Below are 57,671 nucleotides of genomic sequence, written 5' to 3' on the forward strand. Positions count from 1 at the left end.
TGGCCAAGGCCAGAAAATGTCCAAGTCCAAGGGTAACGTCCTGGATCCGCTGGACATCATCGACGGCATCGACCTGGAAACGCTGGTGCAGAAACGCACCTCTGGCCTGATGCAGCCAAAACTGGCGAAGAAGATCGAGAAGCAGACCCGCGACGAGTTCGCCGACGGCATCGCCAGCTACGGCACCGACGCCCTGCGTTTCACGTTCTGCTCGCTGGCGTCCACCGGTCGCGACATCAAGTTCGACATGGGCCGCGTCGAAGGCTATCGCAACTTCTGCAACAAGATCTGGAACGCGGCGCGCTATGTGCTGGACAAGGGTGAAGACTGCGGCCAGAACGGCGAAGCCTACGAATTGTCACTGGCGGATCGCTGGATCATCTCGCAATTACAGCGCACCGAAGCCGAAGTAACCCGCCAACTCGATCAGTTCCGTTTCGACCTGGCGGCACAAGCGCTGTACGAGTTCATCTGGAACCAGTATTGCGACTGGTACCTGGAACTGTCCAAGCCTGTGCTGTGGGACGAAAACGCACCGGTCGAACGTCAGCGCGGCACGCGTCGCACGCTGGTTCGGGTACTGGAAGTGGCGCTGCGCCTGGCGCACCCGTTCATGCCGTTCATCACTGAAGAAATCTGGCAGCGCATCGCGCCGCTGGCCGGCATTCAGGGCAAGACGATCATGCTGCAGCCTTGGCCGGTGGCCAACGAGGAACGCATTGATCCTGCAGCCGAAAGCGACATCGAATGGCTGAAAGAACTGATGCTCGGCACGCGTAACATTCGTGGCGAAATGAACATTGGTCCAGGCAAGCCGCTGAACCTGTTCCTGAAAAACGTCAGCGCCGAAGATCAGCGTCGCCTCACTGAAAACGAAGCTTTGCTGAAGAAGCTGGCGCGTCTGGAGTCGATCACGGTCTTGGCTTCTGGCGAAGAAGCACCGCTGTCCGCCACCGCATTGGTCGGCGAGATGGAAGTGCTGGTGCCGATGGCTGGCCTGATCGACAAGGACGCCGAACTGGCACGCCTGGACAAGGAAATCCTGCGTCTGCAGGGTGAAGTCCAGCGCGTTGGCGGCAAGCTGTCCAACGCTGGTTTCGTCGACAAGGCCCCGGCCGAAGTCATCGAGAAAGAGCGCGCCAAACTGGCTGAAGCCGAACAGGCTTTGGGCAAGTTGGCCGAGCAGCATGCGCGGATTGCCAGCCTGTAACGGCACATCGCAATGAAAAAGGGAGGCCCATGTGGCCTCCCTTTTTTTGTGCCTGCCTATTTCTCCATAGCGCAGCGGATCCCCTGTGGGATTGTCGTGTTCCGTCGCAATTGCGTTCACAAGGCCTGGATGTGGGACAATGGCCGCCACTTTCAGCCATACCCGAATCGACAACGCCCATGAACGCCCCCCGCACACCCCGTCCTGCGCGCAAGAAGCCTGAATCCGCCACCCCGGCCAAAACCGTGGAGCCGCGTGAAAAAGCCAGCCTCCACCCGCGCAACCGTCATCAGGGTCGTTACGACTTCCCGGCGCTGATCAAAACCACGCCTGAACTGGCAAAGTTTGTGATCATCAATCCGTACGGCAAGGAAAGTATCGACTTTGCCAGCCCGGACGCGGTGCGTGTGTTCAACCGGGCACTGCTCAAGTCGTTTTATGGCGTCGCACATTGGGATATCCCGGCCGACTACTTGTGCCCCCCTGTTCCAGGGCGCGCCGACTACGTGCACTTCCTGGCCGACCTGCTGGCCAGCGTCAACGACGGCGAGATCCCGCGTGGCGCGCCGGTCAAGGTGCTGGACATCGGCATGGGCGCCAACTGCGTTTATCCATTGATCGGCTACAGCGACTACCGCTGGCAGTTCCTTGGCTCGGAAATCGACCCGACAGCCGTTGCCGCAGCCAAAGCCATCGTCCAGTCCAACGGGTTGAACAAAGCCATCCAGCTGCGCCTGCAAAGCAACCCCAAGCACATCCTGCTGGGTCTGCTGGAGCCGGGCGAACGGTTTGACCTGACCATGTGCAACCCGCCGTTCCACGCCTCGATGGACGAAGCGACCAAGGGTAGCGAGCGTAAATGGCGAGCATTGGGCCGTGCCGACCCGAAGCGCAAACTGCCAGTGCTGAACTTCGGCGGTCAATCCGCGGAGCTGTGGTGTGAAGGTGGCGAAGCACGCTTTGTGACGCAACTGATCGCCGAAAGCGCCCATTTTCAACACAAAGTGCTGTGGTTCAGCACCTTGGTCTCGAAAGCCTCCAATTTGCCAGCGATCCAGACTGCGCTGAAAAAGGCTGGTGTGCTGGAAAGCCAGGTGGTTGAAATGTCCCAAGGTCAGAAACAAAGCCGTTTCGTCGCCTGGACCTTCCAGACCAAGTCCGAACAGCAGGTTTGGCGCGAGCGCTGGGTTCGCAAGGGCTGAGTCGATGTAGATCAACGGTGGGAGCGAGCCTGCTCGCGGTGGCGTCGTGTCAGTCGACATCATTGTTGAATGATGAATCGCTATCGCGAGCAGGCTCGCTCCCACAGTTGGTTTAGCGGTGTCTGTAGGACAGTCGCCAAATCAAAGGCACAAAAAAACCGTGTCCGGATCGCTCCGGGCACGGTTTTTTTTACTGCGTCTTACTTGTTAACAGCGTCGGTCAGGCCTTTGGCCACAACCAGCTTGATAACTTTCTTGGCAGCGATTTCGATGGCAGCGCCAGTCGAAGGATTGCGGCCGGTACGGGCAGGACGCTCAGTCACTTTCAGTTTGCCGATGCCTGGCAGAGTGATTTCGCCGCCGTTTTCCAGCTGATCGGCAACGATTTGGCCCAGTTGGTCCAGAGCGTTACGCGCGGTGGTTTTTGGCGCGTCGATAGCTTCAGCGATGTCGGCGATCAGTTGGTCTTTAGTAAGAGCCATGTAGTGTTCCTTCCCTATCAAATTCATATGGATTGCAGAGTGCAGTGTCAGCCATCGAGCCGGATCTTCTGGATCTGGCACCCTCGGCCAATAACCACGGGATCGGGGTTATAGATACCGAAATCAGGGTTTGGTTCGACCTGACAAATGCTGAATGCACGCTTAACGCAGTGACTTCGCGTAAGACGGGGCAAAACTAGCACAGAGACGGGGAAATATCCGCCTCTTGCTACCCATTTGGTCAGCTTTATTGCTCTAAAACGGGAAAAAACTGCATAAGAGTCCTTGGGCGGGTGCGTTTTACCCTTCGTGACGCGCCAAAACCAGTGGTTGCGGTACACTTGGCACTTTTTCGGGGAGCACGCCCTCCTCTCTTCAATTAGCCGAGAAGCCCATGCCGATCCGTCATTGCATCGTCCACCTGATCGACAAAAAACCCGACGGCACACCTGCAGTTCTTCACGCTCGAGACTCCGAACTGGCCGAGTCGAGCGCCATCGAGAACATGCTGGCCGACCTCAACGAGAGCTACAACGCCAAACAAGGCAAGGCCTGGGGTTTGTTCCATGCCGAGTCTGGCGCGCATCCGTTCAGCGGCTGGCTGAAGGAATACCTCGATGGCGGCAAGGATTTCACGGCATTCAGCCGCGTCGCAGTGGAACACCTGCAAAAGTTGATGGAGGAATCGAACCTCTCTGTGGGCGGCCACGTGCTGTTCGCGCATTACCAGCAGGGTATGACCGATTACCTGGCCATCGCGCTGCTGCACCACAGCGAAGGCGTTGCAGTGACCGATCAACTGGACGTGACACCATCGCGGCACCTGGATTTGGGCCAATTGCACCTCGCGGCGCGGATCAACATTTCCGAATGGCAAAACAACAAACAGTCCAAGCAGTACATTTCGTTCATCAAGGGCAAGAACGGCAAGAAAGTGTCGGAGTACTTCCGCGACTTTATCGGCTGCCAGGAAGGCGTCGACGGTCCCGGCGAAACCCGCACCTTATTGAAGGCCTTCAGCGATTTCGTTGAAAGCGAAGACCTGCCGGAAGAAGCCGCACGCGAAAAAACCAAGACTTTGGTGGATTACGCCAGCAGCCAGGCAAAAATGGGCGAGCCCATGGGCCTGGAAGAATTGTCGGAGCTGATCGACGAAGAACGGCCGAAGGCTTTTTACGATCACATTCGCAACAAGGACTACGGCTTGTCGCCAGAGATCCCGGCGGATAAACGCACACTTAACCAGTTCCGCCGCTTTACCGGGCGCGCAGAAGGCTTGTCGATCAGCTTTGAAGCGCACCTGTTGGGCTCCAAGATCGAATACGACGAAGAAGCCGGCACCTTGATCATCAAAGGGTTGCCGACGCAGTTGACCGACCAACTCAAGCGACGCAACTGATGCTGAACGGCGTGCTGAAAAAATTCCTGCTGATTTTGCTGGTGGTCGTGGTTTACCAGAACTGGGGCAAGATCGAGCGGGTGTTCAATCCATCGCAAGTCGTGTCCGAACAGACTCAGGCCAAGGCCAACGTGGTGATGTACGCCACCGACTGGTGCGGTTACTGCAAGTTGACTAAACGGTTTCTCGATCAGAAAGGGATTCCGTACAAGGAGTTCGACATCGAGAAGGATGCCGAGGCGCGCAAGGCGTACGAAGCACTGGGTGGACGCGGAATTCCGTTGATCGACGTCAATGGCACGTTGATTCGCGGCTATGACCCGGATGAAATCCTCGCCGCACTGAAGTAACACATCCCAGCCTGTAGGCGCCGGGTTACCAGCGCCTACCGGCCAAGGCATGAACGAATGTTTACTGCGCCTCTATCCGGAAGCCAAACCGCGGGAAGTGCACATGCACCACACCGCCACGTTCGTCTTCTCGGCGCAGGATCAATTCCTCACTCCCGGCAAACAGCAGCTCACCGGCAACCGGATCTACCCCGTAGTCGGTGGCCGCGATCACCACGTGCTGACCGGCCTTGAAACCATTCGGCTCACTGAACTGCTCATCCGGCAAAGCCGCCGGCGTGGCATTGCGCGCCACCTGCAACGCCTCTTCGGCAGTCATCTCGCTGGAAGCGTCGTGCCCAAACCCCATGACTCGACCAAACCAGGCCAACACGGCTGGATACGCGTCGACCAGAGGTGAAGTGACCGGCGTAGCCTTGAGGAACCACATTGGATGCACCAGCGCGATGTCGGCGACCGAAGGTTCGCCAAACAAAAAGTCGCCCTGCTCACGCTGCAATTGCTGCTCGAGTCGAGCCATGATCGTTGGCCATTGATGTTTGGCTTGCTCGCCCGATAAACGAGTCGCGCTACCGCCGCTGAACAACCCGGCGCGATCGGCCAGAAAGGCCTTGATCGCTTCCGGGGGCAACTTGCCAAAACGCACCGCCACCGATTCGGGTTGGAACACCAGGCTCACCGCATGCTGGAACACCACCGAATCCGCCCAGGCAGCAAAGCTTGCGACGATCATTTCCTGGCCTTCGGGGAAAAACGCCGGCAGGGCTTTTTCCTGATCCAGACGACGGGCGATCAATGCCGTGTCGCAATAAATATCAGCACCCACCTGCAGCACTGGCGTCTTGCGGTAGCCGCCAGTCAATGCAGTCAGATCGGGTTTGGGCATCACCGGCGAGATATTCACCGAACGCCAGGACAGCCCTTTGAAACCCAACAGCAGGCGGGCTTTTTCGGCAAAAGGGGACGTCGGATAATGGTGCAGAATCAACTCGGACATGCTCGGCTCCGCCGCTCGCTTAAGGAGCCCGCAGCTTAGCGCGCAATCGATAAGCGGCCTACCGATCTGCCTGATGAGCACTTATCAGTCAGATTGATAAGCCTGTACCAAACACTCCTTGGCGCTCTTACGAAGTTTCTTGATAAGTCGCTCCTGGCGAAGAGCGTCACTCTTGTCGCGGCATGCTTCGGTGTAGACCAACGCCACGGCCGGGCTTGAGAGGAAGAAGCGCGCGCCCTTGCCGCTCTGATGTGTAGCGAAGCGGCGAACAGGATCATTGCTGATCCCGCAGTACAGGGAGCCATTGGCAGCTCGAACGAGGTACACGAACCAGGATTTGCTGACGGGCAGCGACGGTTCAGCGGCAATGACAGACGTTTCGCTCGAGGTGCTCATGGGACGATCAAGGCTTGCAGGAAACAAGCCGCGATCTTATCAGCGACTGGCCTGAAATGCCTTCAGTCCCTTCAAGGCCTGGGCGCGAACCGCGTTGCTCACCAACGGCGACCAGCCCAACAGCAGCCCTTTGAAACCCAACGCCTGCCGCGACCAACGCCACAGGTCGAAACTGTCATGGTGCTCGCAAATCTTGCCGTCGCGAAACACGAAGCGCGCCTCAATATCGTTGATCACAATATTGCCGGTCTGGCTGAACAAATAGGTTGCGACCCAGTGTGCACCGCCAGTGCGTTCATCACTGCGCACGTTGTCGAACGTCAGGGAAAAGTCCTTGGCGCGAGTGGTGAGCATGCGCCACATGTCACCGGCATCACGACCACGCAGCTCACCGAACGCCGGATCACTGAACACTACGTCGTCGGTGTAACACGCGCTCATAGCCTCGGCATCCAGTCGTTGAAAGGCCTGGTAGAACCGGGTGATCAATGCGTCATGGGCATCACTCATGGGGCAAGCTCCGAGTCGTCGAAAGAGTGCCTGCAAGATAATCCGCAAATGCTTCGAACACTATCGGCATTCGTGGTGTAAATACCTGTGCTGCGTAGCTCATTTAACCTAATGCACCATGCCACTCTCACGCGCGTAGGCAAAAAGATCCACATCGGTAGAAATACCCAGCCGGTGCATGGCCATGCTCTTTTGTTTGCTGATGGTCGACACGCTGCGGTGGAAGTGGCCGGCGATTTCACTGACGGTCATGCCGCTGGCCAGCATTCTTACGACCTCATGTTCTTTTGCCGACAGCGAAGGTGGGCTTGAGTTTGCTGCTGCGTCCGCCTGAATAAGCGTAGTGCGCAACGACTCACTGATGAAACGCCGACCTGTACTGACCGCATTGATCGCCAAAGGCAGCTCCTTCGCCGATGCGCCCTTGGTCACTATCGCCGATACTCCTTCAGCGAACGCAGCCCTGAGCGTCGTGACGTTGGCAACCATCGTCACCAGTATTATCGGCATTGAAGGGTAACGACGATTCACTATATTCAGCATCTTGAGACCATCGGCCTGCAAGTCGCCCGGCATGCAAAAGTCCGTAATCAACAGATCGCAGGGCGTGGCTTCAAGAAGGCTCAATAGACTGTCCGGACCAGCGGCCTCCCCCACAATCACGCAGGTCCTGCTTCGTTCGACGAGCATCCGCAAGCCGATACGAACCACCGGATGGTCGTCAGCAATAATTACGCGCATTGTCGGATTTATCCTATTGGTCACTGGAATGGGCGAAAACTAGCGCTGTCTCGCTTCCATCACAACGCCCAATCTCGAGGGCAAAACCGTTTGGTCCAGCGTTACCGGGGTGCTGTCCTTTTTCCTATGTAAGAAACAGAAGCGCCCTACTTTTTTTATAGGCATCAGCTACACAGAAGGACTACAGACAACACCACTAAAGCTAAATGATGCATTGCTCATACGCTGTTTCGTACAGCCGTCGGCCCGTTTTCGTATTTATTGCATACCGCGTGGTTCCCTCGACCGTTAGATTGCGCCTTGTCCTCGAAGGACGAAATCCAATCATCATTCGTCAAGGAAAAGACACCCATGAACCGACGTCTATCCCTTCTGACCGCTGCGTTACTCCTGATTGGGGCATCGTCGGCGTTCGCATCCAGTACCGACCTGAGCGTCACCGGCATCATCACTCCCTCAGCCTGCACGCCTACGCTTACCGCTGGCGGTATCGCTGATCATGGCAAGCTTTCCGTCAAAGACTTAGCCCCTGACGCGCACACCTATTTGCCTCACGCCATCCTGGTTTTGGCCGTGAACTGCGAAGCACCTACCACGTTTGCCATCTCGCCCATTGATAATCGAGCCGGCACCGGAACGGCTGCACGCCAATTTGGCCTGGGGCTGATCAATACCAGCGAGAAGCTGGGTCACTTCCGCGTTATCCCGCGCAACGTGATGGCTGACACCGTCGAAGCCCAAGCCATTCTCTCCAATGACAGTGGAAAAACCTGGGAGAAGGAAGGCGTTGATTTTTGGGGGGCTAATAACATATGGGGCGTTGCAGCCGTGGGACCGGTCACGGTACCGATTCCAATAAAGGACCTGCTGCTGGACCTGCAGGTGCAAACAGGCATAGCACCAACCGACGACTTGACGCTGACCGATGAAGTCGACATTGACGGCTCGGTGGTTCTCCAGCTCGTGTATCTGTGACAGTGAACAATGCGCGGGCAACGTCTGAAAACTACGTCGCCCACGCAAAAAAATCTGCAGAAAACGCTTCGAAAAATGACGTTTGCAGCTTTCGACACACTTTCACACTGCAGGACACTCGTTTTCGTATTAGTTGCATTTCCCCCGACGACTCCTGCCAGTAAGTTGCGCCCATCCGCAAACGGACTTGCAATCACTCTTCATCAAGGAACGAAAAATATGAAAACGACCGTTTCCATACTGACAGCAACCTTACTGATCACAGGTGCATCGTGTGCTTTCGCAGCCTCCACCGACCTGACAGTGAAAGGCCTGATTACGCCATCGGCGTGCGCACCTAATCTGGCGAATGGCGGAATTGTAGACTACGCAAAAGTGAGTGCGCGGGACCTGAATCAGACCACCACCACGCCCCTGGGCCCCCAAACCCTGCAATTGACAGTCAACTGCGATGCTTCCGCCCTCTTTGCGATCAGTGCCATCGATAACCGAAACGGTACGTCGATGGGGGATGTGTACTTCGGCCTCGGACCGATCAACGAGACCGAGAGGTTGGGCGGCTATACCTTGAGACTTCAGGACCCGGTCACAGATGCTCCGGTGAGCACGCTGTACTCAACAGACAATGGAACTACCTGGAGCCGATCTGGAGCAGGCTTGTTTGCTCCTGGTTACTGGATGGGATTCGGCAACGAAACGGCCGGTGCCTGGGCGCCTGATGCCCTTCAAAATCTGACCACGAACCTTGTAGTCGAAGCGTCGATCGCTCGCGCCGACAGCCTTACCTTAACGGATGAGGCGAAGCTCGACGGCTCTGCAACCTTGCAGATCGAATACCTGTAACCCATCGTTTTCAGCGGGCAGCACTGGGTAGCCGACGCGGCCCGTCCATAGGACAACCTTTCATGCATAACGCAACGTCAATGACGATGGACTGAAGGTCGTACGTTTTTTCGACTCGGGGCACTCCCGCAAAAACCCGTACCACATTGCCTGACCCGGTACTCCCGCCTGTTTTTAATCACTCAACGAGAAACGTCATGACGATGTTGTTTAACTGTGTGCGCCCGCTGATCCATCACAGCCTGGGAGCGCTTGCACTGTTGCTGGCATCACACGCACACGCCGACGGCATGATCCCGAACACCACGGTGGTGATCGTCAACGAGGCGGACGGTGAAGCCTCGGTTTCGGTGACCAACTCCGACGCCAGCCTCGCGTTACTGCACGTCACGATTGAAAACATTCCTGAGGACAGCGAATCGCTGGTGTTTGTAACGCCACCGTTGGCACGCGTCGAGGCCTCAAAAACCCAACTGGTGCGTTTCATTCTGCAGACGGAAAAACCATTGCTCACCCAACGATTGAAGCGGGTGATCTTTGAAGGCATACCGCAAGGCAAGCCTGCCGCTGAAGCCGGGCATGCCCGGGTCGGGGTGACGGTGCGACAGAACCTGCCGCTGATTTTGCACCCCAAAGGCCTGGCGCCCAACCGAACACCGTGGACTGATCTGCAATGGTCGTTGCACGACGGCCAACTGACGGTACTTAACGACACGCCCTATGTCGTGCGCCTCGGCCAGGAAGTGCAAATGCTGCCATCGAAAGATCAGGTGATGTTGCCGCGAACGTATGTATTACCAGGAGAAACAATAAGTATTCCAGTGCCCAATGCAGCAGCACAGCATGTGCGCTTTCAGCCCGCTACCGTCTACGGTTTTGCTGTACCGCATTACGAGGCACCGCTCAAATCCTGACATCCCCCACCATGGCGTTCCAAAGGAACGGTGAGCGTCGAAGTTCATAGGTGATGATTTTAAACGTCGCCACGAGCGTGCCTGAAACCATAGACCAATCGTCCAGCACGCCGACATAAACCAAGTGAGTTTAATGAGCACCGTATTTTACCGTGAGGGCGAAGCCATGCCCGCGATTCGGGCCGCAGCCCACCCTCATGATTCGAGATTATGCACTGGCACTGCGTTGCTGTTGGCTAACGTGATGATGGTGGCTGACGTTTGCGCCGATGGATCACTGTCAACTTCGTTCGACAAGAGCACGTTGTTGCAACGCGGCATTGATCCCACGCTGGCGACATTGCTACTGGCAGCTCCGCGCTATACCGCGGGTAAACACCTCGTCACCCTGACGGTCAATGGCCAGCGCCAAGGTCGGGTGGATATCACCATCAACCCTCAGGGTGAACTGTGTTTTGATCCGGCGATGCTTGCTGCGGCCAACCTGAAAATACCCAGCCGTACACTGGGGGATACTCGCTGCCACGATTTTCTGGGGACTTGGCCGCAAGCCCTGATCGAGCCCGACCCGGCGAACCTGAGCCTGGCGCTGATAGTGCCCACCGAAGCGATACGCGAGCAAACCCGGGACTTCTCGGGTTATCAGACGGGGGGTGTAGCCGCACTTCTCAATTATGACGTCACCGGTCTGCAGAGCTACTACGGCGATCAATCGAGCCGCTACGCCTCGGCCAATACTGAGCTGGGTTTTAATGCCGGTGACTGGATAGTGCGCAGTCGTCAGGTGCAAACCTGGCAAGACGATGTCTCGCGCACCACACATTTGGCCGCCTACGCCCAGCGCACATTCGCCAGCCACGAAGCGGTGTTGCAGGCGGGCCAGATCAATCTTTACAACCCTGTACTGGCCGGTGCCCAAATTACCGGTGTGCAAATCCTCACCGAACAAGCGTTACAGGTGGAAGGACAAAATGCGCTCATCGAAGGCATCGCGCACAGCCAGGCACAGGTCGAAGTTCGGCAAAACGGCTCGTTGATCCATTCCACCGTGGTGCCGGCCGGACCATTTGCGCTGAACAATGTGCGCCGCCTCAACACCCGTTCCGACGTCGAAGTGACCGTCAAAGAGGCCGACGGCAGCGAGCGTCGTTTTACCGTCCCCGCGGCAATGCTCGGTGTTGGTTTACCGGCACCCGGCTATTCGCTGGCGGCCGGCCAGGTGCGCAGTATCGGCGATGCGCAAAGTGGTGATCCTTGGGTGATCAGTGGTGGCTGGAGCGGCGCTCTCCAGCCGCAGATATTGCTGAGTGGCGGCCTGACGGGAGCCGCCGAATACCGAGCGGCGGGCGTCAGTGTCGGCCTGCTTCCGTTTGCCGAGACGCAAATCCAGGCCTCCCTTCAGGGTGCCGACGCCAGCCGTGAATCTACCCGTGGATTTCAGGCCGACCTGAACGTTTCACAACGCTTTAACGAACAATGGTCGATCAACGCAGGAAGCGCCTACCGGACCCTCGGCTATCGAGAGTTGGAAGACGCCGTATTCAATCCCCGATCGGACGTCAGCAAATCACGCTATCGCGATCAGCAAAGCGCCGCCATGTCCTGGTCTCATCCAGGGTTGGGCGCCTTCAGCACTGGACTCTCGCGCTCCAGTTCATTCGATGGCCAAAGCAGTAGCCGCGCCCTTGCATCCTGGGGCACCAACATCGGCAGTGTGTCTGTTTCGGCGACTGCCGAATGGCAGGTCAGTGGTGTGAATCGCAGCGACGACAGCCTTTATCTCAATGTCAGTATTCCGTTGGGGGAAAGCCGACGGGTGCGAACCTGGGTGCGCAGCGCCAGTGGCGAGCTCAGAAGCGGCGTCGGTTTGACCGAGCAAATCAACGATCAACTGGCCTATCGCGTTGGCGTTGAACACGACACGCGAGACAAGCAAGTGCAGTCCTCGGCCGGCGTATCGCTGTTGCCGAGCTACACCCAACTCGATCTCAATTACACGCGCTCCGATGCCGAACGCTCAAGCTATCAAGCCAGTGCTCGTGGCGGTGCGGTGCTTCACAGCGGTGGCCTGACGCTCTCGCCTTACCCTATCAGCGACACGTTTGCGCTGCTCTCGGTAGGCGAAATGGGCGCCGTAAAAGTCAACACGCCAAGCGGTCCGGTCTGGACTGACTGGCAAGGTCAGGCAGTGGTTTCGCAAGTCACCGCCTACGGTCGCAGCCCGGTGGAAGTCGATACACGATCGTTGCCGCGCAACGCCGACATCAACAATGGCCTGGCCGTCATTTCGGCGGGTCGTGGTGCCGTCGACAGCGTCGAGTTTGGCATCACCCTGACTCGCCGCGCATTGCTTAAAGCCACTTTCGGTGACGGTGCGCCGCTACCACGCGGCGCGTCGGTGAACACCGACGATGGTGAATTCGTGACCTTGGTGCAGGACGGCGGCCTGGTGTTTTTACCGAACGTTCTCGATCCCCGCGCCCTGTGGATAACTGCGCCAGGATTGACCCGTTGTGAACTGCGTTTCGAGCTGCCGGCAAACGCCGATACCGAGGCTTATTACGAGACTGCCCCCGCCCAGTGCCGAGCGCTTTGAGGATAACTGCATGAACCTGATTCGCAATGCACTGCTGATGCTCGCACCACTGATGCTCAGCGCAATTGCGCCGCAGGCGTGGGCACAGCCTGATGACTGTCAGCTCAACCTAAGCCAACCCATCCTCGATTTTGGCCTGATGAACCGGGCGATTCGCCTCGACGCGAGCATCGAACGCAACCTCGGCGAGCGCCGTTTGAGTGTGAGCCTGAGTTGCTCAAAACCGGTCGACATGAGCGTTTTTCTTAGAGCGATGGCCGCCAACACAGAACGCTTTCGCTTTACCGACCTCGGCAGTTATCAGGTGCGCGTTCGCGACGGTGTACTGGACGGTCAATCTGTAGAGCTGGGACTGATCGCAGCGGTGGGTCAACTTCCCGCTGAAGCCGCTTCGACGCTGACTTGGCGACCTGAGCACGGCATCGTTCCAGTGCGAGCCGGCGTCGCGGTGCAGGGACGCAGTTTTTCAGTGCAACTGGAATTGACCGCGTGGGCACAAGAACGGGCGTTGAACGTGCGTGATGCCGTGACATGGGAAACCAGTGCTTTGTTCGACGCAGTTGCTGCCGGCCGCAGCCGCGAAACGCGCTTAAAAGCCAGCTTCGCTCCCGGCGCCTGCGAACCCGTACTGTCCAATAACGGTCTGGTCGATTTCGGCAAGCTGTCCAGGAACGACCTGAACCCCGACAGGGGCACGCGACTGCCACCCAAGACCTTGACCTTACGCGTCAGCTGCGATGCCCCGACGCATTTCGCACTGCGCATGCAGGACAACCGCGATGGCTCGGCGATGGTAAACAGCGAGATTTACTACGGGCTCAATGTCGATCACCGCAACAACAAGATTGGCCTCTATTCACTGAACTTCGACCCAGCTCATGCCATGGCCGACAGCTACGCGCGCCTCTATCGAACCGATTCCACCACGGGGGGTACCGCGTGGAGCACGGCCAGCGCGAACCCTATTCCCATAGGCAGCAACAGCTACCTGGGATTTACCGACCGCGCAGGCAGCAACTCAGGTCCGGTAGCGATTCAGCACCTGACGACTTCGGTCGCCGTTGAGGTGGTGATCGCGCCTACGTCGAGTCTGGATTTGAGCACAGCCATCGACCTCGATGGCTCGGGGACGATCGAGATTATTTACCTGTAGCAACCACCCACTGTTGTTGCGTCCGGGCCGCTATTTAGCAGTCTGGAGCAGCCGCAAAAATCAACTGAAAAAGTGAGTTCATTAAAATGAAAAAGTACCTGACAGCGCTCTCCGCAACCGCACTGATGTGCGCGGCGCCATACGCATTGGCAGCGTCGAGCACCGATCTGACGGTCACCGGGACAATTACGCCGAGTGCCTGTACACCTAATTGGTCCAATAGCGGCCAGGTCGACGCGGGCAAGATTTCGGCAAAAGACCTGAATCCAACGACGAGCACGTTAGTCGGCAGCCATCCTATGCAATTGTCTGTTGCCTGTGACGCCGCAACCCTGTTTGCCCTGAACCCGATCGATAACAAGCCAAACACCACTGCAGCCAGTGGATGGTTCGGTCTTGGGTTAACCAACGCAGGAGAAAAATTGGGTTTTTTTAAGGCAGAAATCAAAACCACACTGGCGGATGGAGTAGCAGCGCAGGCCATCGACTCAGAAGATTGCGGTGCCAACTGGTCAAGAACCTCCGTATTGGGCGTTGGTTATATTGTGTCAGTAGGAACGACTACCGGCACCAACACCCCGATCGTCGTGAAAGATCTCACGATGGACGTAGACGTTCTCATCAGCATTGCCCGTGCCGACAGCCTCACCCTGACTGACGATGTCACCCTCGACGGTTCCGCAACCTTTGAAATGAAGTACCTCTGACCCACCGATCATGAGCCGCACGGCGCCAGGGCACGTGCGGTTCCGATCGATATGAAAAAGGAGTATGAGTTGAAACCAGTCTGCACATTATTCGCCGTCACCCTGCTGCTCACACCGCTGTCGCTCGCCATTGCGTCATCGTCTGCAGACCTGAACGTCAGCGGCACCATTATTCCAAGCGCCTGCACGCCAACCTTATCTAACAGTGGCGTTGTGGAGCATGGCACGATCTTCGCGAAGAGCTTGAATCAGGATAAAACTACCGACCTGCCCCTTCAAACACTGCAACTGGCGATCAACTGCGAAGCCCTGAGACCGTTGAAACTGGCAGTCATCGATAACCGGCACGGCTCTTCGAATTCCGCCAACGCCTATGGCCTGGGCATCATCAACGGCAATCAGCAGCTTGGTAGTTTTTTTATTCAAATGTCGAATGCAATGGATGAAGGCGTTCCCAGACTCACTCTGGGCTCCAAAGACGGCGGCGCCACGTGGGGATATACCCAATGGATGGATCCTGTTTACCCGCTCTACACGGTCAGTTCAATCAGAGATACCGACAAGCCGATACAAGCTAAGAATGTGACCATGGACTTGATAATCAACACGTCTATTGCCCGTGCCGACAGCTTGAATTTAACCGGACAGGTCACCCTGGATGGCTCAATCACACTGGAAGTCGGCTATCTGTAATCACGTTTCAAACCTCACCCGAGCGTTTACAGGTGAGGAATTTTTTCGCTGGCAACGTTAACGTACAACGAACGCCCGGCACCGAGGCCTGCAATGATTGCGCCGAGGCCGATCACGCCGAAGATCCAGCCCACAGCGTTCCAGCCCCCAGTCCAGTCATGCACGATACCGACCGCGAACGGCCCCATTGAGGCCAAGGTGTACCCAAAACCCTGGGCCATGCTCGACAGGTTCGCCGCGACATGCGCGTCCCGCGAACGCAATACAATCAGGGTCAGCGCCAGACTGAACGTGCCGCCCTGTCCCAGGCCCAGCAAAATCGCCCAGCCCCACAATCCGTCGATGGGGGCATAGAGACAGCCGAACAAACCGCCAAGGGTCAGCACCATGACCACGACGATGGCCAGACGCTGATCTTTGCCGCGTGTAGCCAGCCACGGCGCGGCCAGTGAACTTGCCAGTTGCACGATGACCGAGCCTGACAACACCAGCCCCGCTTGAGTCGGTGTCAGGCCGCGACCGATGAGGATCGACGGCAACCAGCCGAACACGATGTACGCCAACGATGATTGCAGGCCCATGTACAAGGTCACTTGCCACGCCAGCGGGTCACGCAACAAGCCGCGAACCCGATAGGCGACATTGTGTGCACCGTGTTTTTGTCCGATTTGCGGCAACCAGAAAATTGCTGCAACCAACGCCGGCACCACCCAAAAGCCCAAGCCCAATGCCCAGCTCTTGTCGAAATGTTGACTGAGTGGCACGGTCGCGCCCGCAGCCATTGCTGCGCCCAGGCACAGCGCCATCGTATACACGCCGGTCATGGTCCCGGCATGTTTAGTGAAGTCGCGCTTGACGATACCCGGCAATAAAACACCAATCACACCGATGCTTGCACCGGCCAGCACGCTGCCAGCAAACAGGCCGATCTCGCCGAACGAGCTGCGCAAAATGATGCCGCCGGCCAGTGTCAACAGGATCCCCAACACCACGCGCTCGGCGCCAAAACGGCGTGCCAGAATAGGCGCTAACGGCGCGAACAATCCCAGGCACAGCACCGGTAATGTCGTCAGCAAACCGGCCTGGGCCGCCGACAACCCAAGGGTTTTCGACACTTCACTGAGCATCGGCGACATACTCGACAGCGCCGGCCGCAGGTTTAGCGCCACCAGAATCAGCCCAAGCAATAACAGCCATGGCCGTCGCAATATCGGGTGACTTTGCTGGACTTGCTCGTCATCGGCTTCGGCATCGATCAGCAGCGCTTCAAGCTCTGCCGTGTGTTTGGGTTGGGGCATGTTGCGGTTGTCGCCGGTCATGGATTTCTCGGTTTCAAGGTTCATTGATCAACTGCCTCGATAGGGCTTTAGCCCGTTCGGGGTCACGTTGCTCGACGGCATCAAGCAGTTCGATGTGCAGATCGAACACCTCTTGGCGTCGCGGGGTAATGTTCAGGGTCTGGCGCAATTGAGCACCGACGATGCTTGAGAAGTAGCGGTACAGCTCGGTGAGCGTCGGGTTGTGCGCGGCCTCCACCAGACGGCGGTGGAACACCATGTCGCAAGCGATGTAGCTGTCGAGATCGCCGTGATAATGGCTGCCGCTGATGCCCAATGCCTCGCGCAGTTCTTTCAAATCTTCATCGGTACGCCGCAGCGCCGCGAGGCCGATGGCTTCGACTTCCAGGATGTGGCGAGTTTCACGAGCCTGCTCAACGGAACAGCGCGACAAGGCTTTCAAAGTGTCGAGCGGGTCGATGACCGCGCGCAGATAACTACCGTCGCCTTGGCGGATCTCGATCAACCCGGAAAACGCCAACACGCGCATGGCTTCGCGCACAGTATTGCGGCTGATGCCCAATTCAGCGGACAGCTCGGGCTCGGTCGGCAAACGCTGGCCGACGGCCCACACTCCTTGGTTGATGCGCAGGCGCAGTTGTTCCAAGGCCTGATCGACCAATGATCGTTTAACCAACGGTGACATATCTGACATGAAATTCGCCCCTTCATCCAATCATAGGATGAATTTTCTGACATCTTAGTCAGCTTCATTGTCGAAGGCAAATCAACAGCCAAAACAGCGACCAGCGGCAAAACTACCACCATCGCGAGCAGGCTCACTCCCACAGGAGACCGTCGCGGTTAATCGCAGGCAAAAATAAACCCGGCACGCTGGCCGGGTTTATTTCACTGTCGAGTATTGATCAATGCAGGATCTGGCTCAGGAACAGTTTGGTGCGGTCATTTTGCGGGTTGTCGAAGAAGTCGTTCGGTGCTGCCTGTTCGACGATTTCGCCCTTGTCCATGAAGATCACACGATTGGCCACCGTGCGCGCAAAACCCATTTCGTGGGTCACGCAGAGCATGGTCATGCCGTCTTCGGCCAAGCCGATCATGGTGTCCAACACTTCTTTCACCATCTCGGGATCGAGGGCTGAAGTCGGTTCGTCGAACAACATGATTTTCGGTTTCATGCACAAGGCGCGAGCAATCGCCACACGCTGCTGCTGGCCGCCGGACAGTTGCCCCGGAAACTTGTGCGCTTGCTCTGGAATGCGTACGCGCTCCAGGTAATGCATGGCGATTTCTTCGGCCTTACGCTTCGGCATCTTGCGCACCCACATCGGCGCCAAGGTGCAGTTTTGCAGAATGGTCAGGTGCGGGAACAGGTTGAAGTGCTGGAACACCATGCCGACTTCACGGCGGATCGCTTCGATCTGCTTCAGGTCGTTGGTCAGCTCTACGCCATCGACCACGATGCGTCCCTGCTGGTGCTCTTCCAGTCGATTGAGGCAACGAATGGTGGTCGACTTGCCGGAACCCGATGGGCCGCACAGGACGATACGTTCACCCTGTTTAACGTTGAGGTTGATGTCTTTCAACACGTGAAACTGGCCGTACCATTTGTTCACGCCCTGCATCTGAATAATGCCTTCAGGGCTCACAGGCTGTTTGATCGCTTCACTCATAAACTACGCTCCTAACGCTTGTGGCCAGTGTCCAGCTTACGTTCCAAATGCATGGAGTAGCGGGACATACCAAAACAGAAAATCCAGAACACCAGGGCCGCGAACACGTAGCCTTCAGTCGCCATGCCCAACCATTTCGGGTCGGCGGCGGCTTGCTTGACGCTATTGAGCAAGTCGAACAGGCCGATGATGATCACCAGGCTTGTGTCCTTGAACAGCGCAATGAAGGTGTTGACGATGCCGGGGATCACCATTTTCAAAGCTTGCGGCAGAATCACCAGGCCCATGCTGCGCCAGTAACCGAGGCCCATCGCGGCAGCCGCTTCGTACTGACCTTTTGGAATCGCTTGCAGACCGCCGCGCACCACTTCGGCGACGTACGCCGACTGGAACAGGATCACGCCGATCAACGCCCGCAGCAGTTTGTCGAAGTTCATGCCTTCAGGCAGGAACAACGGCAGCATCACCGAGGACATGAACAGCACCGTGATCAACGGCACGCCGCGCCAGAATTCGATGAAGGTCACGCAGACCACACGAATTGCCGGCATGTTCGAACGACGGCCCAACGCCAACACAATCCCCAGCGGCAACGCACCGGCAATACCGACGGTGGCGATCACCAGGGTCAGCATCAAACCGCCCCATTGACTGGTCGCCACGTTGGTCATGCCAAAAATGCCGCCATGCAACAGGAAGTAGGCAATGATCGGGTAAGCCACCAGGAAGCTCAGGCCATACACCGCTTTACGGTGAAAACGCGAGATAAACAGCGGCGCCACGCCGATCACCGCCAGCCACACGGTCAGGTCGACGCGCCAGCGCAAATCCTGCGGGTAATAGCCATACATGAACTGGCCGAAACGCTGCTGGATGAACACCCAGCAGGCGCCCTCCTTCGTGCAGTCGGCGCGAGTGGTGCCCACCCAGTTGGCGTCCAGAATCGCCCAATGCAAGATCGGCGGCACTACCAGGTAAATCAGATAGAAGGCGAACAAGGTCAGCAGGGTGTTGATCCAGCTGGAGAACATGTTCGCGCGCATCCACGCCACCGGCCCGAAGACTTTGCTGGGTGGCGGCATGTCAGGTTTGAAAGTATGAGTGCTCATGCGCTTTTCCTTACCGCTCGATCAGCGCAATGCGCTTGTTGTACCAGTTCATCAGCAGGGAAATGCTGATACTGATCGCCAGGTACACGCTCATGGTGATGGCAATGACTTCAATCGCTTGTCCGGTCTGGTTCAACACCGTACCGGCAAACAACGACACCATTTCCGGGTAACCGATACCGGCCGCCAACGAAGAGTTCTTCGCCAGGTTGAGGTATTGGCTGGTCAGCGGCGGAATGATCACGCGCAGCGCTTGCGGGATGATGACCTTGCGCAGGGTCGGACCGTTGCGCAGCCCTAGCGAACGCGCGGCTTCGGTCTGGCCGTGGCTGACCGACTTGATGCCTGAACGCACGATCTCGGCGATAAACGCTGCGGTGTACACGGTCAGGGCCAAGGTCAGCGCCAGCAGTTCCGGGATCAGTACCCAGCCACCGACAAAGTTGAAGCCTTGCAGTTTCGGCAGTTCCCAATGCAGCGGAGCACCGAAGATCAAGGCGCACAACGCCGGGATCACCAGCATGATCGCCAGGCCCACCCAGAACTTGTGGAACGGCACGCCGGTGGCTTCGAAACGTTTGTTGGCCCAGCGGCACATCAGTACCACGGCAACAATGGCCACCACGACACTGACCGCGAAGGCCCAGAAGCCGCTCGCCATTTGTGCGCCCGGCATATTCAGGCCACGGCTGCTGACAAAGAACATGTCGCCGAAGTTATGGCTGGCTCGCGGTCCCGGCATGGTCAGGAACACGGCGAAGTACCAGAACAGGATTTGCAGCAGCGGCGGAATGTTACGGAAAACTTCCACGTAAACCGTCGCCAGCTTGCTGATGATCCAGTTCGGCGACAGCCGCGCCACACCGACGATGAAACCGAGGATGGTCGCCAGGACCACACCAATAACAGTCACCAGCAGCGTGTTGAGCAAACCGATGACAAACACCCGGGCATACGTGTCCGATTCGGTGTAGTCGATCAGGTGTTGAGCAATGCCGAAACCGGCACTGCGGTCCAGAAAGCCGAACCCGGAGGTAATGCCCCGGTGTTGAAGGTTGGTTTGCGTATTGTTGAACAGATACCAGCCCATCGCGACGACCGCGACAATGGTGATGATCTGGAATAGCCACGCACGCACTTTTGGATCGCTGAGGCTGAGCCTCTGCTTTGGTGCGCCGATTGATTTTTGCATGAAGTGCCCCGCAAAGAATGGAACAGAACATCACCCGGTGGTTGGCCCACCGGGTGATAGAACCATCAGCGCACTGGTGGTGCGTATTGAATGCCGCCGTTGGTCCACAGCGCGTTCAGGCCGCGGTCAATTTGCAGCGGAGTATTCTTGCCGAGGTTTTTCTCGAAGATTTCGCCGTAGTTACCGACTTGGGAAACGATCTTGACGACCCAGTCCTTCGGCAGTTTCAGGTCTTTGCCGTATTCACCGTCAGCACCCAGCAGACGTGCTACGTCGGGGTTCTTGGTGGACTTGGCTTCTTCCAGAACGTTTTTCGAAGTGATGCCGGCTTCTTCAGTGTTCAACAGCGCGTAGCCAACCCAGCGAACGATCGCCAGCCATTCATCGTCGCCATTACGCACGACCGGGCCCAGCGGTTCTTTGGAGATGGTTTCCGGCAGTACCACGTAGTCTTTTGGCGAAGCCAGTTTGCTGCGCTGTGCGTACAGCTGCGACTTGTCGGAAGTCAGTACGTCGCAACGACCGGATTCCAGCGACTTGGCGCTTTCATCGGAGGTGTCGAAAGTGATCGGGGTGTACTTCAGGCCGTTGGCGCGGAAGTAGTCGGACACGTTCAGTTCAGTGGTGGTACCGGCCTGGATGCAGATGGTTGCACCATCCAGTTCCTTGGCACTTTTCACGCCCAGCTTGCTGTTGGCCAGGAAGCCAACGCCGTCGTAGTAAGTGATGAAGCCAGGGAATTTGAGGCCCATGCCCGCATCGCGCGAACTGGTCATGGTGGTGTTACGCGACAGCAGGTCGATTTCGCCGGACTGCAGCGCAGTGAAGCGCTCTTTGGCATTCAACTGGCTGAATTTAACCTTGGTGGCGTCGCCGAAAACAGCAGCTGCCACAGCGCGGCAGACGTCAGCGTCGATCCCGAGGATCTTGCCGGTGGAGTCCGGAACCGAGAAGCCCGGCAAACCATCACTCACACCACACTGTACGAAACCTTTCTTCTGCACTGCATCCAGGGTTGCACCCGCCTGAGCGAACCCGCTGACACCGAGTACTGCGGCTGCAGTCACGATAGCCAGGGTGGATTTCAACATCTTCATTCAAACCTCCAGTTTTGCTCTTGTTGTGTCGGAGCTCGAGTCGTGTCGCACCCTTATGAGGCGTTGTTGACCCGTGTTGGCTTTTTTTGGGGTCAACCGACGTAAGACCTTCGCTATGAGTCTAGTAGGAGAAATCCGCATCATGGATGACTCACTTCTCACCAATCGGCCGAACGGGCTGTAGCCCTTTCACGTTCGCTAAGCCCGTAACGGCCACTGACGAACATCCATCACCGGATTTTTTTTGCTATCCCACCGCCAGCGGACTACTGATAGTGTTACCGCCAGACAAAGGAATGTTTACTCGAGTTTTCCCATAGCAAGGCCCGTACCACACCGCCAGCTAAAGCGATTCAGCCGCACGTCAATAGCAAAACTTGTAGAGTTGCGACATCTTCTTAACTGATCAACCAGAGGCGCCCTCCTACCTCGCACTTAATGAGAGCGCCTGCACACATTTGGAGCAGCCATGACCCAGCCCTTGATTATTCAGCCCGGCAAGCCCGTAGATGCCTGCGTTATCTGGCTGCACGGCCTGGGCGCCGACCGCTATGACTTCCTGCCCGTGGCCGAGGCCCTGCAGGAAAGCCTGCTGAGCACTCGCTTCGTTTTGCCTCAGGCACCGACACGCGCCGTGACCATTAACGGTGGTTACGAGATGCCGAGCTGGTACGACATATTGGCCATGAACCCGGCGCGCGCGATCAGCGTCGAGCAGTTGGACGAGTCGTCAAAAATGCTCACCGATTTGATCGAAGAACAGCGCGCCAGCGGAATAGACGCGTCGCGGATTTTCCTGGCAGGGTTTTCTCAAGGTGGCGCGGTGGTTTTACACACCGCATTCTTGAAATGGCAGGGACCGCTGGGCGGCGTACTTGCCCTCTCCACGTATGCGCCGACGTTCAGCGATGAACTGGAACTTTCAGCCAGTCAGCAGCGAATTCCAGTGCTGTGCCTGCACGGTCAATACGACGACGTGGTGCAAAACGCCATGGGCCGTAGCGCTTATGAGCACTTGAAGCAGCGTGGTGTCACCGTGACATGGCAGGAATACCCAATGGGTCACGAAGTGTTACCCGAGGAGATTCGTGATATCGGCGTGTGGCTCGCCGAGCGTTTGCGCTGACTGTTCAGTCAAAAGAGCCCCATTGATCATCACACTACGCCGCGCCCGATTCTTGCATTACACTGGCCGGCGTACATTCCTTAACCAATTGATGAGATGACCGTGCTTAAAGCACTCAAAAAAATGTTCGGTAAAAGCGAGACTGAGCAGCTCGCGCCAGTTCCCAGCGCTCCGTCTCATACCCCCAGCCACCGCACCGACGGTAATCAGTCTGGCCGGACCGCCACCGCAGCGGCACCGAAGCACGAACCGATCACTGCATCGGTGACTCAACCTGTTGCCGCTGCCGAACTTGAACAGCCCCGCAGCGAGGTCGCAAAACCCGTTAAACCGCGCCGCGAACCCAAGCCAAAGGCGCCGGTCATCCCTTGGAAACTCGAAGATTTCGTCGTCGAGCCACAGGAAGGCAAAACCCGTTTTCATGATTTCAAACTGGCTCCCGAGCTGATGCATGCTATCCAGGACCTCGGGTTTCCTTATTGCACGCCGATCCAGGCCCAAGTGCTTGGCTTTACCCTCGCGGGCAAAGACGCCATCGGTCGCGCCCAGACCGGTACTGGCAAAACCGCTGCCTTCCTGATTTCGATCATCACCCAATTGCTGCAAACCCCGCCGCCCAAAGAACGCTACATGGGCGAGCCGCGCGCGCTGATCATTGCGCCAACGCGTGAGCTGGTGGTGCAGATCGCCAAGGACGCGGCCGACCTGACCAAGTACACCGGCCTCAACGTCATGACGTTTGTTGGCGGCATGGACTTTGACAAGCAACTCAAGCACCTCGAAGCACGTCATTGCGACATTTTGGTCGCGACACCTGGCCGTTTGCTCGATTTCAACCAGCGCGGCGACGTGCACCTGGACATGGTTGAAGTGATGGTGCTGGACGAAGCCGACCGCATGCTCGACATGGGTTTCATCCCACAAGTGCGGCAGATCATTCGCCAGACCCCACCCAAAAACGAACGCCAGACGCTGCTGTTCTCCGCGACCTTCACCGAAGATGTGATGAACCTCGCCAAGCAATGGACCACCGAACCTTCAATCGTCGAGATCGAAGCGCAGAACGTGGCCAGCGAAAACGTCGAGCAGCACATTTATGCCGTCGCCGGCGCCGACAAATACAAACTGCTTTACAACCTCGTTACCGACAACGGTTGGGAGCGGGTCATGGTGTTCGCCAACCGCAAGGATGAAGTGCGACGCATCGAGGAGCGCCTGGTGCGCGATGGCGTCAATGCCGCGCAGCTGTCTGGCGATGTGCCGCAGCACAAACGCATCAAGACCCTGGAAGGTTTTCGCGAAGGCAAGATTCGCGTGCTGGTTGCTACCGATGTTGCCGGTCGCGGCATTCACATCGATGGCATCAGCCACGTGATCAACTTCACCCTGCCGGAAGTCCCGGACGACTACGTGCACCGCATCGGTCGTACCGGTCGTGCCGGCGCCGATGGTGTGTCCATCAGTTTTGCCGGCGAAGACGACTCCTACCAGTTACCGTCCATCGAGGCGTTGCTGGGTCGCAAAATCAGCTGTGAAACCCCGCCAACGCATCTGTTGCGGCCGGTTGAGCGCAAGCGCCCTTAACGCGCGACGCTCGATAAAAGGCGCAGCCGGAAACGGACTGCGCTTTTTTTTCGCCTCGTTTTTTTAACAGGCGCTTGCCCGAAAAAACTAAAAGTCCATAATAGACAAATTAGTTTACTTCCAGCATCGGAGCCCATCATGCCTAGCACTCCTTACGTGATCACCCAACCCGAGGCGCGCGAACTGCTGGCGCAGATTGATGTGCCGCAGATCCTGCAGGCGTTGTTCCGCGACCTGGCTGCCGGACAAGCCGTACAACCGGCGCAGCAACTGGTTGAGTTCCCACAGGGGGGCGGTGACTTCATCAACTACCTGGGTGTGCTGGCCAATGACGGCGTGTACGGCGTCAAGACCTCGCCCTACATCGTGCGCGAACAAGGCCCGCTGGTGACAGCCTGGACATTGCTGATGTCGATGCAAACCGGCCAGCCGCTGCTGCTGTGTGACGCCGGTGAACTGACCGTGGCGCGTACCGCGGCGACGACCGCCGTGGCGGTTGATGCCCTCGCGCCGCAGAACGCAAAGCGCCTGGTGATCATTGGCAGCGGCAAGGTTGCACTAGCGCACCTGCATTACGTCAAAGGCCTGCGCGACTGGCAAACCATCAGCCTTTACTCTCCCGGTTTGAACGAGTTGACGGCTGATGCACAGGCCCAGCTAAAAAGCCTCGACCCGCGCCTGACCCTGGCCGACAGTTGCGAAGCGGCCATCGCGCAGGCCGACGTGATCATGCTGTGTACCTCATCGGCTGGCCCGGTAATGGACCCGGTAAATTTGAGCAAACCGGCACTGATCACCTCTATCAGCACCAACGCTGCACGCGCTCACGAAGTGCCACCGCAGCGCCTGAATGACATGCACGTTTTTTGCGATTACCGTCTGACCACGCCAGGTTCGGCGGGTGAAATGCTGATCGCCAGCGAACAGCACGGCTGGGATAAAAGCGCGATCGCAGGCGACCTGCCCGACCTGGTCAGCGGTAAAGTTAAACGCCCGGATTACGACCGCCACGTGTTCTTCCGCTCGATAGGCCTGGGCCTGGAAGACATCGCACTGGCCAATGCGATTTACCGCCTGCAGCCCTGACCGTTTTCGCGCGCAGTAATGTTTTTGTGGTGAGGTTGTTTTGTGGTGAGGGGATTTATCCCCGCGGGGCCACTGAGCAGCCGCGCATTGGGCCTGCTGCGCAGTCCATCGGGGATAAATCCCCTCGCCACGGGACACGCGGCCGGGCATGAGTTGGCAAGTCGTGCGGCCCGGGCCTAGATCCCCAAGGCCTGAAACCTGACCCTTGTGGTGAGGGAATTTATCCCCGCGGGGCCACTGAGCAGCTGCGCATTGGGCCTGCTGCGCAGTCCATCGGGGATAAATCCCCTCGCCACGGGACACGCGGCCGGGCATGAGTTGGCAAGTCGTGCGCCCCGGGCCTAGATCCCCAAGGCCTGAAACCTGACCCTTGTGGTGAGGGGATTTATCCCCGTTGGGTGGCGAAGCCGCCCCAAATCCGACTATCGCAGTCCAGCGCAATGATCATATTTTTTGGGTATTTGCACTTAATCAGGAGACGTTCATGAGCCAGGCAGATTTCATCATCATCGGTGGCGGCATCGCGGGTGCTTCCACCGGGTTCTGGTTGTCACACACCTCACGAGTGATTGTGCTCGAACGTGAATCACATCCGGCCTATCACTCCACCGGGCGCTCGGCGGCGCTGTACACCGCCGCCTATGGCACGCCGCAAGTACGCGCGCTGACCCAGGCCAGTCGCGACTTCTTCGACGCCCCGCCCGCCGGTTTCTGCGAGCACCCGCTGTTGACCCCACGCGGTGAGATGACCGTCGACTTCACTGGCGATCCAGCTGAACTCAACAACCAATACCTCAGTGCCAAAGCTACCGTGCCGCAAATGCAACTGCTCAACGCCGACGAGGCGTGCGCCCGCTTGCCGATCCTGCGCCGGGAAAAAGTCCACGGCGCAATCTATGACCCAACCGCCAGTGACATCGACACAGATGCCCTGCATCAGGGGTATTTGCGCGGCATCCGACGCAATAATGGTGTGGTGCACACCGACAGCGAAGTGCTGGGCCTGACCCGTGATGCTGAAGGCATTTGGCAGGTGAAAACCAATGGCCAGACGTTTACCGCCAAGGTCATCATCAACGCGGCGGGTGCCTGGGCCGACAAGATCGGTGAACTGGCCGGTGCCAAATCGCTGGGCCTGCAGCCAAAGCGGCGCGCAGCGTTCATCTTCGCCGGTCCCGAAGGCCTGGACATTCATCATTGGCCAATGCTGGTCAGCCTCGACGAGTCGTTCTACATGAAGCCTGACGCGGGCATGTTCCTCGGTTCGCCCGCCAATGCCGACCCGGTGGAACCTCACGACGTGCAGCCCGAAGAACTGGACATCGCCATGGGCATCTACCAGATCGAAGAAGCCACCACGCTGACCATCCGCCGTCCGACCAGAACCTGGGCGGGCCTGCGCAGTTTCGTCAGCGACGGTGATTTGCTGTCCGGTTTCGATCCACTGGTGCCGGGCTTGTTCTGGGTCGCCGCACAGGGCGGTTATGGCATCCAGACCTCGCCTGCAATGGGTCAGGCCAGCGCCGCGTTGGTGCGCGGCGAAGCGTTGCCCGAACAACTAACACGCTTCGGCCTGAGCGCCGGCATGTTGTCACCTGCACGCCTCGGTTGATCTGCTGCCCGAGGTGACGTGTCGATACGATTGCGGCAAACTTCCAGCGCCCTTTTTGCGGGGCGCTGAGGCTGCCTGGAGCAACACCCGAATGAATGCCCCCGAAAAAGACCCGGTTCTGGATAACTATCGAGCGATAGCCGATGCCATTGCCACGCTGTTCTTCCCGCACGCCGAAGTGGTACTGCACGATCTGCGCACGCAAAAGATCGATTACATCGCCAACAACCTGTCCAAGCGCGAAGTCGGGGATGACGCTGCGCTGGAAGACATGCTCAGCGATGAGATCAGCGAACGAAACATCGGGCCGTACGAAAAACTCAACTGGGATGGCCAGAAAATCCGTAGCTTGAGCAGTGTCCTGCGCGACAGCAACGGCCATCCATTGGCGGTGCTGTGCATCAATCTGAACATCTCGCTGTTCGAAAATGCCAAGGCTGCCCTGGATTTATTCCTGTCGCCAAGCAAGTTGATCCCCCAACCGGATTCGCTGTTTCGCGACGACTGGCAGGAACGCATCAACACCTTCCTCCACGCATGGCTGCGAGAACGCCAACTGAGCCTCGGTGTTCTGACCCGCGACCACAAACGTGAACTGGTGTTGGCCTTGCACGCCGAAGGCGCTTTCAAAGGCAAAAGCGCCTCCAACTATGTGGCGAATGTCCTGAGCATGGGGCGCGCGACGGTGTACAAGCACCTGAAAGAATTGAAGGGCTGACAACGCACCAACACTACGTGGCGAGGGAGCTTGCTCCCGTTGGGGCGCGTAGCGGCCCTGATGGGATTGCTGCGCAGCCCAGCGCGAACAGGCGCCCTGCCAGGGTTATTCGAGCGCCGCTGCCGGGCCGAAGAACTCGTAGCGGCTTTGTTGTTCAGGCACGCCCAACGCTTTGAGGTGGCGCTTGATGGCCGCCATAAAGCTTTTTGGGCCAAGGAAGTAAGCGTCCAGATCGCGTTGTTGCGGCAACCATTCGCCCAACAGCTCCTGACTCAACAACCCGATATTGTCTGCCGCCGGACTCACGCCGTCATCCTCGGCGTAGCAATAAAAGCGTTGCAGTTGCGGGTGACGCGCAGCCAAACCATCCACCCAATCACGGAAGGCGTGAACGCTGCCATTGCGCGCGCAGTGGATAAAATGCACCGGCCGTTCGGTCGCCAACGCCGCCTCAAGCATTGCCAGGGTCGGGGTAATGCCGACGCCGCCACTGATCAACACCAACGGCTTTTCGCTGGTGGTCAGGGTGAATTCCCCCGATGGCGGAAACAACTGGATACTGGCGCCCACCTGCAGTTGATCGTGCAAGTGACTGGACGCACGACCGCCCTGCTCACGCTTGACGCTGATGCGGTATTGGCCATTGTCCGAGAGGGCCGACAACGAGTAATTACGACGAATCTCCTCACCGTCGAGGATCAGCTTCATGCCGATGTACTGCCCTGGCTCTGCGGCCAGAATCGGGCCTTTATCCGCTGGCTCAAAGTAGAACGAGATGATTTCAGCGCTCTCCTCCACCTTGGCCGCGACGATGAACTCACGCGCACCGCGCCAGCCGCCGGGAGCTCTTTCCTTCTGGTCATAGATGCTGGTTTCGGCGCCGATCAAAATGTCGGCGAGCTGACCATAAGCGGCGCCCCAAGCGCTCATCACTTCAGGCGTGGCGATCTCCTCGCCCAGTACTTCAGAGATCGCACGCAACAGGCAGGTGCCGACAATCGGGTAGTGTTCCGGAAGAATCTGCAGCGCCACGTGCTTGTTGATGATTTTTGCCACCAGGTCGCCCAACTGGTCGAGCTGATCGATGTGGCGCGCGTACATCAATACACCGTTTGCCAGAGCACGCGGCTGATCACCACTGGCCTGATGCGCCTGATTGAACAACGGGCGAACTTCTGGATATTCAGAGAGCATCATGCGGTAGAAGTGGGTAATCAACGCTTCGCCGCCACTTTCCAACAACGGCACGGTGGACTTTACGATTGCACGGTCTTGAACGCTAAGCATGGGGTTACTCCTGAACGACTGGATGTCTAACTGATTACCCTATGCTTATCAGTTTCCATGCCAAATATTAAAGCCTTTAAAATCAATCAATTAAGAACAATGTAGTCATAACGACTCAAGCTGCTTTATAGTCATACCGACTACATGGAGTCACTATGACTGCAAAATCCTTGCTGACCACATTACTGCCGCTGGTTTCCGACCTGTCCCGTGAATTGCCCGAAGGCGAACGTTACCGGCGCCTGCTCGAAGCCCTGCGCGCCTTGCTCCCTTGTGACGCCGCCGCGCTGCTGCGCCTGGACGGTGAATGGCTGGTGCCGCTGGCCGTCGATGGCTTGAGCACCGACACCCTCGGTCGGCGTTTCAAGGTCAGCGAGCATCCGCGTTTCGAAGCGTTACTGAGCAGTCCTGGGCCGACCCGTTTCGCTGCCGACAGCGACCTGCCTGATCCTTACGATGGTTTGGTCGACGGCCTCGACGATCACCTGGAAGTTCACGACTGCATGGGTTGCCCACTGTTTATCGACGAGCGCCCGTGGGGATTATTGACCCTTGATGCGCTCGACCCGGAACGCTTTGAACCGATAGAACTGGACGCCCTGCAGGCTTTCGCCAGCCTGGCTGCCGCGACAGTCAACGCTGCCGAACGCATTCAACGCCTGGCCAATCGCGCAGAAGACGAGCATCAGCGCGCCGAGGTTTATCGACAGGCCAACGGCCAGCAGCACCGCGAGATGATCGGCCAAAGCAAGGCTCACAAACGGTTGGTGGAAGAAATCAATCTGGTGGGTGGTAGCGACCTGACCGTGCTGATCACTGGCGAAACCGGGGTTGGCAAAGAGCTGGTCGCCCAGGCGATACACGCCGCATCACCTCGGGCCGACAAACCCATCATCAGCCTCAACTGCGCGGCATTGCCCGACACTCTGGTGGAGAGTGAATTGTTCGGTCACGTTCGCGGCGCGTTTACCGGGGCAATGAACGATCGTCGCGGCAAATTCGAACTGGCCAATGGCGGCACGCTGTTTCTCGATGAGGTCGGCGAACTGTCGCTGACGGTACAAGCCAAGTTACTGCGCGTGCTGCAAAGTGGTCAGCTGCAACGGTTAGGCTCGGATAAGGAACATCAGGTAGATGTGCGGCTGATTGCGGCGACTAACCGCGACCTGGCGGAAGAAGTGCGCAGTGGTCGCTACCGTGCTGACTTCTACCATCGGCTGAGCGTTTACCCGCTATTGGTGCCGGCGCTACGTGATCGCGGTCGGGACGTGCTGCTGCTCAGCGGTTACTTCCTGGAGCAGAACCGTTCACGCATGGGACTCAACAGCTTGCGCCTGAGCAGCGACGCCCAGGCAGCGCTGCTGGCGTATGACTGGCCGGGCAACGTGCGGGAACTGGAGCACTTGATTGGTCGCAGCGCGCTGAAGGCACTCGGCAATTGCAAGGAGCGGCCTAAAATTCTGAGTTTGAACGCAGCAGACCTGGACTTGCCGACCGGCAGCGTTGAAGTGGTGGCGCCGCAACCTGCAAGCGCAGCCGCGCCATTGATTGCGGGTGATTTACGCGAAGCGACAGAAACTTACCAACGGCAGTTGATCAGCGCTTGCCTTGAGCGGCATAACAATAACTGGGCGAGTGCCGCACGCGAGTTAGGTCTGGATCGGGCAAACCTCGGCCGAATGGCCAAGCGATTGGGCATGAAGTAACCGATAGGCTAAAGCCTGCCCTCAACGGGTCGATAACCCGGCATCAATAGCTTCTGGCGATTTTGCTGCTCGCCCATCACCTTTTTCCACAGAAGGTTTTTATGTCCTCCAACAACGCCCGCGCAGATTCACTTTCGCTTTTGCTGTTTACCTTGCGCAGCGGCAAGCTGATGGCGATCAACCTGCTTAAAGTCAGTGAAATCATTCCGTGCCCGCCGCTGACCAAGCTGCCGGAATCGCACCCTCACGTTAAAGGCATCGCTACGTTGCGCGGTGCTTCGCTGTCGGTAATCGACCTTAGCCGGGCTATCGGTGAACGGCCGCTGGAAGACCCGAATGGTGGATGCCTGATTGTCACCGACGTCAGCCGCTCCAAACAGGGCCTGCATGTTCAGGCCGTGAGCAAGATTGTTCATTGCCTGACCACCGATATTCGCCCGCCACCCTTCGGCTCTGGCGGCGTGCGTTCCTACATCACCGGGGTGACGTCGGTGGACGGCACGCTGGTACAGGTGCTGGATATCGAAAAAGTCATTCACGGCATTGCCCCGGCCCAGATCGAAATGGCACCTACCGAACTGAGCATGGAAGATGCCGAAGTGCTGGGTAATGCGCGCATCCTGGTGGTCGATGACAGCCAGACCGCACTGCAACAATCGGTACATACGCTGCGCAACCTCGGCCTGCAATGCCATACCGCACGCAGCGCCAAGGAAGCCATCGACTGTTTGCTGGACCTGCAAGGCACCGCGCAGCAGATCAACCTGATTGTCTCGGACATCGAAATGTCCGAAATGGACGGCTACGCCTTCACCCGCACCCTGCGCGAAACGCCGGATTTCTCGCACCTGTATGTGCTGCTGCATACCTCGCTGGACAGCGCGATGAACAGCGAGAAGGCGCGCCTGGCCGGTGCCAACGCGGTGCTGACCAAGTTCTCATCACCAGAACTGACCAAATGCCTGATCGAAGCCGCCAAGGCTGTTGCTGAACAAGGGCATTGATTCGTGACGCGTGACTTTTGCTTTTTACTGCGCCGTAACCTCGCCGAGCCCATACCCGAGATCGTTTGGCCAGCACACATCACGCTGACGTCCTACCGCCCTGAACTGGCCGCGTCCGTGCATAACCTGATGCAACTGGGCTATCTCGACGGTGGCGGTCGCGTGCCGGCACTGGACGTCTGGCAACAGCGTTTCGAGACCGATCCTGAGTACGATCCTGGCCTGTGCTTCGTCGCGCTGGATGCCGACGGCGTAGTGGGCGTCGCCCAATGCTGGACCAGCGCCTACCTGAAGAACCTGGTGGTGCATCCGCGTGCTCAAGGAAAGGGATTGGGCCGTGCGTTGCTGCTGCATGTTTTCAAAGTATTTCAGCAGCGCCGTGAAGGCTATGTGGATTTGAAGGTGCTGGAAGACAACGAGCGTGCAAAGAAACTGTACGAAAGTGCCGGGATGTATGCAGTCCGCCGCGAGCCCGTTCCCCTCTAGCAGATCGCGGCCGCGCCAAGCCGGCATGTACACAAACCTGTGCGTGGCTTGCTCACGATGAGGCCGACACATCCAGCTTCAAACCATCAGGCATACTCAGCCCAAACATGCTCAAGGTGCCTGACTTCATGAAAGTAACAACACTCACCGCCCTCTGCCTGACCGCCCTCGCCACCCAGGCCAACGCCTCCAGCCCGGACGCCTGGACGCCTGGACTGCTTTCGACAAAACCGTGATCGCCAGTTGCACCAAGGCCAGCGGCCTGAAAAATGCCAAACCTGTCGGCACTGCTGCGCAGTTCGATGATCGGGTCGGCTACACCGCCCTCCTGTTGCAAGGTCAATACCCGCAAAAACACATGAAGGGCCAGCAAGGCACGGAGCTGTGCCTCTACAACAAACACAGTAAAACCGCATACGTGACCGAGTGGGACTCGATTCGCTCCGCCGCCAAACCGTAGTGAATGGCGCATAACTTGCTTCGAGGCAGGCCTTCACGGTGTTTTTCCGTCACCGTCTCATGCCTTCAACTGCGACCGACCGCTTAATGAATACGACGTTCTCCTGCGTAGGGTGTGGCAAATGCTGCAATGACCACCACGTGCCCCTGACCCTGACCGAAGCCCGCATGTGGGCGGACGACGGCGGTCAGGTGATCGTGCTGGTCGAGGGTTTTCTGGGCAATGGCCTGGGGTTACCCGCGCACCAACGCGAACACGCCGAACGCCGCTCCGTTGTCGTTCGCAGCGGTGCATCCACGGCCTATGTGGCGATCACCTTTGCCGCGTACAACGTCGGCCCCTGCCGGAATCTTGACGAAGACAATCTCTGCCGCATTTATGAGCGCCGACCGCTGGTATGCCGCATTTATCCGATGGAAATCAATCCGCACATCCCGCTCAACCCGGCGATCAAGGAATGCCCGCCCGAGTCGTGGGAGCAAGGACCGGACCTGATCGTGGGTGGCCAACTGGCAGACCAGGAACTCGCAGGACTTATCCAGCGCTCTCGTCAGGCCGACCGTGATGACATCCAGACCAAAGAGGCAGTTTGTGGGTTGCTGGGCATTCGGAGCACTGCACTGAAAGGTGATGGATTCACCGCTTACCTGCCAGACATGAACGCCTTTGCCACGGTCATCCACCAGGTAGAGCAGGCGCCGCAGACGGGGTCAGGCACAGACTGGCAATTTCATGTGTCGGGCGACGACATCGCCGAACACGTGCAGCAGGCCGGCGCCAAGGTCACGACCGGGACACCGCCCGACTACACGTTTATTTCGTTGCGCCCGGCTTAACGACGCCCTCGTGATAGATCAGGCGGTGACCGTAAGGCATTCAAGTTCCACACGGGCGTCGAGCAGCAAACGACCGGCAGCGAACGTGGTACGGGCGGGTAATTTGCCTGGCGGGAAGTAACCTCGGTACACCCCGTTCATGTGCTCGAAGTCCTTGATATCGGCAAGGATGACCGTGCATTTGGCGACCTGAGACAGTGAAGAGCCGCTACGCTGCAACGCACTGCGCAGGTTCTCCATGGTCTGGGTCATTTGCGGGACGATACCGCCCTTGGCCAGTTGACCCTCGGCATTCAACCCGAGGAGCCCGGACAGATAGAGGGTCTGGCCAATTTGCACGGCCTCGGAAAAAGGCAAATCTTCTTCACCGGGAAAGTAATGCGGTGAATCGGGTGCAGCGGCCGCCAGGTAACGCTGCGTGATCGCCTGGTACTGACCGTTTTGCTTGAGGCGCTCAAGGGCTGCATTCAGGTTATCGCGCAAAAGGCTGTCGTTCTTGCGCACGGCCATGGCCACGCCACTGCCCAGCATCGGATCATCCAGGGCCGGCCCGGCGAAGGCGAAGGCGCGCCCTTGAGGCTGACTCAACAACGCCTGGTTGATTTCAATCGAGTCTTGCAGCGTGGCGTCGATTTCACCCGCCAGCAGGCTGTCGATCAACTGGCTGTTCAATTTGAAACTGCGCACGGTGACCCCTTCCGGCGCCCAGCGTGATTGTGCAAAAGCTTCGCGGCTGGTGCCGGCCAGAACACCAACCCGCTTGCCCTTCAGGGAGGGTCCGATCGGTTGCAACGGCGAACCTTCCCGTGCCACCAGTCGACTGCTCAACGGATACAGGTCATGGGTGAAATCAATTCGTTCGCGACGCGCGGGGGTGGCCGTCATCGGCATGATGACGTCGAACTTGCCGGCCTCCAGCGCCTGGATGTTGGTGGCGTAGTCCTGATCGACCCAGACACAACGCGCTCCAAGCTCGGCGCACAGCGCGTTGCCCAGCTCGATGTTCAAACCGACCAGCTCACCTTTGTCATTACGGCTCTCGAAGGGTGGAACCAGCGCTTCGACGCCAAAGCGGATCTGCGGATCGACCGCCGACGAAACACAGCCAGTGGTCAGGACCACCAGCGACCAAACAGAAAGGATTTTTACCAAACGCATTTCGGGTGACCTTCATCAAGCATTCAGGGAAATGAATACTTGATGAATGGCCGCCGTGTCTCCAAGAGGACAAATCGCTCATCCTTGTGGGAACAATCGCGATTTCAGGAAGAACCGTTACCGGACGAAAAGCGTCGAGCTATCAGCGTTTGCCCATCGAGCGACGAGTGCCAGGCGGCGCGGCGCCCGGTGTCTTGGTATGACCGTTTTTGGCGCCGTTTTTGTACCAAGGCTGGTTGCCGTTTTTAGCAGACGCCAATTCACCGGGTTTGAACGGAAACTTGAACGCCGGGATTGCGGCTTTGGTTTCGCTGTCTGCGCTGGAGTCGACGCTGTCTGGCAGGTCTGCCTGGTCGTCGCTCAACGCGTCGGCAACCGGCGGTTGTGTCGGGGAAGTCATGAAAGCTCCGGGTGATGCGATAGAGTCGGGCCCGGTCAGCGAGCCGCGAAAGCTGGCAGTATACCTCCCCACGATCCACTGTAGGAGCAAGCTTGCTTGCGATGTGCCTTAGCGAAAACGCTGGCTGGCTGGATGAACGCGGTGCCTGGACGATTTTCGCGAGCAGGCTCGCTCCTGCGGGGCGACCAAACTGACAGCGCCGTCAGTTAGCAGTCACTTTCCTGACGGCAGAACAGGTTTATAAAGGAGCGTATAAATCTGACACAACTCCGACCACACTGCCCCGGCGCCTCACTCGCATGCGAATTCAGAAAAAACCCGCCTTGCTCGCAGCCCTTCTGATTGCCCTGATTGCGCTGGGCGTCTGGCTTTTGATCAAACCCGCCACGCCCAAACTTGCAGCGCCGACCGCCATACCGGTTCGTGTGATCAACGTCGCCGAACAAGACGTGCCGCGGTTTGTCACCGGCATTGGCTCGGTGTTGTCCCTGCACAGCGTCGTGGTGCGCCCTCAAATAGACGGCATTCTCACCAAAATACTGGTCAAGGAAGGTCAGTTGGTAAAGGCTGGCGACCTGCTCGCGACCATCGACGACCGTTCGATTCGCGCCAGCCTCGACCAAACCCGCGCACAACTCGGCGAGAGCCAGGCTCAGCTGGAAGTGGCGCAGGTGAACCTCAAACGCTACAAACTGCTGAGCGTCGATGACGGTGTGTCGAAGCAGACCTATGACCAGCAACAAGCGCTGGTCAATCAGCTCAAAGCCACGGCTCAAGGCAATCAGGCCTCGATTGACGCCGCGCAGGTGCAGCTTTCCTACACCCAGATTCGCTCCCCGGTAACCGGTCGCGTCGGCATTCGTACGGTGGATGAAGGCAACTTCCTGCGCATGGCTGATGCTCAAGGGCTGTTCACCGTGACCCAAATCGACCCGATTGCCGTCGAGTTTTCGCTGCCGCAGCAAATGCTCCCGACCCTGCAAGGCCTGATCAATGACCCGGCGAATGCACAGGTCAAAGCCTACATCGGCGCCGATACCGATGGCGAAACCGGCAATCTGCTGGGCGAAGGACACCTGACGCTGATCGACAACCAGATCAACGCCAACACCGGGACGATTCGCGCCAAAGCAGAATTCAACAATGCGGGGCAAAAACTGTGGCCGGGCCTGCTGGTGACGGTAAAGATTCAGACAGCACTGGATAAACATGCGCTGGTAGTGCCGCCCACTGTCGTGCAACGCGGCCTGGATCAACATTTTGTCTACCGCGTCAAAGGTGACAAGGTTGAAACCGTGCCAGTGCAAATGGTTTATCAAGGCAGCGGCCAGGACACCATCAAAGGCGTCAATGCCGGCGATAGGCTGGTCAGCGATGGTCAATCGCGGCTTAAACCAGGCGCAACGGTTCAGGTGCTGACCGAGCCGCCGCAAGTGGTTCAATCGGAGCCGAAACCATGAAGGGCCGTGGCTCGGTTTCCGCTTGGTGCATTGACCATCCGGTGGCAACGATCCTGCTGACGTTTGCCTTGGTATTGCTGGGTGTGATTGCTTTTCCCCGACTGCCGATTGCACCGCTGCCAGAGGCAGAATTCCCGACTATCCAGGTCTCCGCGACATTGCCCGGCGCCAGCCCCGAAACAATGGCCTCGTCTGTGGCGACGCCGCTGGAAGTGCAGTTCAGCGCCATTCCCGGCGTGACCCAGATGACGTCAAGCAGCGCCCTGGGCTCGACCAACCTGACCCTGCAATTCACCCTCGACAAGAGCATTGATACCGCCGCCCAGGAAGTCCAGGCTGCGATCAACACCGCTGCCGGCAAACTGCCGAAGGACATGCCAACCCTGCCGACCTGGCGCAAGGTAAACCCGGCCGACAGTCCGGTGTTGATCCTCAGCGTCAACTCGACGCAAATGCCCGGCACCGAACTCAGTGATCTGGTGGAAACGCTGCTCTCGCGTCAGATCAGTCAGATCGATGGTGTAGGCCAAATCAACATTACCGGTCAGCAACGTCCGGCGATTCGTGTGCAGGCTTCTGCCGACAAACTCGCGGCCATCGGCCTGACGCTGGCGGACATTCGCCAGGCGATCCAGCAGACCAGTCTCAACCTGGCCAAAGGTGCGCTGTACGGTGAGTCGAGCATCTCGACACTGTCGACCAACGATCAGTTGTTTCACCCCGAGGAGTACAGCCAGCTCATTGTTTCCTACAAGGACGGTGCGCCGGTTCACCTGAGGGATGTGGCGAAAGTCGTGAACGGTTCGGAGGATGCCTACGTTCAGGCTTGGGCGGGCGATCAGCCGGGGGTAAACCTGGTGATTTCCCGGCAACCGGGTGCCAACATCGTCGAAACCGTCGACCGCATACAAGCTGCACTGCCGGCACTGGAGGCCATGTTGCCGGCCTCGGTGCAGGTCAAGGTATTGGTCGACCGCACGCAGACCATTCGCGCCTCGCTGCATGAAGTGGAAATCACCCTGCTGATCGCGATCATGCTAGTGGTCGCGGTGATGGCGCTGTTCTTGCGCCAGTGGTCGGCAACACTCATCGTCTCGGCGGTGCTGGGGGTGTCGCTGACCGCCAGTTTCGCGCTGATGTACATCATGGGTTTCAGCCTGAATAACCTGACACTCGTGGCCATTGTGGTGGCCGTGGGGTTTGTGGTCGACGATGCGATCGTGGTGGTGGAGAACATTCACCGTCATCTCGAGGCCGGCGATGGTATGCGCGAGGCCGCGATCAAAGGCGCAGGCGAAATTGGCTTCACCGTGGTTTCGATCAGTTTCTCACTGGTGGCGGCGTTCATTCCCCTGCTGTTCATGGGCGGCGTGGTCGGACGGCTGTTCAAAGAGTTCGCGCTGACCGCCACCTCGACCATCATGATTTCGGTGGTGGTATCGCTGACGCTGGCGCCGACGCTGGCGGCCCTGTTCATGCGCGCCCCCGTGCATCACGCGCACAGCAAACCGACGTTTGGCGAACGCTTGCTGGCCTGGTACGAAAAAGGCCTGCGTCGCGCCCTCGCCCATCAACGATTGATGATTGGTGTGTTCTGTCTATCGCTGGGCCTTGCCGTCGCCGGGTACATTTTTATCCCCAAAGGTTTCTTCCCGGTGCAGGACACCGGTTTTGTCCTGGGCACCACCGAAGCGGCTGCTGATATTTCCTACGGCGACATGGTGAAAAAACACTTGGCCATGGCCGAAATCGTCGCGGCAGACCCAGCAGTCGCGGCGTTCTCGCACTCAGTGGGTGTTTCTGGCAGTAACCAGACCATCGCCAACGGCCGCTTCTGGATCTCTTTGAAACCACGCGGTGAGCGTGACGTCTCTGCCAGCCAATTCATTGACCGGATACGCCCACAACTGATGAAGGTGCCGGGCATTGTGTTGTACCTGCGAGCCGGTCAAGACATCAACCTCAGCTCGGGCCCAAGCCGCGCCCAGTACCAATACGTGCTCAAGAGCAACGACGGCGCGACGCTCAGCACGTGGACGCAACGCCTGACGGAAAAACTGCGCAGCAACCCGGCATTTCGCGATATTTCCAACGACCTGCAATTGGGCGGCAGCATCACCCATATCAGCATCGACCGCAGTGCCGCAGCACGCTTCGGATTGACCGCCAGCGATGTCGACGAAGCGCTGTACGACGCATTCGGCCAGCGCCAGATCAACGAATTCCAGACCCAGATCAACCAATACAACGTGATTCTGGAACTGGACACCAAGCAGCGAGGCAAGGCTGAGAGCCTCAATTATTTCCACCTGCGTTCCCCGTTGAGCGGCGAAATGGTGCCGCTGTCGGCGCTGGCGAAATTCGATGCTCCGACCGTCGGGCCACTGTCCATCGCCCATGACGGGATGTTCCCCGCCGCTAACCTGTCGTTCAACCTGGCGCCCGGCGTCGCACTGGGCGATGCAGTGATCATGCTCAATCAGGCGAAAGTCGACATCGGTATGCCGGCGGCCATGAGCGGCAATTTCCAGGGCGCAGCGCAAGCATTCCAAAGCTCGCTTGCCAGCCAGCCGTGGCTGATTCTGGCGGCGCTGGTGGCGGTTTACATCATTCTCGGCGTGCTTTACGAGAGTTTTGTGCACCCGCTGACGATCATTTCGACCCTGCCTTCGGCGGGGCTCGGTGCGGTGATCATGCTATGGATCTGCGGCCAGGACTTTTCGATCATGGCGCTGATCGGGTTGGTGCTGCTGATCGGCATCGTCAAGAAAAACGGGATCCTGATGATCGACTTCGCGCTGGAGGCTCAGCGCAATCGAGGGCTGCCGCCGGAAGAAGCGATTTACCAGGCCTGTATCACCCGGTTCCGGCCGATCATCATGACCACACTCGCAGCGTTGCTTGGCGCGCTGCCGCTGATGCTTGGTTACGGCACAGGCGCTGAATTGCGCCAGCCATTGGGGATCGCGGTGGTCGGTGGGTTGTTGGTAAGCCAGGCGCTGACGCTGTTCACCACTCCGGTCATATACTTGTGGCTTGAGCGGTTTTTTCATAGACCCAAACCAGCCCCGATGCCGGCGCTGGCGACCACAGACTGAGGCGGGGTCATGCGAGTTCTGATTATCGAAGACGAGGAAAAAACCGCGGATTACCTGCATCGCGGCTTGACGGAACAAGGCTACACCGTGGACCTGGCGCGCGATGGCGTCGAAGGTTTGCACCTGGCGCTAGAGAGCGACTACGCGGTGATTATCCTCGACGTGATGTTGCCGGGCCTCGACGGCTTTGGCGTACTGCGCGCCTTGCGTGCCCGCAAGCAAACCCCGGTGATCATGCTCACCGCTCGCGAGCGCGTGGAGGATCGCATCAAAGGCCTGCGTGACGGCGCCGACGATTACTTGGGCAAACCGTTTTCGTTTCTCGAACTGGTGGCACGCCTGCAAGCCCTGACCCGACGCAGCGGCGGCCATGAACCAGTGCAAGTGAGCATTGCCGACCTGTGGATAGATTTGATCAGCCGCAAGGCAACCCGCGCCGGTGCACGCCTGGACCTGACTGCCAAAGAGTTTTCGCTGCTCAGCGTACTGGCCCGCCGTCAGGGTGAAATCCTGTCGAAAACAGCCATCGCCGAGATGGTGTGGGACATCAATTTTGACAGTGACGCGAATGTCGTCGAAGTCGCGATCAAACGCCTGCGCGCCAAACTCGACGGCCCGTTCGACGAAAAACTGCTGCACACGATTCGTGGCATGGGTTATGTGTTGGAGAGCCGCGGTGTCCAGTAACTCCATCGCGCTGCGCCTGAGTGGCATGTTTACGCTGGTGGCGTTGGTGGTTTTTCTGCTGATCGGTGGCGCGTTGTATCAGCAGGTCGAAAAGGGGTTGGGCCTGCTGCCCGAGGCTGAGCTGGATGCACGTTACAGCGTGCTCGAATCTACCGTTGGCCGCTTCGGCACGCCTGAGCATTGGGTGAAGATCAACAACAAACTCAAGTTGCTCGGTGAAGAAGACAAGCGCATCAGTTTCTGGATCACCAGCGGCAATGCGCAGTATGAATACGGCAACCTGACCCCACAGATTCGCGCGTTCGCCGACGGCCCATTGGGCATGCATGATCTGAAATTACCGGATCAACCTTATCCGTTGAAAGTGCTGATCAGTCAGTTCCCGGCCAAGGACCAGCGACCGCCATTACGCTTCATGATCGGCATCGACACCGAGACCTTTTTACAGACCCAACATCACCTGCTGATCGCACTGATCAGCCTGGCGATAGTGGGTGTATTACTGGCTTCCGCCTTGGGTTACTGGGTGGCTCGGATCGGCCTGAAGCCCTTGATCCGTTTGTCTCAGGAAGCCCAGCGCCTGGCTCCGCCGTTGTTGTCCAGCCGCCTGCAGTTGTCGCCGTTGCCGCCAGAATTAAACCAGTTCGTGAACTCGTTCAACTCGACACTGGAACGGGTCGAGCAAGCTTATACAAGGCTTGAGTCGTTTAACGCCGATGTCGCGCATGAACTGCGCTCGCCGTTGACCAACCTGATCGGCCAGACCCAGGTTGCGTTGACCCGCGGGCGCTCGGCCGAGCACTATTTCGAGGTGTTGCAATCCAATCTTGAAGAGCTCGAACGGCTGCGCTCGATCATCAACGACATGCTGTTTTTGGCCAGTGCCGACCAAGGCAGCAAGGCCACCAAGCTGACCGCCACTTCGCTCGCGGATGAAGTGGCGACCACCCTGGAATATCTGGATTTCATTCTGGAAGACGCTCAGGTTCAGGTGCAGGTCAGCGGTGATGCACAGGTGCGAATCGAGATCGCTCACCTGCGACGGGCATTGATCAACTTGCTGAGCAACGCCGTGCAACACACCGAGCCCGGGCAGGTCATCAAGGTGCTGATCGAGGTAGAAGAACACCAGGTCAGCATCGGCGTCGCGAACCCGGGCATACCGATTGCCAGCGAACATTTACCGCGGTTGTTCGAGCGCTTCTACCGGGTCGATGCTTCGCGCAGCAACAGCGGCAACAACCATGGCCTGGGCCTGGCCATCGTCAAGGCAATCGCATTGATGCACGGCGGGGATGTGTTTGTGCGCAGTGATCACGGCATGAACACGTTCGGCATTCACCTTCCGGTCTGAGTGATCGTTGCTTTTTCGGCAACAGTCCTTTCTGTTATTGGCTCTGTTTCCCGTCGGCCAGGATCCTTATCTTTGCCGCACCAAACAGCACTTGCCAAGCAAGAAGGTTTTAAAGATGTCCAACAGTATGGGTATTGCCAGCGCGTTCGTTATGTCCTCTTTGTTCCTCTCCCCACTCGCCATGGCTGAAGAGTCGCACGCCTTTGTTGCGCAAAATGCAGCACGCGCTGCAGCGCTCGAAGCGTATCAGGGCGAAATGACGGCCAAGTCTCAGAACGCTGCGCAAACCCCTCAAGCGTCGACAACCCAGGCGCAGCCTCGCGCCGAAAAAGACAGCTGATCCATCGAATTCGCTCCGTTTCCCTCGACACTTTTCATCGGCTCTTCCCTTTGAAAAGTTGTCTTCAAAGCCGCTGCTATCAGCGGTTTTTTTTTCGTGTTCAGAAATCACCGTATCGCGTTATCGTCGACTGCCTGCTCAATGTCTTCTAAACTGATATGAGCAAAAGGCCAGCATCCAATGCTGGCCTTTTTATAGTTGGCAACGCCCACCGGTAGAAGTCAGACACCATGAGTGTGAGCAGTGTGCAGTCTCACCTTCCGACCCGCTCGGTGCGATCGGAGCGGCTTCTGGTTCTCGGCAGCGTGCTGTTAGTGATCGCAATACTGAGTATCGTCGCGTTTTTGCTGATTCGTGAACGCTTCAACGCTGAGGTGTCTGCCACACGGTCTGCCAACAACATCGTGCAATTGATCGATGCCGACGTGCTGCGCAATGTCGAGCTCTATGATCTGTCCCTGCAAGGCTTGATTGCGGCTGCCGGGCGCGAGGACCTCAAGCACGTCTCTCCAACCATCCGTCATCTGGCGCTTTTTGACCGTGCCACCGCCGCGCCCTACAAAGGCGACATCCTGCTGTTGGACAGTCACGCCAATGTGCTGGCGGACTCGGCATCTGTAGAACCACGCAAAGGTAATTTTGCCGACCGCGAGTATTTCCAGTCACACGTCGACAACCCGGATCCCGGGATGTTTATCAGCCGTCCCTTCCGCGCCAGGCAAGCAGACAGTGACTGGCGCATCAGCTTCAGCCGACGAGTCAGCGGAACACAGGGTGAATTTCTCGGCGTGGCCGAAGCGGCGATGCGCTTGAGTTACTTCGATCAGTTGTTCAACAGCCTGAGTATCGGGCACAACAGCTCGGTCAACCTGATCAGCACCGACGGCATTCTACTGGCTCAGGAACCACGACCGGTTGATGAGCTGATCGGCAAGGACTTCAGCAACCGCCCCAACTTTCAGCGCATCGTCAAAGAAGGCAATGGCAGCTTTACCGGCATGTCGAGCGTCGACCAACAGGAACGCCAGTACACGTTCTCCAGGGTTGGGAATCTACCGCTGATCGTGATCGTAGCGCTGTCGACCGGCGAGGTTTTTGGCGCATGGCAACGCACTGCGCTGGTGGTCAGCCTCGCCACTATGGCGCTGTGCATAAGTCTGTTATGGCTGACGTGGTTGCTCTGCCGCGAGCTACGTCTGCGTCATAATGCCGAACAGGAGCTGGCGCAACTGGCGGCCACCGATGCCCTGACCGGTCTGGCCAACCGCCGCACACTGGACCAAGTGCTGCGGCATGAGTGGTTTCGCGCACAACGCTCCGGGTTACCGTTGTCGTTGATGATGATCGATGCGGATCACTTCAAGGCTTTCAACGATCGGCACGGTCATCAGGCTGGCGACGATGCTCTGCGCGCATTGGCCAACGTGATCTCAACCAAGGTCCGGCGCCCCACCGATCTGGTCGCGCGCTACGGTGGCGAGGAATTCTCCGTGATTCTGGCGGAAACCGACAGCGTGGGCGCGCAGCAGCTTGCCGAACAAATTCGCGCGGCAGTGGAACAGTTACCGCGAGTGGCGGGCGCTGCTTCACCGATAACTGTCAGTATTGGCATCAGCACCTGGACGACGAAGACCGATGCCAAACTGGAGCATCTGTTGTTTGCAGCAGACAAGGCGCTGTATCAAGCCAAGGAAAATGGGCGAAATTGTGTGCTCAGCGCAAATTAGAGGCATAAAAAAAGGCCACCCGAAGGCAGCCTTTAAAAACTAGAGAGGTTTTTTACTTACACGGCCGCAACTGGACGCATGTAAGAGATCGGTGCAGTGCTGGCGTCTTCGAAAGTCACGACTTCCCAAGCATCTGTCTGCTCAATCAACTTGCGCAGCAGCTGGTTGTTCAATGCATGTCCGGACTTGAACCCCTTGAACTCACCAATCAGGCTATTGCCCAGCAGGTAGAGGTCACCAATTGCATCGAGGATCTTGTGCTTCACGAATTCGTCTTCATAGCGAAGGCCGTCTTCGTTCAGTACACCATCCGCGTCGACCACAATAGCGTTTTCAACGCTGCCGCCGAGTGCGAGGTTGTGCTTGCGCAGGTACTCGATATCACTCATGAAACCAAAGGTACGGGCGCGGCTGACTTCTTTTACAAACGAAGTACTCGAAAAATCCACGCTTGCACTTTGTGTGCGGTCACGGAAAACCGGGTGATCGAAATCGATCTCGAAGCTCACTTTGAAACCTTCGAAAGGGACGAAAGTGGCGCGCTTGTCGCCGTCTTCCACTGTCACTTCCCGCAGGATCCGGATGAACTTCTTGGCTGCGTCCTGTTCTTCCAGGCCGGCCGATTGAATCAAGAATACGAAGGGTCCAGCGCTACCATCCATGATTGGGACTTCGGACGCGGAGAGCTCGACGTAGGCGTTATCGATGCCCAGGCCTGCCATGGCCGAGAGCAAGTGCTCCACCGTATCCACTTTGACGTCACCGTTGACCAGCGTGGTCGACATCGTGGTTTCGCCAACGTTTTCCGCGCGAGCAGGAATCTGCACCACAGGGTCCAGATCGGCACGAACAAACACGATGCCGGTGTCGACAGGTGCAGGCTTGAGGGTCAGGTATACCTTCTCCCCGGAGTGCAGACCGACACCTGTGGCACGGATAATATTTTTCAGTGTGCGTTGTTTAATCATGGCTTGGGCCGCTTCAGCGCAAATTGCGAACTGGTATCAACAAAGGCTGGCGATAATAGCAGACCAGACCTTTGCTGAACACCAATCACCTTCATAGCCCTGATACATTCCATTAATCGGCCTGACGACGCAGGAAGGCCGGGATATCCAGATAGTCCAGGTCATCTTGCGGATTCATCTTCGCAGCAGTCGCAGCACCGGCCTGAGCCTGGTTGCGCATGACGGTCGGACGGTCCAGGTCACGGTAGTTAACCGCGGGTGCATCCTGACGAGCGGGCGCCGATTGTTGCGGCTGCGAGGCCATTGAAGTGTGAACGGTATTGTCGATGACCTTCACAGGCTTCTCGATTTTTGCGCCCAGACCCGTGGCAACCACAGTCACGTGCAACTCGTCGCGCATGTCTGGATCGATAACGGTACCGACCTTGACCATCGCGTGCTCGGAAGCGAAGGCTTCGATGATGCTACCCACGTCGGAGTACTCACCCAGGGACAGGTCAGGGCCGGCGGTGATGTTCACCAGGATGCCGCGTGCACCTTGCAGGTTCACGTCTTCCAGCAGCGGGTTGCGAATGGCCGCTTCGGTAGCCTCACGTGCACGGTTCGGACCGCTGGCGCAGCCAGTGCCCATCATCGCCATGCCCATTTCGCTCATCACGGTACGTACGTCGGCAAAGTCGACGTTGATCATGCCCGGACGCTTGATGATGTCGGAAATACCGCGAACGGCACCGGCCAGTACATCGTCAGCCTTGGCGAAAGCCGACAGCAGGCTGGCGTCTTTACCGAGGATGGTCAGCAGCTTCTCGTTGGGAATAGTGATCAACGAGTCAACGCTTTCAGACAGCAGACGAATACCTTCGTCGGCAATCTGCATACGCTTGCGGCCTTCGAACGGGAACGGACGAGTCACCACCGCAACGGTGAGAATCCCCATTTCCTTGGCCACTTCAGCAATGATTGGTGCTGCACCGGTACCGGTACCGCCGCCCATGCCAGTGGTGATGAACACCATGTTTGTGCCCTGCAGGACTTCGGCAATGCGCTCACGGTCTTCGAGAGCGGCCTGACGACCTACTTCAGGGTTGGCGCCAGCGCCGAGACCTTTGGTCACGCCGGTGCCCAGTTGCAGGATGGTCCGCGCGCCGATGCTTTTCAGCGCTTGGGCATCAGTGTTGGCGCAGATGAATTCAACGCCTTCAATGTTGCTCTTGACCATGTGGTTGACGGCGTTGCCGCCGCCTCCGCCAACACCGATAACTTTAATAACCGGGCTTGCGGGGATGTTGTCTACGAGTTCGAACATTTTCCCTCTCCTTTACATTCTCTAGTTTTTTCGCCTACTGCTTTTGCTGCTGTACTGCTTGTTGCTTGAAACCGATGCTTAGAAGTTGCCTTGTACCCAGCTCTTGATGCGATCGAGCAAAGCGGCTTTCGGCTCTTCATTGCTGTAGCTGTCGCGGCTGCTGATGCCCGAGAACGAAATCCCGTCGGACTGCTTTTGCAGGCCGTACATCAACAAGCCAACGCCGGTCGAATAAATCGGGTTGCGAACCACGTCATCCAGGCCTTTGACGCCATGCGGCACGCCCAAGCGGACCGGCATGTGGAAGATTTCTTCAGCCAGTTCAACGGCGCCTTCCATCTTCGAAGTACCGCCGGTCAGCACGATGCCGGCCGGGATCAGGTCTTCGTAGCCACTGCGACGCAGCTCTGCCTGGATCAGCGTGAACAGTTCGTCGTAACGCGGCTCGACCACTTCGGCCAAGGCCTGACGAGACAGTTCGCGCGGTGGACGGTCGCCGACGCTTGGCACCTTGATGGTTTCACCGGCACCGGCCAGTTTGGCGAGGGCACAGGCGTAGCGAATCTTGATTTCTTCGGCGTACTGGGTCGGGGTGCGCAACGCCATGGCGATGTCGTTGGTCACCTGATCGCCCGCAATCGGGATGACCGCGGTGTGGCGGATTGCGCCTTCGGTGAAGATCGCAATGTCCGTCGTGCCGCCGCCGATATCGACCAGGCAAACGCCCAGTTCTTTCTCGTCGTCGGTCAATACCGAGTAAGCGGAAGCCAGTTGCTCAAGAATGATGTCGTCGATTTCCAGGCCACAACGGCGCACGCATTTTTCAATGTTCTGTGCAGCGTTGACGGCGCAGGTGACCACGTGAACCTTGGCTTCCAGGCGTACGCCGGACATGCCCAGAGGCTCGCGAACGCCTTCCTGGTTATCGATCACGTAATCCTGCGGCAGTGTATGCAGCACACGCTGGTCAGCCGGGATGGCGACAGCCTGAGCGGCGTCGAGAACGCGCTCAAGGTCTGCCGAGCTGACTTCACGATCACGAATCGCCACGATGCCGTGGGAGTTCAGGCTGCGAATATGATTGCCGGCCACACCGACAAACGCCGAGTGGATCCGGCAACCGGCCATCAGCTGAGCTTCTTCGATCGCACGCTGGATGGACTGCACGGTGGACTCGATGTTCACCACCACGCCTTTCTTCAGGCCACGGGACGGATGGGTACCGATCCCGACGATTTCCAGCGTGCCGTCGTCCGCAACCTCGCCTACCAGCGCCACCACCTTGGAGGTGCCGATATCGAGACCGACGATCATTTTGCCGCTTTGCACGTTTGCCATGGGTCCTGCCTCTTCTTAATTCTTCGCGACAGCGGGTTGGGCTGTCGTGGGCGCTACAGGTTCCCGCCAGCCAACAGCGAGGCCGTTGGCGTAGCGCAGATCGATGCGCGCAATGTTCGTAATCTTGTCTTTAAGCGTCTTGTCGTAGATGGCAATGAAACGGCGCATCTTCTCCACCAGGTTGCCGCGTCCCAACAACAGTTCGATTCCAGGACCCGCACTGCCGGCTCCGGTGGTCAGGAACCAGCTACCTCGTTCACGTAATTCCAGGCGTGCAATCGAGAAACCCATCGGCCTGAGCATCTGGCTCAGCACCTGGTATTGCTGCATCACTTGCTGTTGTGCCCGCTGTGGACCGAACAGCTGTGGCAAATGTTCGTAGTTAGCCAGCTCACGCGGAGTAAATGCCTGGCCCTGGTTGTTCAACAGCGACTCGTCGCCCCAACGGGCTACAGGCAGTTGTTCTTCCAGGCGGATCACCACTTGATCCGGCCACACGCGACGCACCTCGGCGTGAGCAATCCAGGGCATCTGTTCCAGCTCGGTGCGCATGCTCGCCAGGTCGATGGTGAAGAAGCTCGCCGTCACGTAGGGGGCTATCCGCTGCTGCACCGCCTGCGGGCTGATGTAACTCAAATCGCCCTGCACATTGACCTTGGTGATTGGCCGATCGGCATACGGCAACAGACGCTGCGCACCTTCGTAAGTGCCAAAACCCAACGCAACCAACAGCACCGGCCAGAACAAGCTTTTCAGAAAGCCAAAATTGGCTTTCGGCAGGCGCGCGGACATCGGCTCTTTGGCCACCATTCGGCTGGCGCCCCGCGGCACCGGCTTGCGGCCGGGGGGTGCGGGGGGCTGATGTCTCAACTGAGCGCCTTGCATGGTCTTAACCTCGCGGCTCGCTGTTGTCGGTAATACTGGCGGCCAAAATCGCCAATACCAGTTGCTGGAAATCCAGGCCAGCAGCACGGGCCGCCATCGGTACCAGGCTGTGATCGGTCATGCCCGGTGCGGTGTTGACTTCGAGAAACCAGAACTGCCCTTCGGCGTCCTGCATCACGTCTGCCCTGCCCCAACCGGCGATACCTAGCGCCTCACAGGCGTTAGCCGTGAGGTCCATCAGTTCTTTTTCTTTGCTTGCGTCGAGGCCACACGGGATCCGGTACTGAGTATCGGAGGCCACGTACTTGGCGTCGTAGTCGTAAAAACTGTGAGTCGTGCCCAGGGCAATCGGTGGCAACACCTGGTCACGCAGGGTCGCGATGGTGAACTCCGGACCTTGAATCCATTGCTCGACCAGCACTTGCGAATCATAGGTACTGGCCGCTTTCCACGCGTCGATCAACTCAAGAGCTGAAGACACTTTGGCCATCCCGATACTTGAACCTTCATGTGCCGGTTTGACGATCAAAGGGAAGCCCAGTTCCGTCGCTGCCGAAATACAATCAGCCTCGGAACTCAGTACCGCGTGGCGTGGCGTCGGAATCCCGAGGCTGTGCCAAACCTGCTTGGTGCGCAGCTTGTCCATGGCCAGTGCAGAGGCAAGAATGCCGCTGCCGGTGTAAGGAATACCGAGGCATTCCAGCAGGCCTTGCATGCTGCCGTCTTCACCACCTCGGCCGTGAAGAATGATGAAGGCGCGGTCTATTTTTTCATTCAGCAGACGCTGCAGAAGGTCATCGCCCACATCCAGGCCAAACGCATCCACGTCGGCGCTTTGTAACGCCTCAAGCACCGCTTTGCCCGACTTCAGGGACACTTCACGCTCTGCACTTTTGCCACCGTACAGCACGGCGACCCGGCCGAAATCCTTCGGCGCAATCGTGGAGGCGAGGTGGGTGTATGCAGTCATTTCAATTTCCCCGCGGTCGACGCAGCAACGGCACCCGCAAACAACGGACTCTTCAACAATTTCGGCGCAAGCCCACCGATATCACCGGCGCCCTGGCACAACAGAATGTCGCCGGCACGCAGCAATGGTTTGACCAATGGTGCGAGGTCGACGCCACGTTCGATGTAGATCGGGTCAAGCTGACCGCGCTGACGGATGCTGTTGCACAGCTTGCGGCTGTCGGCACCCGGAATAGGCTCTTCGCCGGCGGGGTAAACTTCCATCAGCAGCAGTACGTTGGCATCGGCCAGTACATTGACGAAATCGTCGTACAAATCGCGGGTACGACTGTAGCGGTGAGGCTGGTACACCATCACCAGACGGCGATCCGGCCAGCCACCACGTACGGCTTTGATCACTGCCGCGACTTCAGTCGGGTGATGGCCGTAGTCATCGACCAACATGACATTGCCACCGTCTACCGGCAGTTCGCCGTAGACCTGGAAGCGTCGGCCAACGCCTTGAAAACCGGACAGGCCCTGAACGATGGCTTCATCGCTGACGCCCTCGTCACTGGCAATGCAAATGGTCGCCAGTGAGTTCAATACGTTGTGGTTACCCGGCATGTTCACCGACACGTCCAGCGGCTCACGGTCGGGACGCAGTACGGTGAAGAAGGTCTGCATGCCTTGCTGACGAACATTGATCGCGCGTACATCGCAGTCTTCGCCAAAGCCATAGGTCACGGTCGGACGTTTCACCAGCGGCAGGATTTCACGAACCACCGGATCGTCCAGGCACACCACGGCCAACCCGTAGAACGGCAGGTTGTGCAGGAATTCGACGAAGGTTTTCTTCAGTTTGTTGAAGTCGCCGTCGTAGGTCGCCATGTGATCGGCGTCGATGTTGGTGACCACGGCCACCAATGGCTGCAAGTGCAGAAAGCTTGCATCGCTTTCGTCAGCTTCGGCGATCAGGTAACGGCTGGTGCCGAGCTGAGCATTGGTGCCGGCTGCATTCAGGCGGCCGCCAATCACGAACGTCGGGTCCAGGCCACCGGCCGCGAACACCGATGCGATCAGGCTGGTGGTGGTGGTTTTGCCGTGCGTGCCAGCGACAGCGATGCCGTGGCGATAGCGCATCAGCTCAGCCAGCATTTCGGCACGCGGCACCACCGGAATCCGGCGCTCAAGGGCGGTGGCAACTTCCGGGTTGGAAGTGTTCACGGCACTCGACGTCACCAGAACATCTGCGTTCGCAGCGTTCTCGGCGCGGTGGCCGATATAAATGTGTGCACCAAAAGATTCGAGCCGCTCGGTGACGGGCGAAGCCTTAAGGTCAGAGCCAGACACTTCATAGCCCAGGTTCAACAATACTTCGGCAATTCCGCACATACCCACGCCGCCGATACCGACGAAGTGGATACGCCGGATACGGCGCATTTCCGGTTGTGGCATGGCTTTCTGATTCTCAACCATGGGCCACCTCCAGGCAGATATCGACCACATTGCGAGTAGCGTCGGGTTTGGCCAGGCGGCGTGCTGCAGTGGCCATCTCATTCAGTCGTTGCGGTTGCATCAGTACCTCTGTCAGGCGTGCGGCTAGATCCGCTGCGCCAGTCGTTCTTTGCGGCATCACGAAGGCTGCGCCTTCACGGGCCAAATAGTCGGCGTTGCGGGTCTGGTGATCGTCGATTGCGTGGGGCAAAGGCACCAGCATCGAGGGCAGACCGGCGGCGGCCAGTTCACTGATGGTCAGTGCGCCTGCACGGCACACCACCAGGTCGGCCCAGCCATAGGCTTGGGCCATGTCTTTGATGAAAGGCTGCACTTGCGCCTCGACGCCCGCAGCGTGATAACGCTCGGCAGTCACTTCATCGTGGTTTTTGCCGGCCTGATGGAACACTTCCGGGCGCAGGTCGGCGGCGACTTGCGACAGGGCTTCAGGCAGCAATTTGTTCAACGGTTCTGCCCCCAGGCTTCCACCCAGGATCAGCAAACGCGCTTTGCGACCGGCCAGAGCCTGTCGCGGTGTTTCGAGGAACAGCTCGGTGCGCACCGGATTACCGGTGGTACGTCGGCTGTCCGACAGGGTAAAGGTGTCGGGGAACGCTTCACAGACTCGGGCGGCCAACGGCACCAGCAACCGATTGGCGGTACCTGCCACTGCGTTCTGTTCGTGAACGATCACCGGGACACCGGCCAGTTTGGCTGCAACACCACCGGGACCGGTCACATAACCACCGAAACCGACCACGCACACCGGCCGCAGCTGGCGAATGATCGCCCGCGCCTGCCAGATGGATTTAAGCAACATGAACGGCGCCTTGAGCAACGACAGCTTGCCCTTGCCACGCAAACCGCTGGCGTTGATTCGGTGCAACTCGATACCCGCCATCGGCACCAGATCGTTTTCGATACCACGCGGTGTTCCAAGCCAATGCACGGTGTAGCCGCGAGTCTGAAACTCGCGAGCACACGCCAGCGCCGGGAACACGTGGCCACCGGTACCGCCCGCCATGATCAGTACGTTAGCGCCCATGTTTGGGGTCCTCGGCGAAGTCGCTTTCCTGGAACTCCATCTCTTCGCTGCCGAGGTGAGTTCGACTCTCCCACTCGATGCGCAGCAACAGGCCGAGACACGCACAACAGATCACCAACGAGCTACCGCCATAACTGAGGAACGGCAACGTCAAACCTTTGGTCGGGAGCAAGCCGACGTTCACTCCGATATTGATCAGGAACTGACCAATCCACAGGAACGACAAGCCGTAGGCGATGTAGGCGGCAAAGAATTGCTTGGCCTTCTCGGCCCAGTAACCGATGTACATACCGCGAATACACACGAACACGAACAGCGCGACGGTGCACAACGAACCTACAGCGCCAAGTTCTTCGGCCAGGACCGAGAACACGAAGTCGGTGTGGGCTTCCGGCAGGTAGAACTGTTTTTGCACGCTGTTGCCCAGGCCGACGCCCAACCATTCGCCGCGACCGAATGCGATCAAGGCTTGAGACAACTGATAGCCAGCGCCGAACTGGTCAGCCCACGGGTCTGCGAAGTTAGTCAGGCGCGCCATTCGATAGGGCTGCACTTGAATCAACAACACCACCGCAGCGACCGCCAGAATCACCATCAAGGAGAAACGGAACAGCCCTACGCCGCCAAGGAACAGCATCGCCGCAGCGGCCCCCATCATTACGACGGTGGCACCGAAGTCGGGCTCCATCAGCAGGAGGCCGGCCATCGGCAGCAGCACGATGAACGGCTTGAAAAAGCCCATCCAGCTTTCACGCACTTCTTTCTGACGCCGCACCAGGTAACCGGCGAGGTAAATGACCACGAATACCTTGGCGATCTCGGAAGGTTGCACGTTGAAAAAGCTGAAGCCGATCCAGCGCATCGAACCGTTCACTTCACGACCGATCCCCGGGATGATCACCATCACCAGCAAACCGAACGCGCCAATCAGCATCAGCCAACCCAGACGCTGCCAGGTGGCGATCGGAATCATCATGGTGACGATGCAAGCGCCAAGGCCGAGCACGATATAAATAAGGTGACGAATCATGTAGTACAGGGCGCTGCCCGACTGCACGGCCGCGACTTCAGTCGATGCCGATGCAATCATGACCAGCCCCAGGCCGAGCAATGCCAGACAGCCGGCAAGCATCGGGAAGTCGAGGTCGATACCGCGCCCGGTGATGATCGGCGACGGATACGGCTTGATGATATTTCTAAGACTCATGCCAGTTCCTCCACGGCGCGGACGAACTGGTGACCACGGTCTTCATAATTCTTGAACATGTCGAAACTGGCGCACGCTGGCGACAGCAGTACCGAGTCGCCAGGTTCGGCGAGTGCGCGGCATTGCTCGACGGCTTCTTTGAGTGAGTTGACACGAATCAGCGGCACCGCATCGCCAATGGCCTGCCCGATCAAATCACTGTCACGGCCCATCAGCACCACAGCGCGGCAATTGACCGCGACCGGATCGCGCAAGTCTTTGAACTCGGCACCCTTGCCATCACCTCCGGCAATCAGCACGAGTTTGCCTTCGATGTCGGCACCCAACCCTTCAATGGCTGCCAGTGCGGCGCCAACGTTGGTGGCTTTGGAATCGTTGTAATAGCTGACGCCATCCAGGTCACGGACCCACTGGCAGCGATGTTCCAGACCGGCAAAGGTACGCAGGCTCGAAAGCATGGCGTCGAACGGCAGGCCGACAGCGTGGCCCAGCGCAAGGGCCGCCAGTGCATTGGATTGATTATGGGCACCGCGAATTTTCAACTCACGCACCGGCATCAGGTTCTGGAACTCGAAGGCGAGGTACTTCTCCCCGTCCTCTTCACGAATACCGAACGCCTTGAAATCAGGTTTGCCCAAGCCGAAAGTCCAGCATGGCTGGCCTTCGCCCATCAATGGCCGGCTAAGCGCGTCCTGACGGTTGACCACAAATTGTTTGGCCCCCCGGAAAATACGGTGCTTGGCCAAGTGATAAGCAGGCAGACCGCTGTAGCGATCCATGTGGTCTTCACTGACGTTGAGCACGGTGGCGACTTCGGCATTAAGTTGATCGGTGGTTTCGAGCTGGAAGCTCGACAACTCCATCACGTACAGCTCGACGTCATCGCTGAGCAGGTCGAGCGCCGGCGTGCCGAGGTTGCCGCCAACGGCCACGCGCTTGCCAGCCGCCGCTGCCATTTCGCCAACCAGTGTGGTGACGGTGCTTTTGGCGTTGGAGCCGCTGATGGCAATGATCGGCGCTTTCGCGTTACGCGCGAACAGCTCGATGTCACCCGACAATTTAACCCCACGGGCGGCTGCAGCCTGCAGGGCCGGGGTCGCCAACGCCAGGCCAGGACTCACGTAGAGCTCATCGGCGCGGCACAGGAACTCGACGTCCAACTCGCCACAACGCACTTCCACATGCGGATAGTCACGCTTAAGCGTGGCCAGTTCCGGTGGATTTTCCCGCGTATCGGCGACAGCAAACGACGTGCCCCGGTTCGCCAGGAAGCGAACCAGGGACATGCCGCTCTTGCCGAGGCCGACAACGATGCGGAAGTGGTCAGAAGCGATCAGAGACACTCGTTCTACCTCAGCTTCAGGGTGGCAAGGCCAACCAGTACGAGAATGACCGTGATGATCCAGAAACGGACTATCACACGCGGCTCGGGCCAGCCCTTGAGTTCAAAGTGGTGGTGAATCGGCGCCATGCGAAATACACGCCGGCCGGTCAATTTGAAGGATGCAACCTGAATCACTACCGACAGGGTTTCCATCACGAACACGCCGCCCATGATGAACAGGACGATTTCCTGGCGAACGATCACGGCGATGGTGCCCAATGCTGCGCCCAACGCCAGTGCGCCGACGTCGCCCATGAAAACCTGTGCCGGATAAGTGTTGAACCAGAGGAAACCAAGGCCCGCACCGATCAACGCACCACAGAACACAATCAACTCGCCGGCGCCCGGTACATAAGGAATCAGCAGGTATTCAGCGAATTTCACGTTACCCGACAGGTAGCAGAAGATCCCCAAGCCACCGCCGACCATTACAGTCGGCATGATCGCCAAGCCATCGAGGCCATCGGTCAGGTTGACCGCGTTGCTGGAGCCGACGATCACGAAATAGGTCAGCACAATGAAGCCAGCGCCCAACGGGATGCTGTAGTCCTTGAGCATTGGCAGGATTAGCGTGGTTTCGACCGGCGTTGCCGCCGTCATGTAAAGGAAGATTGCCGCGCCCAGGCCGAATACCGACTGCCAGAAGTACTTCCAGCGACTCGGCAAACCACGGGAGTTCTTCTCGATCACCTTGCGGTAATCATCGACCCAGCCAATGGCGCCAAACAACAGCGTCACCAGCAATACAGTCCAGACGTAGCGGTTCGCCAAGTCCGCCCAGAGCAATGTGCTGACGCCAATGGACGACAGGATCAGTGCGCCCCCCATGGTCGGGGTTCCCGATTTTGCGAGGTGCGATTGTGGACCATCATTGCGAACGGACTGGCCGATCTGACGGTTCTGCAAAGTGCGGATCATCCACGGGCCATAGCACAGCGACAAAACCAGCGCGGTCAGCACACCCAGAATCCCGCGCAGGGTCAGGTACTGGAAGACCGCGAAGCCTTTGTAGAACTGTTGCAGATACTCCGCTAGCAGCAGCAGCATTAATGTTTCTCCAGACTGGTTCCGCACAAAGCGGCGACGATGTTTTCCATCGCAGCGCTGCGCGAGCCCTTGATCAAAATGGTGGTGTTTGTGTCTTGCTCGGCGTCCAGGGCCTTGATCAGCTCTGCCTGATTGGCGAAGTGATAAGCCTGCTGGCCGAACGCGTCGACGGCGTGAGCCATCATTGGCCCCACAGCGTAAAGCGCAGAAACCTTGCCGCGGGCGTATGCGCCCACATCGCGGTGCCCCTGCTCCGCCCAATCGCCCAACTCGCCGATATCCCCGAGCACCAGGACGGTGCGACCGGAAAAGCCGGCGAGTATATCAACGGCGGCGCACATGGAGGTGGGGTTCGCGTTGTAAGTGTCATCAATTACGCGCATGCCGTTGGTCGCGAGCTGCGCGACAGTGCGCCCCTTCACGGGTTGCACCGCACCGAGCCCGGTAGCGATGCCGAATAACGACACGCCCAAGGCATGAGCGGCAGCGGCGGCGGCCATCGCATTCGCCACGTTGTGGGTGCCGAGCAAATTCAGTTGAACGCGCTCTATGCCTTCAGGACTGTGCAGGTTGAATGCCGGGCAACCCCGCGCGTCGCGGTCCAGATCGCTGGCATAAAAATCAGCGCCGATATTGCTCAAGGCGAAGGTCAGCACCTTGCGACCGGCAGCACGGTTTTTCCAGATTTCAAAAGCCTTGTCGTCCAGGTTAAGAACGGCGACGCCATCGGCATCAAGCCCTTCAATAATCTCGCCCTTGGCTTCAACGATTTTTTCCGGGCCGCCAAACTCGCCCACATGCGCAGTGCCAGCGTTGTTGAGCACGGCCACATGCGGCTTCGTAAGGCCGACCGAGTAGGCAATTTCACCGAGTCTCGACGCACCGAGTTCGATGACCGCAGCGGTATGTTCCGGTGCAAGCTCGAGCAAGGTCAGCGGCACACCAAGATCGTTGTTCAGGTTGCCACGGGTGGCCAGAACCGGACCGCGTGTGCGCAGGATGCTTGCCAGCATTTCCTTGACCGTGGTCTTGCCGCTGGAACCGGTGATGGCGGCAACCGGGTGGCTGAACGCGGCACGATTGATCGCACCCAACTGGCCCAAAGCCTGACGGGTATCTTTCACCAGCAGTTGTGGCAGTGTGCTGTCGACCACTTCGCGTTCCACCAGCGCGGCAACAGCGCCCTTGGCGGCAACATCATTCAAATAATCGTGACCGTCAAAACGCGGCCCCGTCAGGGCAATAAAAAGTTGCCCTGTGGTAATTGCACGACTGTCGATGCTGACACCGTCAAAACTTGCATCAGTCGTCACCACGCGAGCGTTCAACGCGCGGGTCAATTCGCTGAGTTTCAAGGCTTTAAGCATGAGCCACCTCCCACGCGGTCAGGGCATGATCAGCCTCGACCAGATCGGAGAAAGCGTGACGCTCGCCGTTGATTTCCTGGTAGTCCTCGTGCCCTTTACCGGCCAGCACAATTACATCGTCCGCCGAAGCGCTGGCGATCAATTGAGCAATCGCCTGCCCACGACCAGCAACAAAGGTGACCTTATCCACGGCTGTGAAACCGGCACGGATGTCATTGAAAATGGCTGAAGGGTCTTCGGTACGCGGATTGTCATCCGTCACCAGAACACCGTCAGCCAGGCGCTCAACCACTTCAGCCATCAGCGGACGCTTGCCGCGATCGCGATCACCGCCACAGCCGAACAGGCACAGCAAACGACCTTTGGCGTGCGGACGCAAAGCCATCAATACTTTTTCCAGCGCATCCGGGGTATGGGCGTAATCGACCACCACCAACGGCTGAGTGCCGCCGCCCAGACGCTGCATGCGACCGGCAGGACCTTCGAGCTTTGGCAGCACCTTGAGGATTTCGTCCAGTGCGTAGTCCAGACCGAGCAAGGCGCCGATCGCAGCCAGAACGTTGCTCAGGTTGAAACGGCCGAGCAAGGCGCTGCGCAAATGGTGCTCGCCCTGCGGCGTGACCAACGTAGCGCGCACGCCTTCGTCGTCAAATTGCGCTTCACGGCAATACAGGTACGCGCTGGAATCTTCCAGGCTGTAGGTAATCAAGCGCGATTCACGTTTTTCCGCAGCCAATTGGCGACCAAAATCGTCATCGAGGTTGATCACCCGGCATTTCAGATCGTTCCAGGCGAACAGCTTGGCCTTGGCTTCGCCGTAGGCCTGCATGGTGCCGTGGTAATCCAGGTGATCGCGGGACAAGTTAGTCATTACCGCGACATCAAATGCCAGCGCAGTGACACGCCCCTGATCCAGGCCATGGGATGAAACTTCCATGGCCACAGCTTTGGCGCCGGCCTTTTTCAGGTCGGCCAACGTCGCTTGCACGGCAATCGGGTTCGGCGTGGTGTGCAGC

At 58.2% G+C, this 57,671-nt stretch carries 53 protein-coding genes (2 of these 53 cut by a window edge); 27 read left to right on the forward strand and 26 right to left on the reverse strand.

Going from position 1 to position 57,671, the window contains the following annotated elements:
* Positions 1 to 1,210: the final stretch of a valine--tRNA ligase gene (locus tag ACQR3R_RS21355; RefSeq protein ID WP_428275058.1), read on the forward strand. It extends 1,637 nt beyond the left edge of the window; the window shows 1,210 of its 2,847 coding nt (coding positions 1,638–2,847); its start codon lies off the left edge, out of view; its stop codon occupies positions 1,208 to 1,210.
* A gap of 179 nt (positions 1,211 to 1,389) precedes the next feature.
* Entirely contained in the window at positions 1,390 to 2,412 is a 1,023-nt protein-coding gene (gene rlmF / locus ACQR3R_RS21360) for a 23S rRNA (adenine(1618)-N(6))-methyltransferase RlmF (RefSeq protein ID WP_428275060.1), read from the forward strand.
* Positions 2,413 to 2,612: 200 nt separating this feature from the next.
* Here the strand turns inward: rlmF and ACQR3R_RS21365 are convergent, their stop codons facing one another.
* Complete coding sequence (locus ACQR3R_RS21365; RefSeq protein ID WP_007905514.1) at positions 2,613 to 2,894, reverse strand: HU family DNA-binding protein; 282 nt, start codon at positions 2,892 to 2,894, stop codon at positions 2,613 to 2,615.
* Between the two features lie 394 nt (positions 2,895 to 3,288).
* On the opposite strand from ACQR3R_RS21365, the gene yejK reads away from it, so the two are divergent.
* Both yejK and ACQR3R_RS21375 read left to right on the forward strand, forming a co-directional pair.
* Entirely contained in the window at positions 3,289 to 4,293 is a 1,005-nt protein-coding gene (yejK, locus tag ACQR3R_RS21370) for a nucleoid-associated protein YejK (RefSeq protein ID WP_428275063.1), read from the forward strand.
* Positions 4,293 to 4,643, forward strand: a complete 351-nt coding sequence (locus tag ACQR3R_RS21375; RefSeq protein WP_428275065.1) for a glutaredoxin domain-containing protein — start codon at positions 4,293 to 4,295, stop codon at positions 4,641 to 4,643. Before yejK ends, ACQR3R_RS21375 begins: the two co-directional genes overlap by 1 nt.
* 61 nt (positions 4,644 to 4,704) lie before the next feature.
* On the opposite strand, the gene ACQR3R_RS21380 is transcribed toward ACQR3R_RS21375, so the two are convergent.
* From ACQR3R_RS21380 to ACQR3R_RS21395, 4 genes are all read right to left on the reverse strand, one after another.
* Positions 4,705 to 5,640, reverse strand: coding sequence for a glutathione S-transferase N-terminal domain-containing protein (locus ACQR3R_RS21380; RefSeq protein ID WP_428275067.1), 936 nt, complete (start codon positions 5,638 to 5,640; stop codon positions 4,705 to 4,707).
* An 84-nt stretch (positions 5,641 to 5,724) separates the two neighbouring features.
* Positions 5,725 to 6,036: a GIY-YIG nuclease family protein gene (locus ACQR3R_RS21385; RefSeq protein WP_428275069.1), complete on the reverse strand. Its 312-nt coding sequence runs from the start codon at positions 6,034 to 6,036 to the stop codon at positions 5,725 to 5,727.
* 39 nt (positions 6,037 to 6,075) lie between these two features.
* Positions 6,076 to 6,546: a nuclear transport factor 2 family protein gene (locus ACQR3R_RS21390; protein ID WP_428275071.1), complete on the reverse strand. Its 471-nt coding sequence runs from the start codon at positions 6,544 to 6,546 to the stop codon at positions 6,076 to 6,078.
* Between the two features lie 108 nt (positions 6,547 to 6,654).
* On the reverse strand, positions 6,655 to 7,287 hold the full coding sequence (locus ACQR3R_RS21395; RefSeq protein ID WP_428275073.1) for a response regulator: 633 nt from the start codon (positions 7,285 to 7,287) through the stop codon (positions 6,655 to 6,657).
* Positions 7,288 to 7,638: 351 nt separating this feature from the next.
* Between ACQR3R_RS21395 and ACQR3R_RS21400 the strand changes: the two genes are divergently transcribed.
* The 7 genes from ACQR3R_RS21400 (at position 7,639) to ACQR3R_RS21430 (ending at position 15,168) form a co-directional block, all read left to right on the forward strand.
* Complete coding sequence (locus ACQR3R_RS21400) at positions 7,639 to 8,262, forward strand: DUF1120 domain-containing protein (protein ID WP_428275075.1); 624 nt, start codon at positions 7,639 to 7,641, stop codon at positions 8,260 to 8,262.
* Positions 8,263 to 8,481: 219 nt separating this feature from the next.
* Complete coding sequence (locus tag ACQR3R_RS21405; protein WP_428275077.1) at positions 8,482 to 9,105, forward strand: DUF1120 domain-containing protein; 624 nt, start codon at positions 8,482 to 8,484, stop codon at positions 9,103 to 9,105.
* Between the two features lie 197 nt (positions 9,106 to 9,302).
* Positions 9,303 to 10,019 (forward strand): fimbria/pilus chaperone family protein, encoded by a 717-nt coding sequence (locus ACQR3R_RS21410; protein ID WP_428275079.1) that lies wholly within the window; start codon positions 9,303 to 9,305, stop codon positions 10,017 to 10,019.
* 133 nt (positions 10,020 to 10,152) lie between these two features.
* Positions 10,153 to 12,615: a fimbria/pilus outer membrane usher protein gene (locus tag ACQR3R_RS21415; RefSeq protein WP_428275081.1), complete on the forward strand. Its 2,463-nt coding sequence runs from the start codon at positions 10,153 to 10,155 to the stop codon at positions 12,613 to 12,615.
* A 10-nt stretch (positions 12,616 to 12,625) separates the two neighbouring features.
* On the forward strand, positions 12,626 to 13,768 hold the full coding sequence (locus ACQR3R_RS21420; RefSeq protein ID WP_428275083.1) for a DUF1120 domain-containing protein: 1,143 nt from the start codon (positions 12,626 to 12,628) through the stop codon (positions 13,766 to 13,768).
* An 86-nt stretch (positions 13,769 to 13,854) separates the two neighbouring features.
* Entirely contained in the window at positions 13,855 to 14,475 is a 621-nt protein-coding gene (locus ACQR3R_RS21425) for a DUF1120 domain-containing protein (RefSeq protein WP_428275085.1), read from the forward strand.
* Between the two features lie 51 nt (positions 14,476 to 14,526).
* A complete protein-coding gene (locus ACQR3R_RS21430; protein ID WP_428275087.1) occupies positions 14,527 to 15,168 on the forward strand; it encodes a DUF1120 domain-containing protein in 642 nt (213 codons plus the stop codon).
* Positions 15,169 to 15,194: 26 nt separating this feature from the next.
* Here the strand turns inward: ACQR3R_RS21430 and ACQR3R_RS21435 are convergent, their stop codons facing one another.
* From ACQR3R_RS21435 to ACQR3R_RS21460, 6 genes are all read right to left on the reverse strand, one after another.
* On the reverse strand, positions 15,195 to 16,511 hold the full coding sequence (locus tag ACQR3R_RS21435) for a CynX/NimT family MFS transporter (protein WP_428275089.1): 1,317 nt from the start codon (positions 16,509 to 16,511) through the stop codon (positions 15,195 to 15,197).
* The gene (locus ACQR3R_RS21440) at positions 16,501 to 17,160 is read right to left on the reverse strand and encodes an FCD domain-containing protein (protein WP_428275091.1); all 660 of its coding nucleotides are present in this window, start codon (positions 17,158 to 17,160) and stop codon (positions 16,501 to 16,503) included. Before ACQR3R_RS21440 ends, ACQR3R_RS21435 begins: the two co-directional genes overlap by 11 nt.
* Positions 17,161 to 17,371: 211 nt before the next feature.
* Positions 17,372 to 18,136 (reverse strand): amino acid ABC transporter ATP-binding protein, encoded by a 765-nt coding sequence (locus ACQR3R_RS21445; protein WP_003171943.1) that lies wholly within the window; start codon positions 18,134 to 18,136, stop codon positions 17,372 to 17,374.
* An 11-nt stretch (positions 18,137 to 18,147) separates the two neighbouring features.
* A complete protein-coding gene (locus ACQR3R_RS21450) occupies positions 18,148 to 19,245 on the reverse strand; it encodes an ABC transporter permease subunit (RefSeq protein WP_428275094.1) in 1,098 nt (365 codons plus the stop codon).
* 10 nt (positions 19,246 to 19,255) lie between these two features.
* Positions 19,256 to 20,437 (reverse strand): ABC transporter permease subunit, encoded by a 1,182-nt coding sequence (locus ACQR3R_RS21455; protein WP_428275096.1) that lies wholly within the window; start codon positions 20,435 to 20,437, stop codon positions 19,256 to 19,258.
* Between the two features lie 65 nt (positions 20,438 to 20,502).
* Positions 20,503 to 21,534, reverse strand: coding sequence for a transporter substrate-binding domain-containing protein (locus ACQR3R_RS21460; protein ID WP_428275098.1), 1,032 nt, complete (start codon positions 21,532 to 21,534; stop codon positions 20,503 to 20,505).
* Positions 21,535 to 22,003: 469 nt separating this feature from the next.
* On the opposite strand from ACQR3R_RS21460, the gene ACQR3R_RS21465 reads away from it, so the two are divergent.
* The 5 genes from ACQR3R_RS21465 to ACQR3R_RS21485 all read left to right on the forward strand — a co-directional run bounded on the left by ACQR3R_RS21465 (position 22,004) and on the right by ACQR3R_RS21485 (position 27,660).
* Positions 22,004 to 22,660: an alpha/beta hydrolase gene (locus ACQR3R_RS21465; protein WP_428275100.1), complete on the forward strand. Its 657-nt coding sequence runs from the start codon at positions 22,004 to 22,006 to the stop codon at positions 22,658 to 22,660.
* Positions 22,661 to 22,762: 102 nt separating this feature from the next.
* Positions 22,763 to 24,244 (forward strand): ATP-dependent RNA helicase RhlB, encoded by a 1,482-nt coding sequence (gene rhlB / locus ACQR3R_RS21470; RefSeq protein ID WP_428275102.1) that lies wholly within the window; start codon positions 22,763 to 22,765, stop codon positions 24,242 to 24,244.
* Between the two features lie 138 nt (positions 24,245 to 24,382).
* On the forward strand, positions 24,383 to 25,330 hold the full coding sequence (locus ACQR3R_RS21475; protein ID WP_428275104.1) for an ornithine cyclodeaminase family protein: 948 nt from the start codon (positions 24,383 to 24,385) through the stop codon (positions 25,328 to 25,330).
* A 484-nt stretch (positions 25,331 to 25,814) separates the two neighbouring features.
* Positions 25,815 to 26,942 (forward strand): FAD-dependent oxidoreductase, encoded by a 1,128-nt coding sequence (locus tag ACQR3R_RS21480; protein WP_428275106.1) that lies wholly within the window; start codon positions 25,815 to 25,817, stop codon positions 26,940 to 26,942.
* A 91-nt stretch (positions 26,943 to 27,033) separates the two neighbouring features.
* Positions 27,034 to 27,660 (forward strand): PAS domain-containing protein, encoded by a 627-nt coding sequence (locus tag ACQR3R_RS21485; RefSeq protein ID WP_428275108.1) that lies wholly within the window; start codon positions 27,034 to 27,036, stop codon positions 27,658 to 27,660.
* Positions 27,661 to 27,765: 105 nt separating this feature from the next.
* Here the strand turns inward: ACQR3R_RS21485 and hmpA are convergent, their stop codons facing one another.
* On the reverse strand, positions 27,766 to 28,947 hold the full coding sequence (hmpA, locus tag ACQR3R_RS21490) for an NO-inducible flavohemoprotein (protein ID WP_428275110.1): 1,182 nt from the start codon (positions 28,945 to 28,947) through the stop codon (positions 27,766 to 27,768).
* Between the two features lie 155 nt (positions 28,948 to 29,102).
* Between hmpA and norR the strand changes: the two genes are divergently transcribed.
* The 5 genes from norR to ACQR3R_RS21515 all read left to right on the forward strand — a co-directional run bounded on the left by norR (position 29,103) and on the right by ACQR3R_RS21515 (position 33,439).
* On the forward strand, positions 29,103 to 30,653 hold the full coding sequence (gene norR, locus ACQR3R_RS21495; protein ID WP_428275112.1) for a nitric oxide reductase transcriptional regulator NorR: 1,551 nt from the start codon (positions 29,103 to 29,105) through the stop codon (positions 30,651 to 30,653).
* Positions 30,654 to 30,754: 101 nt separating this feature from the next.
* The gene (locus ACQR3R_RS21500) at positions 30,755 to 31,657 is read left to right on the forward strand and encodes a chemotaxis protein CheW (protein WP_428275114.1); all 903 of its coding nucleotides are present in this window, start codon (positions 30,755 to 30,757) and stop codon (positions 31,655 to 31,657) included.
* Between the two features lie 3 nt (positions 31,658 to 31,660).
* A complete protein-coding gene (locus tag ACQR3R_RS21505; protein WP_428275116.1) occupies positions 31,661 to 32,143 on the forward strand; it encodes a GNAT family N-acetyltransferase in 483 nt (160 codons plus the stop codon).
* A gap of 232 nt (positions 32,144 to 32,375) precedes the next feature.
* On the forward strand, positions 32,376 to 32,603 hold the full coding sequence (locus tag ACQR3R_RS21510; RefSeq protein WP_428275118.1) for a hypothetical protein: 228 nt from the start codon (positions 32,376 to 32,378) through the stop codon (positions 32,601 to 32,603).
* A 140-nt stretch (positions 32,604 to 32,743) separates the two neighbouring features.
* The gene (locus ACQR3R_RS21515; RefSeq protein WP_428275120.1) at positions 32,744 to 33,439 is read left to right on the forward strand and encodes a YkgJ family cysteine cluster protein; all 696 of its coding nucleotides are present in this window, start codon (positions 32,744 to 32,746) and stop codon (positions 33,437 to 33,439) included.
* 18 nt (positions 33,440 to 33,457) lie between these two features.
* On the opposite strand, the gene ACQR3R_RS21520 is transcribed toward ACQR3R_RS21515, so the two are convergent.
* The gene (locus ACQR3R_RS21520) at positions 33,458 to 34,597 is read right to left on the reverse strand and encodes a transporter substrate-binding domain-containing protein (RefSeq protein WP_428275122.1); all 1,140 of its coding nucleotides are present in this window, start codon (positions 34,595 to 34,597) and stop codon (positions 33,458 to 33,460) included.
* 142 nt (positions 34,598 to 34,739) lie between these two features.
* Positions 34,740 to 34,997, reverse strand: coding sequence for a hypothetical protein (locus ACQR3R_RS21525; protein WP_428275124.1), 258 nt, complete (start codon positions 34,995 to 34,997; stop codon positions 34,740 to 34,742).
* A gap of 299 nt (positions 34,998 to 35,296) precedes the next feature.
* On the opposite strand from ACQR3R_RS21525, the gene ACQR3R_RS21530 reads away from it, so the two are divergent.
* The 6 genes from ACQR3R_RS21530 to ACQR3R_RS21555 all read left to right on the forward strand — a co-directional run bounded on the left by ACQR3R_RS21530 (position 35,297) and on the right by ACQR3R_RS21555 (position 43,663).
* Complete coding sequence (locus tag ACQR3R_RS21530) at positions 35,297 to 36,457, forward strand: efflux RND transporter periplasmic adaptor subunit (RefSeq protein ID WP_428275126.1); 1,161 nt, start codon at positions 35,297 to 35,299, stop codon at positions 36,455 to 36,457.
* Positions 36,454 to 39,555 (forward strand): multidrug efflux RND transporter permease subunit, encoded by a 3,102-nt coding sequence (locus ACQR3R_RS21535; RefSeq protein WP_428275128.1) that lies wholly within the window; start codon positions 36,454 to 36,456, stop codon positions 39,553 to 39,555. The genes ACQR3R_RS21530 and ACQR3R_RS21535 overlap by 4 nt, the downstream gene beginning before the upstream one ends.
* Before the next feature lie 9 nt (positions 39,556 to 39,564).
* Positions 39,565 to 40,242 carry a heavy metal response regulator transcription factor gene (locus ACQR3R_RS21540; RefSeq protein WP_169373157.1) on the forward strand — a complete coding sequence of 226 codons (678 nt, stop codon included), beginning with the start codon at positions 39,565 to 39,567 and terminating at the stop codon, positions 40,240 to 40,242.
* Positions 40,232 to 41,596, forward strand: coding sequence for a heavy metal sensor histidine kinase (locus tag ACQR3R_RS21545; RefSeq protein WP_428275131.1), 1,365 nt, complete (start codon positions 40,232 to 40,234; stop codon positions 41,594 to 41,596). Before ACQR3R_RS21540 ends, ACQR3R_RS21545 begins: the two co-directional genes overlap by 11 nt.
* A gap of 115 nt (positions 41,597 to 41,711) precedes the next feature.
* Positions 41,712 to 41,936: a hypothetical protein gene (locus ACQR3R_RS21550; RefSeq protein ID WP_428275133.1), complete on the forward strand. Its 225-nt coding sequence runs from the start codon at positions 41,712 to 41,714 to the stop codon at positions 41,934 to 41,936.
* Between the two features lie 230 nt (positions 41,937 to 42,166).
* On the forward strand, positions 42,167 to 43,663 hold the full coding sequence (locus tag ACQR3R_RS21555; RefSeq protein ID WP_428275135.1) for a diguanylate cyclase: 1,497 nt from the start codon (positions 42,167 to 42,169) through the stop codon (positions 43,661 to 43,663).
* A gap of 56 nt (positions 43,664 to 43,719) precedes the next feature.
* Here the strand turns inward: ACQR3R_RS21555 and lpxC are convergent, their stop codons facing one another.
* The 12 genes from lpxC to ACQR3R_RS21615 all read right to left on the reverse strand — a co-directional run.
* Positions 43,720 to 44,631 (reverse strand): UDP-3-O-acyl-N-acetylglucosamine deacetylase, encoded by a 912-nt coding sequence (gene lpxC, locus ACQR3R_RS21560; protein ID WP_003171886.1) that lies wholly within the window; start codon positions 44,629 to 44,631, stop codon positions 43,720 to 43,722.
* A 112-nt stretch (positions 44,632 to 44,743) separates the two neighbouring features.
* A complete protein-coding gene (gene ftsZ, locus ACQR3R_RS21565; RefSeq protein ID WP_150713850.1) occupies positions 44,744 to 45,937 on the reverse strand; it encodes a cell division protein FtsZ in 1,194 nt (397 codons plus the stop codon).
* Between the two features lie 78 nt (positions 45,938 to 46,015).
* A complete protein-coding gene (gene ftsA, locus ACQR3R_RS21570) occupies positions 46,016 to 47,275 on the reverse strand; it encodes a cell division protein FtsA (RefSeq protein WP_247292098.1) in 1,260 nt (419 codons plus the stop codon).
* Positions 47,276 to 47,290: 15 nt separating this feature from the next.
* Positions 47,291 to 48,085 (reverse strand): cell division protein FtsQ/DivIB, encoded by a 795-nt coding sequence (locus tag ACQR3R_RS21575; RefSeq protein WP_428275138.1) that lies wholly within the window; start codon positions 48,083 to 48,085, stop codon positions 47,291 to 47,293.
* Between the two features lie 79 nt (positions 48,086 to 48,164).
* Positions 48,165 to 49,130 (reverse strand): D-alanine--D-alanine ligase, encoded by a 966-nt coding sequence (locus ACQR3R_RS21580; protein ID WP_428275140.1) that lies wholly within the window; start codon positions 49,128 to 49,130, stop codon positions 48,165 to 48,167.
* Positions 49,127 to 50,587, reverse strand: a complete 1,461-nt coding sequence (murC, locus tag ACQR3R_RS21585) for a UDP-N-acetylmuramate--L-alanine ligase (RefSeq protein ID WP_428275142.1) — start codon at positions 50,585 to 50,587, stop codon at positions 49,127 to 49,129. The genes ACQR3R_RS21580 and murC overlap by 4 nt, the downstream gene beginning before the upstream one ends.
* On the reverse strand, positions 50,580 to 51,650 hold the full coding sequence (murG, locus tag ACQR3R_RS21590) for an undecaprenyldiphospho-muramoylpentapeptide beta-N-acetylglucosaminyltransferase (RefSeq protein ID WP_428275144.1): 1,071 nt from the start codon (positions 51,648 to 51,650) through the stop codon (positions 50,580 to 50,582). Before murG ends, murC begins: the two co-directional genes overlap by 8 nt.
* Positions 51,640 to 52,857: a putative lipid II flippase FtsW gene (gene ftsW / locus ACQR3R_RS21595; protein WP_428275146.1), complete on the reverse strand. Its 1,218-nt coding sequence runs from the start codon at positions 52,855 to 52,857 to the stop codon at positions 51,640 to 51,642. The genes murG and ftsW overlap by 11 nt, the downstream gene beginning before the upstream one ends.
* Positions 52,854 to 54,200, reverse strand: a complete 1,347-nt coding sequence (gene murD, locus ACQR3R_RS21600; RefSeq protein WP_428275148.1) for a UDP-N-acetylmuramoyl-L-alanine--D-glutamate ligase — start codon at positions 54,198 to 54,200, stop codon at positions 52,854 to 52,856. The genes ftsW and murD overlap by 4 nt, the downstream gene beginning before the upstream one ends.
* Before the next feature lie 5 nt (positions 54,201 to 54,205).
* On the reverse strand, positions 54,206 to 55,288 hold the full coding sequence (mraY, locus tag ACQR3R_RS21605) for a phospho-N-acetylmuramoyl-pentapeptide-transferase (protein ID WP_428275150.1): 1,083 nt from the start codon (positions 55,286 to 55,288) through the stop codon (positions 54,206 to 54,208).
* Positions 55,288 to 56,655 (reverse strand): UDP-N-acetylmuramoyl-tripeptide--D-alanyl-D-alanine ligase, encoded by a 1,368-nt coding sequence (locus ACQR3R_RS21610; protein ID WP_428275152.1) that lies wholly within the window; start codon positions 56,653 to 56,655, stop codon positions 55,288 to 55,290. The genes mraY and ACQR3R_RS21610 overlap by 1 nt, the downstream gene beginning before the upstream one ends.
* Positions 56,648 to 57,671, reverse strand: the 3' portion of a protein-coding gene (locus ACQR3R_RS21615) for a UDP-N-acetylmuramoyl-L-alanyl-D-glutamate--2,6-diaminopimelate ligase (RefSeq protein ID WP_428275154.1). It continues 440 nt past the right edge of the window; the window shows 1,024 of its 1,464 coding nt (coding positions 441–1,464); the start codon falls outside the window, past its right edge; its stop codon occupies positions 56,648 to 56,650. The genes ACQR3R_RS21610 and ACQR3R_RS21615 overlap by 8 nt, the downstream gene beginning before the upstream one ends.

It is taken from the genome of Gordonia sp. IEGM753, assembly GCF_050321825.1.
GTDB lineage: Bacteria > Pseudomonadota > Gammaproteobacteria > Pseudomonadales > Pseudomonadaceae > Aquipseudomonas.

Bases quoted from the DNA above. Each gene is read 5' to 3' on its own strand.
- rlmF (WP_428275060.1), top strand. From the start codon at position 1,390: ATGAACGCCCCCCGCACACCCCGTCCTGCGCGCAAGAAGCCTGAATCC.
- ACQR3R_RS21365 (WP_007905514.1), bottom strand. From the start codon at position 2,894: ATGGCTCTTACTAAAGACCAACTGATCGCCGACATCGCTGAAGCTATC.
- yejK (WP_428275063.1), top strand. From the start codon at position 3,289: ATGCCGATCCGTCATTGCATCGTCCACCTGATCGACAAAAAACCCGAC.
- ACQR3R_RS21375 (WP_428275065.1), top strand. From the start codon at position 4,293: ATGCTGAACGGCGTGCTGAAAAAATTCCTGCTGATTTTGCTGGTGGTC.
- ACQR3R_RS21380 (WP_428275067.1), bottom strand. From the start codon at position 5,640: ATGTCCGAGTTGATTCTGCACCATTATCCGACGTCCCCTTTTGCCGAA.
- ACQR3R_RS21385 (WP_428275069.1), bottom strand. From the start codon at position 6,036: ATGAGCACCTCGAGCGAAACGTCTGTCATTGCCGCTGAACCGTCGCTG.
- ACQR3R_RS21390 (WP_428275071.1), bottom strand. From the start codon at position 6,546: ATGAGTGATGCCCATGACGCATTGATCACCCGGTTCTACCAGGCCTTT.
- ACQR3R_RS21395 (WP_428275073.1), bottom strand. From the start codon at position 7,287: ATGCGCGTAATTATTGCTGACGACCATCCGGTGGTTCGTATCGGCTTG.
- ACQR3R_RS21400 (WP_428275075.1), top strand. From the start codon at position 7,639: ATGAACCGACGTCTATCCCTTCTGACCGCTGCGTTACTCCTGATTGGG.
- ACQR3R_RS21405 (WP_428275077.1), top strand. From the start codon at position 8,482: ATGAAAACGACCGTTTCCATACTGACAGCAACCTTACTGATCACAGGT.
- ACQR3R_RS21410 (WP_428275079.1), top strand. From the start codon at position 9,303: ATGACGATGTTGTTTAACTGTGTGCGCCCGCTGATCCATCACAGCCTG.
- ACQR3R_RS21415 (WP_428275081.1), top strand. From the start codon at position 10,153: ATGAGCACCGTATTTTACCGTGAGGGCGAAGCCATGCCCGCGATTCGG.
- ACQR3R_RS21420 (WP_428275083.1), top strand. From the start codon at position 12,626: ATGAACCTGATTCGCAATGCACTGCTGATGCTCGCACCACTGATGCTC.
- ACQR3R_RS21425 (WP_428275085.1), top strand. From the start codon at position 13,855: ATGAAAAAGTACCTGACAGCGCTCTCCGCAACCGCACTGATGTGCGCG.
- ACQR3R_RS21430 (WP_428275087.1), top strand. From the start codon at position 14,527: ATGAAAAAGGAGTATGAGTTGAAACCAGTCTGCACATTATTCGCCGTC.
- ACQR3R_RS21435 (WP_428275089.1), bottom strand. From the start codon at position 16,511: ATGAACCTTGAAACCGAGAAATCCATGACCGGCGACAACCGCAACATG.
- ACQR3R_RS21440 (WP_428275091.1), bottom strand. From the start codon at position 17,160: ATGTCAGATATGTCACCGTTGGTTAAACGATCATTGGTCGATCAGGCC.
- ACQR3R_RS21445 (WP_003171943.1), bottom strand. From the start codon at position 18,136: ATGAGTGAAGCGATCAAACAGCCTGTGAGCCCTGAAGGCATTATTCAG.
- ACQR3R_RS21450 (WP_428275094.1), bottom strand. From the start codon at position 19,245: ATGAGCACTCATACTTTCAAACCTGACATGCCGCCACCCAGCAAAGTC.
- ACQR3R_RS21455 (WP_428275096.1), bottom strand. From the start codon at position 20,437: ATGCAAAAATCAATCGGCGCACCAAAGCAGAGGCTCAGCCTCAGCGAT.
- ACQR3R_RS21460 (WP_428275098.1), bottom strand. From the start codon at position 21,534: ATGAAGATGTTGAAATCCACCCTGGCTATCGTGACTGCAGCCGCAGTA.
- ACQR3R_RS21465 (WP_428275100.1), top strand. From the start codon at position 22,004: ATGACCCAGCCCTTGATTATTCAGCCCGGCAAGCCCGTAGATGCCTGC.
- ACQR3R_RS21475 (WP_428275104.1), top strand. From the start codon at position 24,383: ATGCCTAGCACTCCTTACGTGATCACCCAACCCGAGGCGCGCGAACTG.
- ACQR3R_RS21480 (WP_428275106.1), top strand. From the start codon at position 25,815: ATGAGCCAGGCAGATTTCATCATCATCGGTGGCGGCATCGCGGGTGCT.
- ACQR3R_RS21485 (WP_428275108.1), top strand. From the start codon at position 27,034: ATGAATGCCCCCGAAAAAGACCCGGTTCTGGATAACTATCGAGCGATA.
- hmpA (WP_428275110.1), bottom strand. From the start codon at position 28,947: ATGCTTAGCGTTCAAGACCGTGCAATCGTAAAGTCCACCGTGCCGTTG.
- norR (WP_428275112.1), top strand. From the start codon at position 29,103: ATGACTGCAAAATCCTTGCTGACCACATTACTGCCGCTGGTTTCCGAC.
- ACQR3R_RS21500 (WP_428275114.1), top strand. From the start codon at position 30,755: ATGTCCTCCAACAACGCCCGCGCAGATTCACTTTCGCTTTTGCTGTTT.
- ACQR3R_RS21520 (WP_428275122.1), bottom strand. From the start codon at position 34,597: ATGCGTTTGGTAAAAATCCTTTCTGTTTGGTCGCTGGTGGTCCTGACC.
- ACQR3R_RS21525 (WP_428275124.1), bottom strand. From the start codon at position 34,997: ATGACTTCCCCGACACAACCGCCGGTTGCCGACGCGTTGAGCGACGAC.
- ACQR3R_RS21530 (WP_428275126.1), top strand. From the start codon at position 35,297: ATGCGAATTCAGAAAAAACCCGCCTTGCTCGCAGCCCTTCTGATTGCC.
- ACQR3R_RS21535 (WP_428275128.1), top strand. From the start codon at position 36,454: ATGAAGGGCCGTGGCTCGGTTTCCGCTTGGTGCATTGACCATCCGGTG.
- ACQR3R_RS21540 (WP_169373157.1), top strand. From the start codon at position 39,565: ATGCGAGTTCTGATTATCGAAGACGAGGAAAAAACCGCGGATTACCTG.
- ACQR3R_RS21550 (WP_428275133.1), top strand. From the start codon at position 41,712: ATGTCCAACAGTATGGGTATTGCCAGCGCGTTCGTTATGTCCTCTTTG.
- ACQR3R_RS21555 (WP_428275135.1), top strand. From the start codon at position 42,167: ATGAGTGTGAGCAGTGTGCAGTCTCACCTTCCGACCCGCTCGGTGCGA.
- lpxC (WP_003171886.1), bottom strand. From the start codon at position 44,631: ATGATTAAACAACGCACACTGAAAAATATTATCCGTGCCACAGGTGTC.
- ftsZ (WP_150713850.1), bottom strand. From the start codon at position 45,937: ATGTTCGAACTCGTAGACAACATCCCCGCAAGCCCGGTTATTAAAGTT.
- ftsA (WP_247292098.1), bottom strand. From the start codon at position 47,275: ATGGCAAACGTGCAAAGCGGCAAAATGATCGTCGGTCTCGATATCGGC.
- ACQR3R_RS21575 (WP_428275138.1), bottom strand. From the start codon at position 48,085: ATGGTGGCCAAAGAGCCGATGTCCGCGCGCCTGCCGAAAGCCAATTTT.
- ACQR3R_RS21580 (WP_428275140.1), bottom strand. From the start codon at position 49,130: ATGACTGCATACACCCACCTCGCCTCCACGATTGCGCCGAAGGATTTC.
- murC (WP_428275142.1), bottom strand. From the start codon at position 50,587: ATGGTTGAGAATCAGAAAGCCATGCCACAACCGGAAATGCGCCGTATC.
- murG (WP_428275144.1), bottom strand. From the start codon at position 51,650: ATGGGCGCTAACGTACTGATCATGGCGGGCGGTACCGGTGGCCACGTG.
- ftsW (WP_428275146.1), bottom strand. From the start codon at position 52,857: ATGAGTCTTAGAAATATCATCAAGCCGTATCCGTCGCCGATCATCACC.
- mraY (WP_428275150.1), bottom strand. From the start codon at position 55,288: ATGCTGCTGCTGCTAGCGGAGTATCTGCAACAGTTCTACAAAGGCTTC.
- ACQR3R_RS21610 (WP_428275152.1), bottom strand. From the start codon at position 56,655: ATGCTTAAAGCCTTGAAACTCAGCGAATTGACCCGCGCGTTGAACGCT.